We start from the raw sequence: 57,671 nt of genomic DNA on the forward strand, positions 1-57,671 counted from the left end.
CGTGGGTTGACCGCTGCTGCCGCTGGCGGGGGCACCACCAAGGTGGCCGACGCCGGCAACGCACGCGGCGCCAGCGTCGAAGCGACCTCGGCAGCACGGCGTGGCGAGTGGCTGACCGGCTGGCTGATGATAGTGGCCGGCGCGCCGCTGTCGATAGTGGCCATGCTGCGCGCAGGGCTGGCGGACATGCCCGCTGCCGCTGGCACGGACGGTGGCAAACGACGGACAGAGCGATCCGGCGTGTAGCTGCTGATGACGCTGCAAGTAGCGCCACTCTGACGCTTGCTCAGATAGCTGGTGATGCCGTCGCCGCTGACGCACTTGTACAGCGTGCCGGCGCTGACCGGCGCAGCCGACAACGTGACAAGCAGTAGCCCCAGCAATCTTGACTTCCCCTTCATGCGGCGCAGTGTCCCAGCTTGCCCAGGGCTTGCCAAGTGGCGGCCAGCCTACTGCGGCAGCCGATCCAGTTGCCCGCGCAACGCGTTCAGCGCCTGGGTCAGCGCGGTACGCGCTTCGGCCGGCGCAATCGCGTCGAACGGCAGGTCTAGCAGCAACAGGTTGGCCGCCAGCGCGGGCATGCTCGGCGCACCAAGACCCAGCCAGCAACGCGCAGGGCCATCCGCCTCCAAGGCACCCAACCAAGGCGGGATGCGGGCTGCCAATGTCTCCACAGTCCCGGCCAGGCGGACCCGCGCCCGGCACGGGAACGGCGCCTCGCCAATGGCTTTGCGCAACAGCTGCAGCGGTTCCTCGGGCAATGCGCGGGCGGTGAACCGCGTGCCGGTGGCGACCGCCTGATCGATCCGGTCCACGCGCAGGCTACGCCAGTCCTGACGCTCGCAGTCCCAGACCAGCAGATACCAGCGCCGCCCGTAGTTCACCAGCAGCGCCGGCTCGACGTTGCGGGTGAAGGCCGCGCCGGAATGGCGCCGATAGTCCAGCCGCAAAGTGACCCGGTCGCGGCAGGCAGCGGCAAGCTGTGCGAGCAAGGCCGCATCGACCAGCGGTTCCGTTTCGGCGGCCGGCATGCTGGCCATGGCGGCATGCGCGGCACTGGCACGCTGGCCGCTGCGCGGCAGCAGCGGGTCCAGTTTGGCCATTACGCGTGCGGCCGCGGCATCCATGCCGCGCACGGCCGGTGCGGCGGCGCGCAAGGCAACCGCCACCGTCAGCGCCTCGTCTTCTTCAAATAGCAGTGGTAACGCCGCCGCGCCCTGCCCCAGACGGTAACCACCGCCGCTGCCAGGCGCGGCGCGCACCGGGTAACCCAATTCGCGCAGGCGCTCGATATCGCGCCGCAGACTGCGCGGATGAATGTCCAAGCGCTCTGCCAGAGCCACGCCAGACCAGCTGCGGCCACCTTGCAGCAGGGAAAGCAGACGCAACAGACGGGCAGCGGTAGAAGCCATCGCGCCACCGTATTGCGGACAAAAACTGTCCGCAAGCGCCCCGTAAGATCGGCACATCAGCCATGACCCGCTTCGTCACCGCAGTCAGCCTGGAGACCGCAATGCCCGACGACCGCCATATCACCCTCTTCCATAATCCCCGCTCCCGCTCGCGTGGCGTGCTGGTGCTGCTGGAAGAACTGGACGCGACCTACAGCGTGCACCCCATCGATCTGGCAAAGGAGCAACAGCGCACGCCGGAATTCCTTGCCATCAACCCCATGGGCAAGATCCCGACCATTGTTCATAGCAGCAGCGTGGTCACCGAACAGGGCGCCATCTACCAATATCTGGCAGAGCTCTACCCGGAAGCCGGTTTGTCGCCCGCGCCGGGCGATGCCGACCGTGGTGCCTACCTGCGCTGGTTGGCGTTCTATGGCTCGGCCTTCGAGCCGGCGATCATGGATCTTGTGCTCAAGCGTGACGCGCCGCCGCGCTCGCTCTCGCCCTACGCCAGCGCCGACACCGTGCTGGCGGTGGTTGATGCGCAGCTGGCAAAGGGCGATTACGTGCTGGGCTGTCGCTGCAGTGCGGCCGATGTGCTGTGGGGTGGCGCGCTGGCGTGGATGGTGGAATTTGGCCTGATCGACCCGCCCGCACCCACCCGCGCCTACATCGCCCGGATGGCTGCACGCCCGGCAGTGGCGCGCGCCCAGGCGGTCGATGCCCCCGCCGGGGCGGACGCTGCTGGCGCAAGCGGGTAAACTGGGCGGCTATCTTCTACCCGTCTGGAATAAGCGCCATGCCCGGGACATCCGTTTCCGACCTGTCCACGGCCACCGCCGTGGATGCACCCGCCCTGTTGCCATTGCCCGTGGCGCGCCCGTCCGCGCCTGCCGTGGTGCGCGGCAAGCTCTATATAAAGACCCACGGATGCCAGATGAACGAGTACGACTCGGCCAAGATGGCCGACGTACTCGCTGCTTCCGAAGGCCTGGAGCTGACCGATAACCCGGAAGATGCGGACGTGGTGTTGGTCAACACCTGCTCCATCCGCGAAAAGGCGCAGGAAAAGGTCTTCAGCCAGTTGGGGCGCTGGAAGGCACTGAAGGCCGGCGGCAAGCCGGTGATCATCGGCGTTGGTGGCTGCGTGGCCTCGCAGGAAGGCGAAGCCATCGTCAAGCGTGCGCCCTACGTAGACCTGGTGTTCGGCCCGCAGACTTTGCACCGGTTGCCGGAGCTGATCCGTGCCCGGCGCGAATCGGGCAAGTCGCAGGTGGACATCAGCTTCCCGGAGATCGAGAAGTTCGATCGCCTGCCCGAGCCGCGGGCCGATGGCCCGTCGGCGTTCGTGTCGATCATGGAGGGCTGCTCCAAATACTGCTCGTTCTGCGTGGTGCCCTACACCCGTGGCGAAGAAGTCAGCCGGCCGTTCGAAGACGTGCTGGTGGAAGTGGCGCAATTGGCAGCGCAAGGCGTGCGCGAGATCAACCTGCTCGGCCAGAACGTCAATGCGTATCGCGGTGCGTACGGCGCCGATGCCGGCGACGCCGCGCAGTACGCCGATCTGGGCTTGTTGATTCGCACCATTGCGCAAATCGACGGCATCGGCCGGATCCGTTTCACTACTTCGCACCCGCTGGAGTTTTCCGATTCGCTGGTGGATGCGTACCGCGATGTGCCGCAGCTGGCCAACTATCTGCATCTGCCGGTGCAAGCAGGCAGCGACCGCATTCTGTCGGCGATGAAGCGTGGCTACACCGCGCTGGAATTCAAATCCAAGATCCGCAAGCTGCGTGCGGTGCGCCCGGATATTTCGATCAGTTCGGATTTCATCGTCGGCTTTCCCGGCGAAACCGAAGCGGACTTCGAAAAGACCATGAAACTGATTGAAGACGTGGGCTTCGACCAGAGCTTTTCGTTCGTGTATTCGCGTCGCCCCGGCACCCCGGCATCGGACCTACAGGACGACACGCCGGAAGCGGTGAAGCAGGCGCGTCTTGCGCGTCTGCAAGCGCACATCAGCGCGCATGCGGCAAGCATTTCGCAATCGATGGTGGGCAGCGTGCAACGCGTGCTGGTGGAAGGCCCCTCGCGGCGCGACCCGAACGAATTGACCGGCAAGAGCGAGAACATGCGCCCGGTGAATTTCCCGGGCAACCCGCGTTTGATTGGGCAGTTCGTGGACGTGTTGATCACCGAGGCGATGAGCAATTCGCTGCGTGGGCGCATCCAATTGGACGACAGCGCGCGGTGATGGCGCGTGGGTGCTGCGCAATGCCGCGCCCCTTCAAGCAGCGCAACGACGCGCCGAAGCGTGTCGGGCGCAATGGTCAAAATTTCACCACCCATCTGCAGCGCCTTGCAGCGTAAGGCCTCGCTGCACTTACCCACAGGCTTTGCCGAATTCGATCCACATCCTGTGTGGACAACCCAGTCGGCACTGGCGTTTTTTCACCACCGGCCCCGCAGACCCTGTGCCAGTAAGCGCGACGACTTTTATCCACAGGTTAGTGATGCGTGACTCCACAGCGCTTGTGGAAAACCTGCGCGCTTCTGCAGACGGCTGCATGTCCGCAGTACCGCGCAGCCCGGTGTGTTGGTGGGATCACATGCCGCGCGCTACCCTTTTGATCCCGCCCTGCCGACGCGCACCTGCGTGCGCTGTCCGATCTAATCATGAACGCATCAGCACACCGCGACTTCACCCTGGAACCCGACGATACCGAGCGGCTGGCCAATCTGGCCGGCCCGTTCGATGCGCATCTGCGCCAGATCGAACTCAAGCTTGGCGTCGAGATCGCCAACCGCGGCAACATCTTCCGGGTCACTGGACCGGAGCCGGCCATCACCGCCACGCAGTCGCTGTTGACCGCGTTATACCAAGAAGCCGCTGCCACCACCTTCGACACCCACGCGATCCATCTGCGGCTCAACGACGCGTGCTCGACCAGGTGGTCGAGCACGCGTATCAGGCCCAGGATGTCGCCATCAAGGTCAAGCGCGGCACCGTGCGTGGCCGGGGTGCTAACCAAGCCAAATACCTGCATGCGATTGCCACGCACGACATCAATTTTGGTATCGGCCCGGCCGGTACCGGCAAGACCTTCCTGGCGGTAGCGTGCGCGGTCGAGGCGCTCAACGAATCGCGTGTGCAGCGCTTGATCCTGGTGCGCCCGGCAGTGGAAGCCGGTGAGAAGCTAGGCTTTTTGCCAGGCGATCTCAGCCAGAAGGTCGACCCGTACCTGCGCCCACTCTATGACGCGCTGTACGAAATGCTGGGCGTGGAAAAAGTGGTCAAGCTGCTGGAGCGCAACGTCATCGAAATTGCGCCGCTGGCGTACATGCGCGGCCGCACGCTAAACGATGCGTACGTGATTCTGGACGAGGCGCAAAACACCACCATTGAGCAGATGAAGATGTTCCTGACCCGCCTGGGCTTCGGCTCCACGGCGGTGGTGACCGGCGACCTCACCCAGATCGATCTGCCCAAGCACGTCAAATCCGGCCTGCGCGATGCGATCGAAGTTCTGCGCGAAGTGGAAGGCACCAGTTTCACGTTTTTCGAAGCACGCGACGTTGTGCGTCATCCCTTGGTGCAGCGCATTGTGACTGCCTATGACAAGCGTGATCAGCAGGAAAACGCGACCAAGGGCAACGCTGAGTGAGCCCTCGCATTGCCAGTCTGGTGTTGGCAAGCGGACTGGCAGCCGTGGGGGCAATCGACGCGACCGAAGCGCCACGTCCTTCTGGCATTTCGATCGTGGATCGCGATGTGATTCCGGCAACCCAGGTCACGCCACCGTGCGTTTCGCTGGCCGCCGCGCAGACCAGCGTCAGCATTCCGACTGCGTATCTGGAAGACCTGGCAAATCAGGCGCAGGGCGACATGCAGAACAGTAATGATCCTGCGCGAGTCGCGTACTGGAAGGGCCGCAGCGCGCGCTGGCTACTGGACCTGGCGGGAACAGTGCGCGATGCAAAGGGCTGTGACAGCTCGCCGATCGCGCACGCGCATCGCTCGAGCCAACGGCTGGCCGTCACCCTGTTGGAAAGCGGTATTGCGGCCGTCTGGGTGCACGATCAGCCCGGGTTTGTTTCAAGGTTGCGGGCGCGGGACTACAATCGCGATTGCGCGCGCGGTCCGCTCGGCAGTTCCGTTACCGCGTGGCCAACGGGCCCGCGGTGATGCTGCTGGTCACCTGCATGCGTTGACCCTTTAGCTCAGGAAGCCTTTGCCATGACCCGTGGACCTGTCCGCCTCGACGTTGCCGTCAGTTACGCGCTGCCGCGCGCCGGCTTGCCGTCGGCGGTGAGCTTTCGCAAGTGGGTGGCCGCTGCGCTGAAGGGACGCATCCGCGAGGCCGACCTGGCAGTGCGCGTGGTCGACGAGAAGGAAGGCTGCTCGCTCAATCATCATTACCGCGGCAAGGACTACGCCACCAACGTGCTGAGCTTCCCCGCCGAGCTGCCGAAAGGTCTGCCCCAGGGCATCAAGATGCCGCTGCTGGGCGATTTGGTGATCTGCGCACCGGTGGTAGCACGTGAGGCCGCCGAGCAAGGCAAATCGCTGGCCGCACACTACGCGCACCTCACCGTGCACGGCACCTTGCATTTGCTCGGCTGGGATCACGAAGACGACAAGGAGGCCGACGCGATGGAGCAACTCGAACGCGAGATCCTGGCCGACCTCGGCATCGACGATCCGTACGCGGGAGAGCCGTGATGCGTCGTTGCATTGCCGGTGCCCTGCTACTGCTGAACGTCCCCGGCGCATGGGCACAAACTGCGCCGGTGCGGCCGGACCTGCCGGCGTTGATCGAATGCCGCCAGCGCATCGGCGACTTCAGCGCGCTGGCGCCGGTGCTGGCCGACCCGCTCAAAGCAGTCGCATTAGGCTGGACGCCGCTGGATCAATCCAACCTGTTCATGACCGAATACACGCTCAACACGCCGATCAGCGTGTTCGGCCACAGCACCACCCACATCGCGTTTTCCGGTGCCAGCGTCATGGCGATCCTGGACCTGCCCGACCCGCGCCCGCTCGCCAAGCAATTGAACCTGGAACTGGGCGTGGATAACGCCGAGAAGGTGATGTACGGGCGTGAGCTGGTCAGCGAAGACACCACCAACCCCAAGACCGGCGAGGCGATGATCGAATCGGTCGTGCTGAGCGTGACCAACGTCAAATCGCATCCCGGCAAGACCGTGGTTGGCTGCGGCTACAGCCTGGATCTGCCCTAAGAGCCGCCAACAAAACGATTGCGCCGCCGTGCGGGCGCGGCCGGCGCGCGGATTCGGCATGTACCACTCGTACACTGCGGTTCCGAGCGCGGCGTGCACACCGGTCTGACGACCGCTCGCTATGGTTTTGTTAGCCGACCTGAGCCTCACCAGGCAACGGCGCATCCACAGCGCCTTGCCGGCTTCCTGCTAGACTGACGGCTAACGCCTGGTTTGCCGGGTGCCCTTCCCCGTCACGATGTCCGAAGACGACAGTAGCCAATCCCCCGAAACACCGGAAAAACGCCGTAGCTGGCTCGAGCGCCTCAGCGCTGCCTTCTCTGGCGAACCCCACACCCGCGACGAACTCGTCGCCTTGCTGCGGACCGCCGAACAGGACGGTCTTATCGCCGCAGACACCTTGCGCATGATGGAAGGCGCGATTTCCGTGTCCGAGCTCACCGTGGGCGATGTAATGATCTCGCGCTCGCAGATGGTCTCGCTGCCAGTGGAAGCGCGTTTTATCGACCTGATGAAGCAGGTGGTCGAATCCGGCCATTCGCGCTTCCCGGTCCACGGCGAGAACAAGGACGAAGTGCTCGGCATCCTGCTGGCCAAGGACCTGCTGCGCGGCGTTGTGGCCGACAACGGCCCTGGCAATGTGCGCGAATTGCTGCGCCCGGCGGTGCTGATCCCCGAATCCAAGAAGCTCAACGTCTTGCTCAAGGAATTTCGCCTCTCGCGCAATCACATGGCGATCGTGGTGGACGAGTACGGCGGTGTCGCCGGGCTGGTCACCATCGAGGACGTGCTGGAGCAGATCGTCGGCGAGATCGACGACGAGCACGACGATGCCGAAGAAGAGAAGTCGCTCATCGCGATCCAGGCCGATGGACGCTATGTGGTCGATGCGTTGACGCCGATCGAAGACTTCAACGAGCGCTTCGGTGCCGAGTTCCCCGACGACGAATACGACACCGTCGGCGGGCTGGTCACCGATGCGATCGGGCATCTGCCTGAAACCGGCGAAGAGCTGACGCTGGGGCGGTTTGCGTTTCGGGTGGCCAAGGCCGATGCGCGGCGCGTGCATGCCTTCCACGTCACCATTCTGCCGCCCGACCCGCAGGACGACGCTTGAACCTGTCGCATGGCATGACCGTTGCAGCGCGCGTGCGCTGCAGCGCCCGGCGTTGGGCTGCATGCTGGCTGCTGGTATTGCTGGCGCTGTTAGTGACGCCGGCTACTTTCGCGCAAGCGCCCGCGCCGGACGCCGCTACTGCCTCCCAATCGGCGCCACGCGTCGGCGTGGTGACCATGCAACCTGGCGAAGTGTTCTTCGAGCGCTTCGGCCACGATGCCATTGTGGTGGTCGACCCGCGCACGCAACAGGCCACCTCCTACAATTTCGGCTTCTTCGACCCGAGCGAGCCGGATTTCGTGCCGCGTTTTGCGCGCGGCGAAATGATGTACTACCTGGTCGCGCTGCCGCTGGAAGAAGACCTGTCGCAATATCGCGACGCTGGCCGCGGTGTCAGCATTCAGTGGCTGGATCTGCCGCCCGACCAGGCACGGGCGCTGGCCGACGGTCTTGCGGTGCGTAGCCAGCCGGAAAACGCGCGCTACCACTACGATTACTTCATGGCCAACTGCGCCACCATGGTCCGCGACACCCTGGACCGTGCGATGGGCGGCGCGCTCAAATCGCAACTGGCCGGCCGCTCGCGTGGCAACACCTTCCGCAGCGAAGCGATTCGCCTGGCCTCGCCTGCCCCATGGATGTGGCTGGGCTTCGACCTGGGCCTGGGGCCGTACGCAGACCGTCCGTTGTCGCGTTGGGAAGAAGCCTTCGTGCCGATGCGGCTGGCTGACAGCCTGACCCAGGTGCACAACAGTGCCGGTCGCCCGTTGGTGCAATCCACGCAGGTGTTGCTGCCGCATCGCATCGCGCCGGAGCCAGCCGAAGAGCAGCGACACTGGTGGCCTTGGCTGTTGACCGGGCTCATCGTCGCCGCAGGTGTGCTGGCCTTGGGTCGCAGGCAGCGCCTGCTGGCCGGACTGGCGTTACCGCTGTGGCTGTTCTGCGCCATCGGCGGCGGGCTGTTGGTGTATCTGTGGGGATTCACCGCGCATCAATCGGCATGGGCCAACCGCAATCTATTGCTGGTCAACCCGCTATGTGTCTTGCTGTGGTTCGGTGGCATCCGGCTGCAGTTGGGCCATAGGCCGGGCCGCTGGTTCACCGTGCTGTCCTGGGTGGTTGCGGCAGGTGCGCTGGTGGCGTTGCTGATTCACTGGCTGTCGTTCCAGGCGCAGGACAACCTGCAATGGGTCATGCTGCTGTTGCCGATCCACACCGCGCTCGCAATTGCCCTGCGGCCGCGTGACCTGCCCGTCCGCACGCGCTGACTTTAATGATGCGCCCATGAACAATCACGGCCATCACCCCGATAATCCGTCCTGCGTCATCACCTGCGCCTACTACGACGGTGACGGCAAGCGCCACGACATCAGCCTGGAACAGATCAGCGATGTGCTGCAGCGCCCGGATGGCTTCGTCTGGGTGGGTCTGTACGAACCGCAGGAATCGGTGCTGCACAAGTTGCAGGACGAATTCGGCCTGCACGATCTGGCGATCGAAGATGCACTCAAAGCGCATCAGCGACCCAAGGCCGAGAGTTACGGCAATTCCTTGTTCGTGGTGGTCAATACCGCGCAGTTGGTCAACGAGCGCATCCGCTATGGCGAGACGCATGCGTTCCTGGGTAAACGCTTTCTGCTGACCGTGCGCCACGGCGCATCGCTGTCGTACGCGCCGGTGCGTCATCGCGTTGAACGCGAGCCGGCGATGCTGCACATGGGCCCGTCGTTCGGCCTATACGGCGTGCTCGATTTCGTGGTCGACAATTACCTGCCGATCATGGACGAGTTCCGCGACACGCTGGAACGCCTGGAAAAAGACATTTTCGCCGATGACTACAAGCGCGAAACGGTGGTGCGCCTGTATGAGCTCAAGCGCGAACTCAACAAGATGCGGTTGGTGGTTGCGCCGCTGCAGGATGTGCTCTCGCACCTCAAGCGCAACCCTGGCTCACTGATCCACAAAGAAGTGGGCATCTACCTGCGCGACGTGCTTGATCACGCCGTGCGCACCAGCGACGCCATCGACACCTTGCGCGAAATGCTGGGCACTGCGCTGAGCGTCAACCTTTCCATGGTCACGCTCGCCCAGGGCGAGACCGTCAAACGCCTGGGTGCCTGGGCCGCCCTGCTGGCCGCCCCGACCCTGATCACCAGTTGGTACGGCATGAACTTCACCCACATGCCAGAGCTCGACGCCCGCTACGCCTACCCACTGCTGGTCGCCGGCATCGTGGGCTCGTGCCTGGTGTTGTATCGCCTGTTCAAGCGCGCTCGGTGGCTTTAGGGCCGCGGTGCGGCCCGAGATTCGAGATCGGGCATTCGGGATTGGTTTGAGCAGTTGAGCAGTTGGCTGGTTGTTGATTTTCAACCTGGGCCAGGATGCTCGTAAGTCGCGATCGTCTGCTCTTACGAATCCCCAATTCCGAATCCCAAATCCCCGCCGTCAAGCCACATAAATCGTCTTGATGTTCATGAACTCGTGGATGCCGTGATCGGCCAGTTCGCGGCCGAAGCCGGAACGTTTTATGCCGCCGAAGGGCAAGCGTACATCGCTCTTGACCACTGAATTGACAAATGCCGCGCCGCACTGCAACTGCTGCGCCACGCGTTCGCCGCGCTTGGCATCTGCGCTCCACACGCTGCCGCCCAGACCGAAGGTGGTGTCGTTGGCGACGCGCACCGCTTCTGCTTCATCCGCAACCCGAATGATCGAGGCGACCGGGCCGAACAATTCTTCGTCGTAGGCCGGCATGCCGGGGGCGACATTGTCGAGGATAGTTGTCGGATAACCGGCATGCGAGCCGGCTATGGGTTCGCCGCCCAGCAAGACCTTGGCGCCCTTTTCCACGCTGGCCTGCACCTGCTTGTGCAATTCGTCGCGCAGATCGGCACGTGCCATCGGCGCCAGCGTGGTGCTCTCTTGCTGCGGGTCACCGAGGACACGCTTGGCTGCGGCGGCGACGAAGCGCTCGATGAACTGGTCGGCGATCGCATCCACCACGATGAAACGCTTGGCGGCGATGCAGGTTTGGCCGCTGTTGTCGAAGCGCGACTGCACGGCCGATTGCACGGTGTGCGCCAGATCGGCGTCTTCCAGCACCACGAACGCGTCGCTACCGCCGAGCTCCATCACGCACTTCTTGAGTTGGTCGCCTGCATTGGCGGCCAGCGAGCGACCGGCGCGTTCGCTGCCGGTCAATGTCACCGCGGCAATGCGGTCATCGCGCAGTACATCGGCAGCCTGGTCGTTATCGATATGCAGTACATCGAATACCCCCGGCGGAATGCCGGCGGCGTCGAGCAACTCCTTCATGGCATCGGCGCAGCGCGGCACATTGCTGGCGTGCTTGAGCAGCGACACGTTGCCGGCCATCAGGCTGGGTGCCAGAAACCGGAAGGCCTGCCACAACGGAAAATTCCACGGCATCACTGCGAACACGCAGCCCAGTGGTTCATAGCGCACGTAGCTGGATTGCGCTTCGGTGGGAATGTTGTGCGGCGCCAGATATTCGGCGGCGTGTTCGGCGTAATACGTGCAAGCCTGAGCGCACTTGTCGATCTCGGCCAGCGCCTCGCGGCGCAGCTTGCCCATCTCGGCAGTCATGATGCGCTGCAGGTCTTCGCGTTGCTTGGTCAGCTCTTCGCCGACGCGCCGCAGCAACGCGCCACGCTCGCCCAGCGGCAACGCAGCCCAGGCAGGAAATGCCTTGGCGGAGGCGGCCAGGCGCGCTTCGATAGCAGCGGCGTCAAGCGTCTGCTGGGTGTGCTCGACCTGGCCATTGGCCGGGTTGACGGTGTCGTAGGACATGGCGTTCTCCAATAGCAAGGCCGCCATGCTAGTCGCCGGAAAGTTGTAGCCGCGTCACAACCGCCTGAAACTGCTGCAACAGTGTGTTTGCGTGCACGTGTTCGCTAACCACACCTTGGTACGCGTGGAGATCAGCTTGGTCTGGGTGTGCGAGAGAAAAACAGGCAGCAAGGCATCGCATGTCTCCTGACCTTAAGACTGACCTCCTGCAACGCTCAACCTTCGCGCTGCAACGCCAGTTGCGCATCGCGCAAACGGCGTTTTTCGCTGCGCGCCAGCAACCACCAGCCGATCACCGCAGCCGCCGAGACCGCCAGCACCATCACCGTGGCAAGGGCGTTGATCTTGGGGCTGATGCCCAGGCGCACCGACGAGAACACCTTGATCGGCAAGGTGGTGGAATTGGGCCCGGCCAGGAAACTGGCGATCACCACATCGTCCAGCGACAGCGTAAAAGCCAGCAGCCAGCCCGATGCCAAGGCCGGCGCGATGATCGGCAAGGTGATCAGGAAAAATACCTTTAACGGTGTGGCGCCGAGATCCATCGCCGCTTCTTCCAGCGAGCGGTCCAGTTCCTGCAGCCGCGAGGAAATCACCACCGTGACGAATGAGACGGTGAAGGTGACATGCGCCAGCCAGATCGCCACCGCGCCGCGCGGCGCCATACCGAGCACGCCGCCCATCGACACCAGCAATAGCAGGATCGACAAACCGATGATCACCTCGGGCATCACCAACGGCGCGGTGATCAGTGCGCCAAACAGGGTTTTGCCGGGGAAACGCCGCATGCGCACCATCGCCATCGCGGCCATCGTGCCCAGCACCGTCGATGCGCAGGCCGTCCAGAACGCGACCTCCAGACTGACCCAGGCGGCGTCCAGCAATTGCCGGTCACGCAGCAATTCGCCATACCACTTGGTCGAAAACCCGCCCCACACCGTTGCCAGGCGCGAGGCGTTGAACGAATACACCATCAACAACAGGATCGGCAGGTACAGGAAGCCGAAACCCAGCGCGAGCACGCTGCCGCCGAGCAGGCGCCCACCGCGCGAAGCGCGCATCATGTCAGCCGCCCTTCGAGCTCACGCTGCTGGTAGCGGTGGAAGATCACGATCGGCAGCAACAGCAGCAACAGCATCACCGTGGCCACGGCCGCTGCCACCGGCCAGTCGCGGTTATTGAAGAACTCGCCCCACAGCACGCGCCCGATCATCAGGGTGTTCGGCCCGCCCAGCATTTCCGGGATGACGAACTCGCCCACCGCCGGAATCATCACCAGCATGCAGCCGGCCACGATGCCGTTGCGCGATAGGGGCAAGGTGATGCGCGCGAACGCCTGCCATGGCCGCGCCCCCAGGTCGTAGGCCGCTTCGAGCAGGCGCTGATCGTGCTTGACCAGGTTGGCGTACAGCGGCAACACCATGAACGGCAGATAGCAGTACACGATGCCGATATAGGCGGCGATCGGCGTGTACAACAACTGCAACGGCTGCTTGATCACACCCAGCGCCAACAGCACCTGATTGAGCACGCCATTGCCATCGAGAATGCCGATCCACGCGTACACGCGGATCAAAAACGAGGTCCACGACGGCAGCACCACCAGCATCATCGCCACGTTGCGTGTGGCCAGCGGCAGGCGCGCGATCACATACGCCATCGGATAACCGATCAACAACGCAAGCGCCGTGGAAATGGCCGCGATCTTGATCGAACTCAGGTACGCAGCCACGTACTGGCTGTCGCGCAGCAAGGCCAGATAGTTGCCCAGATGCAGTTTGAGGCTCACCGCACCGTCGGCAGCAACCGCCAATAGCGGCGTATACGGCGGCATCGCGGTGGCGCGCTCGGCGAAGGAAATCTTCAGCACGATCAAAAACGGAATCGCGAAGAACACCAGCAGCCATAGATACGATGCGGCGATCACGCCCCAGCGCGCGCCCGGCAACCCACGGCTAAGAGTGGCTAGCAGAACGTAGCGAGCAGCCGCCAGGGGGGCGCGGACGGCGCGCAGGAACCGCAGTGTACGAGTGGTACATGAGGATTCCGAGCACCGGCCGCGCCCCCCTGGCGGCTGCGCAGTAGTTTTGCTGGCCGCTCTCATGCGGTGAGCACCACGCCGTCGTCTTCGCCCCACCCGACCCACACGGTGTCGCCCCAGGTCAGCGCTTCGCTGGCCCAGCGCTGGCGATTGGCGAAATTGGCCATCAGCTTGACCCCGCTGGGCAAGCGCACGTGGTAGACCGAGTGGCTGCCGAAATAGGCGATGTCTTCGATCACGCCCTGGGCCTTGTTGCAGGCCTGGGCCGGCTCGTCCTTGCCGATGGCGAGCTTTTCCGGGCGCAGCGCGAACGCCACTGCCTGCCCTTCGAAGCCGGTGATGCCGTGGCCGATGCGGATGCAGGCATCGAACGCCGGCGTTTTCAAGGTGACGTACTCGGGCGCGTCGTCGGCGATGAGCGCATCGATCAGATTGACCGAGCCGATGAACTCGGCCGCAAACCGGTTGGCCGGCTGCTCGTAGATTTCATCGGGCGTGCCCACCTGCTGGATCCAGCCCTGGTCCATCAGCGCGATCCGGGTGGCCATGGTCATGGCCTCTTCCTGATCGTGGGTGACCATGACGCAGGTCACGCCGGAGGTTTCGATGATGTTGACCAGTTCCAGCTGCATCTGCGAGCGCAGTTTTTTATCCAGCGCACCCATCGGTTCGTCCAGCAACAGCAGCTTGGGGCGCTTGGCCAGCGAGCGCGCCAGGGCCACGCGTTGCTGCTGCCCGCCGGAGAGCTGGTGCGGCTTGCGCTTGGCCAGCGCGCCAAGCTGCACCAGTTCGAGCATCTCGCCGACGCGGCTGGCGATCGCAGCCTTGGGCAAGCCTTCCTGCTTCAACCCGAAGGCGATGTTCTGCTCCACACTCATATGCGGAAACAGCGCGTACGACTGGAACATCATGTTGATCGGGCGCTCGTACGGCGGCAGTGCGTCGATCGGTTGACCATCCAGGACAATGCGCCCCTTGGTCGGCCGCTCGAACCCGGCAAGGCAGCGCAGCAGCGTGGATTTGCCGCTACCGGAACCACCGAGCAACGCGAAGATCTCGCCCTTGCGAATCTGCAGGCTGACCTCGTCGACCGCAACGAAGCCGTCGAACTCCTTGCGGACCGCGTCGATGCTCAGGTAGCCGCCGTCGCCAGCGGTGAGGTGGGGCTGCGGGGTGGCCTCGGGGGATGCCATTGAACCTCTCGATTGCGCATTGCATGCGCCACAACGGCCAATGCCGACCATGATGGCAAAACCCGGACGCGGCCGCGCATGGGCTGCCGCGTCACAGATTGCCCTGGCTGCTCTCAGCGCGCGTCCTGCGCCGGTGCGCTCCAGCCCAGCCCCAGACTCTTCTGCAGGGCCACGTAATTCACCAGCAACTGCACCTGCGCCTGTGCGGCAGCGTCCTGCGCCGACAACTGCTGGCGCTGCACATCCAGCAGATCGATCGATGAGGTGGCACCGGCATCGCGACGCTGCTGCATCAGCCCGGCCGAGCGCGTGGCCGAGGCTTCGGCCTGGCGTGCGACCACCAGCTGCTTGCGTGCCGAACCGAAGCGCGCCAACGCCGAATTGGCATCCTGCAAGGCAGCCAGCACGGCCCCTTCGTACGCTGCCGTACGCCCCGCATTGCCGGCACGCGCCTGCTCCACCTGCGCGCGGGTCTTGCCGAAATCGAAGATCGACCAGCGCAGCATCGGCACCGCCAATGTGGTCAGCGCGTCGGAATTGAAATCGCTCGGCGAGCCGGCGACCCAGCTCAGCCCGCCCAGCAGACTCACCTGCGGGAAGTAGCCGTTGAACGCCTCGCCGATCTGCGCGCTGGAGGCGGCCAGCTCGCGCTCGGCCTTGCGCACGTCCGGGCGCCGGCGGATCAACGCGCCGGCATCGTCCACGCGCACCTGTGTCGGCAGCATCGGCAAGGGCTGCGGCGTGCTGAGCTGGGCATCCAGCGCGCCGGGCTCGCGCCCGACCATCAGGGCCAGCTGGTCCTGCGCTTCCTGCGCCTGCATTTCCAGCGGCAGGCGTTGCGCCTGCTGCTGCTGCACCTGGGTGGCGATCTGCTCGACCTGCAGGTCCGAGGCGGCGCCCTGCCCGCGACGTTGCTGCACCAGCTGCAGCGACTGGCGGATCTTGTCCAGGTTGGTATCGGCAATGGCCAGGCGCGCCTGCAAGCCGCGGTAGTTGAGATAGACCTGCCCGACTTCGGCGGCCAGCTGCACCTGCGCATCGGCCAGCTCGGCTTCGGAGGCCTGTGCCTGCGCCAGCGCGCCTTCGGCGGCGCGACGGCGGCGGCCGAAGAAATCCAGCTCCCAGCTCGCATCGAAGCCGGCGCTGTAGATCTGCGTCTCTTCCAGGTTCAGCGCCTGGTTGCCGGCCGCCGGCGGCTGGCCGGGTTGACCCTGTTGCAGCCCGCCGAGCGTGTCGACAATGGTCTGCGGCGGTTCGGCGTAGGCATACAGCGCGCTGGCGTTGAGCTTGGGCAGGCGCTCGGCGCGGCGTTGCTGTGCCAGCGCGCGATTGGCACGCAGCCGCGCCTGTGCCGCGCGCAGGTTGGGGCTGTCGGCCAAGGCCTGGGTGACCAACTGGGTCAGGAGCGGGTCGTGCAATTCCTCCCACCAATGGTTCAACGGTGCGGCGGCGACCACGTCTGCGCCGCTGGCACGATGCAGGGCGGGTGCCTGCATCGCCGCGTCGGCAACCGCTGGTGGCTTGGTGTAGTTGGGGCCGAGCATGCAGCCGCCAAGCAGCAGCATGCCCAACGCAGCAGCCAGCGGCATGCGGATCAGGCGCATGGAATCAGTGCATTGCAAGGTGCGCCCCCTTGGGTAACGGCTTGAGCAAAAAGGCCAGCGGAATCGTGCAGACCACGATCACGCCAAAGATCCAGAACAGGTCGCTATAGGTCATCACCAGGGCCTGCTGCTGCACGACGCGGGCGAACTGGGCGATCGAGCGGGCTGCCGCCTCGCCGCCGGCACTGCCCTGCATCTGTGCGGTCAGGCCGGCCAGCGCCTCCTGTGCACGGCTGGCGTTGGCGGTGATCGAGCTGCCGATGGTTTCGGTGTGGAAGGTCATGCGGCGCTCCTGAAAGGTGGAGATCAGCGCCAGCCCGACCGAGCCGCCCAGGTTGCGGCCGGCATTGAACAGGCCCGAGGCATCGCCCGCCAGTTCCGGCGGCACCGACGAAATCGCCGCCTGGTTGAGCGACATCATCGCCAACGCCAGGCCGCAGCCCTGCAGGAGCTGCCCGGCGACAAAATGCGTGCCCACGGTGTCGGCAGTCAGCGACAGATTGACGAAGCAGGCAGCGGCAAAGCAGATCAGCCCGGCAATGACCAGGATGCGCACGTCCACCGTTTCCAGCAGCTTGGGCATCATCGGCATCAGCAGCACGGTCGGCAGGCCGGACAGCAGCAGCACGTACCCGGCCTGCTCGGTGTTGTAGCCGGAGATCACCGCCAGGAACTGCGGAATCATGTACATGACGCCGAACAGGATCATGCCCACCGCCATGACCATGATGAAAACCGCGCCGAAGCTGCGCTGCAGCAGCAGCGACAGCCGGATCACCGGAGGGCGCCGCCGGAACTGGCTGATCACCAGGGCGATGAAGCCGCTCAACGCAAGCAGGCTCAGGGTATTGATCTCGCTGGATTCGAACCAGCGCTCGCGCTGGCCTTCTTCCAGCACCACGGTCAGCCCGCCCAGACCCGCGGTCAACCCGTAGATGCCCAGCCAATCGGCGTCGAGCAGGCCTGCCCAGTCGCCCTTTTCGTGCTTGAGGCCGAGCAGCAGCAGCGCAACCAGGCCAACGCAGATCGGCACGTTGATGAAGAACGCGTAGTGCCAGCTGACGTTTTCGGTCAGCCAGCCGCCGAGCAGCGGGCCGATCACCGGGCCCATGATCACGGTCATGCCGAACAAGGCGGTGCCCATGGTCTGCTGGCTGGGCGGCAACCGCGTGGCGACGATGGTCAGCGCGGTCGGAATCAGGGCGCCGCCGGCCAGGCCCTGCCCGACGCGGCCGATGATCATCATCGAAAGCGACGTCGACAGCCCGCACACCACCGAGAACGCGGTGAACATCACCGCGCAGATCAGCAGGAAATTGCGCAGGCCCAGCGTGCGCACGAACCAGCCGGTCAGCGGGATCATGATGATCTCGGCCACCAGGTAGGCGGTGGAAATCCAGGTGCCTTCTGTACCGCTGGCGCCGACCTCGCCCTGGATGGTGGGCAGCGCGGCATTGACGATGGAAATATCCAGCGTCGCCATGAACGAGCCGATGGTGCCGGCCAGCACCGCCAGCCAGGCGCCCGGCTCGGCCTTCTCGCGCTGGGCGCTGCCGCCGGCACGCGGGCCGGTGGCGGCCGCTGCACTCATCGCGCGCGCTCCTGCTCCTGCACGCGGTCGGATTCTTCTTCGGCACGCTGCTTGGCGTCCTTGGCCGAGCGCGTGTCCACGGTGACCTCCACCGACATGCCCGGCACCAGCACCTTGCGCGCCTCTTCACCGGCCAGCACACGGATGCGCACCGGCACACGCTGTACCACCTTGGTGAAATTGCCGGTGGCGTTTTCCGGCGGTAGCAAGGCGAACTGCGAGCCGGTGCCCGGCGACAGGCTCTCGACCTTGCCGTGCAGTTTTACGCCGGACAGCGCATCGACCTCGATCTCGGCCGGCTGGCCGGGACGCATCAGGCCGACCTGGGTTTCCTTGAAATTGGCCACCAGATACAGCGATTCCTGCGGCACGATGGTCATGGTGCGGGTGCCGGCGCCGAGGAACTGGCCCACCTGCACGGTCTTGTCGCCCACCCGGCCGTGGATACGGCTGGTCAGACGGGTGTCTTCCACCGCCACCCGCGCCTGGTCGGCATCGGCGGTGGCCTGTTTCACGCCGGCCTGTGCCTGTTCCAGTTGCGCGCGGCTGGCCTGGATCTGGCTCTCGCCGGCCTTGGCCTGCGCCTGCGCGGCGTCGTACTGCGCGCGTGCGCGTGCCAGATCGTGCTGCAGGCTTTCCTGATGTTCGTGGGTGTCTGCGCCGGAGGCGGCCAACGGCGCGAAGCGCTTCACTTCGGCCTGGGCGAACTTGAGGCTGGCAGCAGCGGCGGTGACCTGGGTGCGCGCCTGCAGCAGCGCCGATTCCTGCGCGGAGACATTGGCGGTGGCGGCGACGATATCGGCCTGGCGTGCGGCAATGGCGGCTTCGGCTTGCTGCAGGGTGGCCTGGTAGGTGCGATCGTCGATCTGCAGCAACGGCTGGCCGGCTTCCACGATCTGGTTGTCGCTCACCAGCACCTCGGTCACGTAGCCGCTGACGCGCGGTGCCACCGCCACCGAATCGGCCTGCAGATAGGCGTTGTTGGTGTCCTGCATGTAGCGGCCCTTGATCAGGTAATAGGCCAGCCACACCACGAGCAGGATCAGCACCAGCACCCCGACCAGGATCAGCGTCCACTTCACCTTGGGGTTCTTCAACGGCGAGGGCTTGGGCGCCTCCTGCTCGTCGCGCGCGCCGGCACCCTGCGCATCCGTGGCCGAAGACTGGCCGTCATTGGACTGATGGTCGTGATTGCTCAAAGGATGCGTCCTGTGTGATTGGCGAGGCACGCCATGCGTCTGCCAGATCAGCGGCTTCAGCGAAGGCGGCGCAACCATACAATATTTGTACCGCCCAGTACAGGTTACGTGACGAGCCGATCGGGTGGCATCTGGACTGATGGTCATCTGAGCAAGCGGCCATCGCTCTAAGCCGCGCGGCGCAATATGTCTGAACTGTTAGAGGTCGATGCTGGACGAGCGCCTCGCTACGCAGTGAAGCGCAGCGCAGCGTTCTATCGCGCACTCCGTACGCGCCAGCTCAACGACCGGTCTTGATCTCGGTCCACAGCCGCGTGTACAGCCTGTCCACGTCCGGGGGGTTGATCGCGTAGGTAAACATCTTGGCGGTCACTTCTGGCGGCGGATAGATGGTGGGGTCGTTACGGATTGCGGCATCCACCAGCGGCGTGGCGGTGCGCACGGGGTTGGCGTAATGGATGAAGTTGGTATTGGCCGCGGCCACGTCCGGCTTCAACAGATAATTGATCAAGGCGTAGGCGTTGTCCGGGTGCTTGGCGTCCTTCGGGATGGCCAACATGTCGAACCACTGCGGCGCGCCTTCCTTCGGAATGGCGTACGCCACCTTGATATTGTTGCCGGCTTCCACTGCGCGGTCGCGCGCTTGGATGATGTCGCCCGACCAGCCCACCGCCAGGCAGGTGTTGCCGTTGGCCAGCGAGGTCACGTACTGGCTGGAGTGGAAGTTCTGCACATACGGGCGAATGGTCTTGATCAGCGCGGCAGCTTTTTCGATCTCGGCCGGCGCGGTGCTGTGCGGATCGAGCCCGAGATAATTGAGCGCGATCGGAATCATGTCCGAGGGCGTGTCCAGAATGGTCACTCCGCAATCCTTGAGCTTGGACAGATTCTCCGGCTTGAACACCAGATCCCAGCTATTGGCAACATCGGTGCTGCCGAAGATCGCTTTGAGTTTGTCGACGTTATAGCCAATACCGGTAGTACCGATCATGTATGGCACGCCATAGGCATTGTTCGGATCCTGCGCTGCAATGCGGCGCATCACGTCCGGATCCAGATTGACCAGATTGGGGATCTTGCTCTTGTCCAGCGGCAGGAAGACGCCAGCCTGAATCTGCCGGCCGAAGAAGTTCAGCGTGGGCACCACGACGTCGTAATCACTACCGCCGGCCAGCAACTTCGTTTCCACCATCTCGTCGCTGTCGAACACGTCATAGGTCACCTTGATGCCGGTGCTCTTTTCGAACGTTGGAATGGTGTCTTCGGCGATGTAATCCGAATAGTTGTAGACGTTAAGCACCTTGGCCTGCGCAGCGGTCTTGCCGGGCGCGCCACTGCCGCCACAGCCGGACAACAGGGTGATGGACAGCGTCAGGGCGAGCAGTCGCAGCGTCATGTGGGTCTCCGGGGCAGCGCGATGTGGGCGGCCGGTGGCGAAGCCGGCCTTGCCCCAGCCTACTCACCGCGCCCGGGTTTGCCCAGCGCAGCCGGGACTGGCACAGGCGGACATCGCCGCTTGGCGGGCGCGGCAGCTGCTGGATTGCGCCGATGCTCGCGCATGGCGTCACCGATCTCTTCCATTTCCCCAGCAGTGCTCTCGGTGCGTGCGCGTCGCGCTATCTGCCCAGCGCCTGCGCGGTGTCCTCCAGCGCAGCCCAGGCTTTGTCGAACAACTCGTCCACCTGCTCGCGGGTGATGATCAAAGGCGGCGACAGCAACATGGCATCGTAGGTTGCGCGCAGTATTAGCCCGCGCCGCAGGGCGAAATCGCGGCACATCGCCCCCACACGCCCACGCCCCGAGAAATACACGCCGCGACGCTGCTTGTCCGGCACCAGCTCCAGCGCGCCGACCAGCCCGGCAATGCGCGCCTCGCCAACCAGCCGGTGCTCGCCTAACGCGGCCCAGCGCTGCGCCAGGTATGGCGCAACCTGCGTGCGCGCAGTTTCGACAATGCCTTCATCCTGCAGCAGCCGCAGATTCTCCAACGCCACCGCCGCGCACACCGGGTGCCCGGCGTACGTGCCTCCGTGCGCCAGTTCACCGCCTTGGGTCTTGAGCACACCGGCCACGCGGTCGTTGAACATCGCTGCCGCCAGCGGGATGTAGCCGGAGGTGATGCCTTTGGCCAGCGTCATCACGTCGGGCTGGAAGCCGAAATACTCCGCGCCGAACCACTCGCCAGTGCGCCCGAACCCGCAGATCACTTCATCGGCGACCAGCAGCACATCGTAGTGCCGGCAAAGGCGCTCGATTTCCGGCCAGTAACTGCGCGGCGGGAGATATACGCCGATCGCGCCCATGATCGGCTCGCCAATAAACGCGGCCACATTTTCCGGCCCGAGCTGCAGAATCTTGTCTTCCAGACGACGCGCCGCCAGCAGCCCGTATTCCTCCGGATCCATCTCGCCGCCATCGCCGAAGTGATACGGCGGCGCGATGTGGTGGATATCGGCAATCGGCAACCCGCCCTGCGTGTGCATGCCCTTCATGCCACCCAGGCTGGCACCGGCCACGGTGGTGCCGTGATAACCATCATGTCGACCGATGAAGATGCGTTTTTGCGGCTGCCCCTGCACCGCCCAGAAATGTCGCACCAACCGCAGAATGGTGTCGTTAGCCTCCGACCCCGAATTGGCGAAGAACGCATGATTCAAATCGCCGGGTACCAATTCCGCTAGTTTCGCAGCCAGCTGGATGGTGGGTTCGGTGGTGCACTGAAAGAAGCTGTTGTAATACGCCAACTGCTCCATCTGCCGCGCCGCGGCCTGCGCCAGTTCCTTGCGCCCGTAGCCGACATTGACGCACCACAAGCCACCGAACGCATCGAGCAATTGGTTGCCATCGGCATCCCAGACATACACGCCCTCACCACGGGTCAGAATGCGTGTGCCCTTCTGCGCCAATGCCGCGTTGTCGTTGAACGGATGCAGATGATGGGCGGCGTCGAGCTGCTGCAACGCGCTGAGCACAGAAGGATCCATGACCTGCTCCGCGTGTGGGGAGTTACAAGCATACCCGTCCTGTGTTGCGGCCTCGTGGATGGCATGAGACGTGACAGTCGCGATCTGCTGCGTGCCTGACACCGCGCGCACTGCCTGGCATTGCTCTGCGTTGCATTGTCTGCGCTCGACTGGCGCTATAGCGCAGCGGAAAATCGAGATTTCGCCGCAAAGTCGAAGTGCTATCGACAAGCGCTCTCAGACATCAAAAGAAACGGACACCGTACCCCCATCGGCCCTTGGGGCACCTTCTCCCCCATAAAGGGGGACAATGTCCCGGCGGGAGAAGGGAACGCGGCGCAGCGCAAGAACTCCTCACACATTCAACAACAAAAACTCCCGTTCCCACGAACTGATCACCCGAAAGAACGTCTCGTACTCCTTCCGCTTCACCGAAATATAGGCACGCACAAAACGCTGCCCCAATATCTCCTGCAACGCATCGCAGCCTTCCAGCTCATCCAACGCTTCGCCCAGCGAACGCGGCAAATCGTAGCCCTGCTCCTTGCCATTGCTGCTGATCGGCGCGGTTGGTTCGAGCTTTTCGCGAATGCCCAATAATCCGCACGCCAGCGTCGCCGCCATCGCCAGATACGGGTTGGCATCGGAGCCGGCGAAACGACTTTCCACCCGGATGTTCTGCGGTGCATCGATCGGCACCCGCAGCCCGCAGGTGCGGTTGTCGAAACCCCACAGCACATTGCTTGGCGAGACTTCGCCAAACATCAGCCGGCGATACGAATTGACGTTCGGTGCCAGCAGCCCCATCGCCATCGGAATGTATTTCTGCAGGCCGCCCAGATAATGCGCGAAGGTATCGCTGAAGCCGCCCTCGCGCTTGCCGCTGAACACGTTCTTACCAGTGCCGGCATGCAGCAGGCTCTGGTGGATATGCATCGCACTGCCGGGCTCGGTTTCCATTGGTTTTGCCAGGAAGGTGGCGTACACGCCGTGCCGCAGCGCAGCCTCACGCATGGTGCGTTTGAACAGGAAAACCTGGTCCGCACGCGACAGCGCATCGGCATGGGTGAAGTTGACTTCCAGCTGCGCAGCGCCGGATTCGTGGATCAAGGTATCCACGTCCAGTTCCATCGCATCGCAATAGTCGTACATCAGGTCCAGGATCGGGTCGAACTCGTTGACCGCGTCGATCGAATACGACTGCCGCGCCGTTTCCGGGCGACCCGAGCGGCCTGCCGGCGGCAATAACGGAAAGTCGGGGTCGGTGTTCTTCTGTACCAGAAAGAATTCCAGTTCCGGCGCCACCACCGGTTGCAGCTTGACCTGCGCATAGGCATCCAGCACGCGGCGCAGCACATTGCGTGGGGCAAGTTCGTGCGGCTCGCCATCTTTGGTATAGCAATCGTGGATGACCTGCGCAGTAGGGTCTGCCGCCCACGGCACCATGCGCACGGTGCTGGCATCCGGGCGCAGATGCATGTCCGAATCCGAGGGCGAGGTCAGTTCGTAATAGTCGTCCGGGAAATCGCCGGTGACGGTGGTGGCGAAGATGCCTTCGGGCAGGCGCGTGCCGTAATCGTGCGAGAACTTGTCGGCCGGAATGATCTTGCCGCGCGCGTTGCCGGTGATATCCGGCACCAGACATTCCACCTCGGTGATGCTGCGCTCTTTAAGCCAGCGGCGCAGTGCGCTCTCTGGCTGCTTGGGCGTGGCTTTGCGCGAACGTGTGCGGATGGACATACAACCTCACTTGCCGCGTTGCGCGGCGTATTGGCGACAGGCCTCGCCGAAGGCCTGAAAGATGCACGGTAGAACGGATGCTGTGTGACACGCCATTCCGGATGCCACTGCACCGCCAGCAAAAAGCCTGGGCCGGGCCCGCGAAAGGCTTCGATCAAACCATCCGGCGCGGTAGCCTCGAACAACAGCCCCTCGGCCAGCGCGGCAATGCCCTGCCCGTGCGGCGAATTCACCCACACCTGCGCGCTGTCGTTCATGCCGGCCAACCAGCCGTCAGGAGATAGATGCACCACGTGCGCCTGGCCGTATTGCGTGTCCAAGGGTGCCTTGCGGTCTTCGCGGTGGTCGGCCAGGCCGGGCACCGCCTGCACCCGCTGATGCAGGCGCCCGCCCAAGGCCACGTTGACCTCCTGCAAGCCGCGGCAGATCGCCAGCACCGGCAGTCCGCGTGCCAGTGCCTGCGGGATCAGCCCAAGGGTGGTGGCATCGCGCGCCGGGTCGTGCGGGTTGCCTTCCCAGCTGGGCTCATCGCTGTAGTGATGCGGCTCGACATTGCTGACCGCGCCGGTCAACAGCAGCCCATCCAGCCGCTCCAGCCACACGCTTGCCTCCAACGACGGCTGCAGACTGGGCAACAGCACCGGCATCGCTCCGGCGGCCTCGGCCACTGCGCGGATGTATTTCTCGCCCGCGGCCAGAAACGGATGCGCCCCTTGCAGGATGCGATCGGTCGGCAGGCCGACCAGCGGAACGACAGCCATGCGCAAGAATCCGATGCGGTGGAGGTAAACGTCGATACGGTCGAACTTACCGCGCCATCGCCGGCATTGCCAAGCGCGCCGCTGCGCTTGCGATTGCTCACGTGCGCTTTGCTACTCTGCACGGCGACTTCGCAGGTGTTGCCCATGGCTTCCGAGAACTCCATCGCGTCCCTGCCCGCTGCCGATTCCGACACCTTGGCGCAGATCATCGGTTGCGAAGCAGTCGATCTGTTATTGCCCGACACCAACGGCGTGCTGCGCGGCAAACGTGTGACCGCCGATACACTGAGCAAGGTTTATCGCGATGGCGTGTGCCTGCCGATGTCGCTGATCGCCACCGACATCACCGGCAGCACCGTGGAAGAAACCGGGCTTGGCTACGCCATCGGCGATGCCGACCGTCTCTGCCGGCCACTTGAAGGTTCGCTACGCCCGGTGCCATGGGCGCCACGGCCGATGGCGCAGTTGCTGCTGGCGATGCATACCCCCGAAGGCGGTCTGTTCGAGGTTGCCCCGCGTGCGGTGTTGCAGCGCGTGTTGCAGGGATTTAAGGCGCTCGGCCTGACCCCGGTGATTGCCGTGGAGCTGGAGTTCTATCTCTTAGATGCGGTGGCCGATGCGCAGGGGCGCCCGCAGACACCGCGCGACCCGCTCACCGGCGAACGCAACGACAGCACCCAGGTGTATTCGCTGCAGGATCTGGACGACCAACGCGGCTTCACCGATGCCGTCACCGCAGCCTGCAGGCAGCAAGGCATTCCGGCCGACACCGCCGTGGCCGAATACGCGCCCGGCCAGTTCGAAATCAATCTGCAACATCGTGCCGATGCGGCGGCCGCCTGCGATGAGGCGATCCTGCTCAAGCGCACCATCAAAGCGATTGCGCAGCAGCAGGGCAAGCTTGCCAGCTTCATGGCCAAGCCCTTCCCCGGCCAGGCCGGCAGCGGGCTGCATCTGCATGTGAGCCTGCTCGATGACGCCGGGCACAACGTGCTGGCCAGCGCTGCCAACGCGCCTGCAGACCCGCTCCGCCACGCCATTGCCGGGCTGCAGCGGCATGCCGATGCCTCGCTCCTAATATTTGCGCCGCATGCCAACAGCTATCGGCGCTTCGTCAGTAATGCCTTCGTGCCGCTGGACGCGAGTTGGGGTTTCAACAATCGCACCGTGGCGCTGCGCATCCCGCATAGCGATCCGCATAACACCCGTATCGAGCACCGCATTGCCGGGGCCGATGCCAATCCGTATCTGGCCGCCGCAGCCGTGCTGGCCGCGATGCTGGACGGCCTGCGCGAGCCAGCCGAACCCACTGCGCCCATCAGCGGCAATGCGTATCCGCAGTCGGTGTTCAAGCCGCGCACCTGGCAAGCCGCGGTGGATGCGTTCCTCGGCAGCGACTTTGTCGGCGAGCAGTTCGGTACGCAGTTTCAGCATGTGTTCGGCCAGCAAAAACAACGCGAGTTGCTCGACTACCAGGCGCTGGTGCCCGACCTGGATTACGCGCGGTACCTGCGCACCGTGTGATGGCTCGCCCGCACGCGCCCCCGCCGCAGCGCGATCCACCGGACACCAGCTATCCGGACAGCTGGTACGCGCGCAGCACGCCTGCCCTGCCCCAGCAGCCTCGCCTGCAAGGCGACGGGCATGCCGATGTCTGCATCCTCGGCGGCGGCTATACCGGCCTGACCGCCGCGCTGGCGCTGGCAGAGGCTGGTTACTCCGTCATCGTGCTTGAAGCCCGACGCGTGGGCTGGGGTGCATCCGGGCGCAATGGCGGCCAGGCCATCGTGGGCTATGGGTGCGAGCAGGAAACGCTGGAAGCGCTGGTCGGCAACGATGATGCACGCCTGCTGTTCGATTTCTCCCGCGACGGCATGCGCCTGCTGCGCGCGCGCATCGCCCGCCACGCCATCGCCTGCGACTGGCGCGACGGCCATGCCCATGTGCCGCTGAAGCCACGTCAGGTGCGGGCGCTGCAGAACGGCATCGTGCGCATGGCCGAGCGCTACGGCTACCCGCTGGAATGGTGGGACCGCGCGCGCACCCGTCAGGTGCTGGACAGCCCGCTGTATCAAGGCGCCATGTTCGACCCTGCCAGCGGCCATCTGCATCCGCTGTCCTATGCACTGGGCCTGGCCCGTGCCGCGCTGGCCGCCGGCGTGCGCATCTACGAAGACTCGGCCGTGACGAAGCAGCAGCCCGGCACGCGCGTGGTCATGCACACCGCCCACGGCAGCGTCACCGCCGGCTTCGGCGTAATCGCCGGCAATGCCCTGCTGCACGGCATCGCCCCGGCGCTGGAGCAGCGCATCATGCCGGTCGGCACCTACGTCGGCGCGACGCCGCCCCTGGGCGAAGCGCGCGCACGCGCCCTGATTGCCAACGACATGGCGGTGGCCGACACCAATTGGGCACTGGATTACTACCGGCTCAGTGCCGACCACCGCCTGCTGTTCGGCGGGCGTGCCAGCTACTCCTCGCGTCCGCCCGCGGGCCTGCAGCGCCTGATGACCCAGCGCATGCACACGGTATTTCCGCAGCTGCACGGCGTGCCGCTGGAAACCCTGTGGGGCGGCTACGTGGACATCTCGCGCAACCGTGCACCGCACTGGGGCCGTCTGACACCCAACCTGTACTTCGCGCAGGGCTTCTCCGGCCACGGGGTGGCTGCCACCGGCCTGGCCGGCCAGGTCATCGCCGAGGCCATCGCCGGCCAGAGCCGGCGCCTGGACGTGTTCGAACGCATTCCGCACCGTCCATTCCCAGGCGGGCAGCGGCTGCGCACCCCGCTGCTGGTAGCGGCGATGAGCTGGTATCGGCTGCGCGATGCGCTGTGGTGATCGGCACGCTCTGGAACGCGGTGCTCAAGTTTTGACGGGCAGGGCCGTTAGCTTACCTGACGGTTCGATCCAGACGGCAAGCCGATGTCACCAGGTACCTTACATCACAATAGTGAAAATGCAGTCTTGCCGCAGCGCGTGCTGTTGGTAGAGAACTCGCGCACATTCACGAGCATGCTGCGCGAAGCCATTGAGCAACGCGTGGAACTTGCGGTCACAGTCGTCTCGACCCTGGCCGAAGCCGCGCGGGTCTTGGACGAAGAGGACGGCTGGTTCCTGGTTCTGACCGGCCTGGTGCTGGTGGATGGCGACCGCGACAAGGTCGTGGAATTCTTTCTTTCGCGCAAACTACCCACCGTGGTGGTCAGCGGTGTGTACGACGAAGATCTGCGCCAGCGCGTGCTGCAGCAGCAGATCATCGATTACGTCTTGAAAAATGCACCGGGCAGCATCGAATACCTGGCCTGGCTGGTGCAGCGCCTGGAGCGCAATCGCCGCATCGCCGCACTGGTGGTGGACGACTCGCTGTCTGCACGCACCTATGCCGGCGCGCTGCTGTCGATGTACGGCTACCGCGTGGTGCTGGCGGCCGACGGCGCTGCCGGGCTGGAAGCGATCGAACATGACCCCGATATTCGTCTGACCATCGTCGACCAGGAAATGCCCGGGATGGATGGCGTGGAATTCACCCGCCGGCTGCGTGCGATCCGCTCGCGTGACAAGGTGGCGGTGATTGGTATTTCCGGTAACAGCGATTCATCGCTGATCCCGCGCTTTTTAAAGAATGGCGCCAACGATTTCCTGCGCAAGCCGTTTTCGCGCGAAGAATTCTTCTGCCGCGTGTCGCAGAACGTGGACCAGCTGGAACTGGTCGGCACGCTGCAGGATCTGGCCACCCGCGACTTCCTCACCGGCCTGCCCAACCGGCGCTATTTTCTGGAACAAAGCCAACGGGTCATTCCCAAGCTGCTGTTGGAGGACCAGACGGTGACCGCGGCGATGGTGGATATCGACCACTTCAAACACATCAACGACACCTGGGGCCACGAAGCCGGCGACCAGGCGTTGCGTGCGGTGGCCGCTTCGGTCTCCGGGCATGCAAGGCCGCAGGATCTGGTGGCGCGCTTCGGCGGCGAAGAATTCTGCCTGCTGGTGCCGGGCCTGGATGCGGCCAACGCCACCACCTATTTCGAGACACTGCGTGAACGCATCAGCGCCCTGCGCGTGCGCGTGGGCGAAGAGACGCTCAGCATGACGGTGAGCATCGGCGTGTGCATCGCCAGCGAAAGCGACCAATCGTTGCATTACCTGTTGAACGAAGCAGACAAACACCTGTATCTGGCCAAGGCCGGCGGGCGTAACCAGGTGCGTCTGGCAGGCTGATCCTTCCGTCATCTGCTGGCCTAGCAGGCAGTTGCAGACGACGCGCTTGACTACATACGTTGGCTCAAATCAACGCACGCCCGACACATGCGGTTTGCAGCTTGCCCATCGCGCCGGGCAAGCTGCTCCGATGGCACTGCTTGATGTGGTAGGACGATCTTGGATGTCGTAGATCATGATCACTAAGGCAACCTGCACATGATCACGGCGCTGCCACAGCGCCCTCATGCGCTATCGCCTCAGCTTGATCTAGCGCCAACGCGTTGCTACCCGATCCGCACGATGGTGTGCCCGCAGTCACCTGCGATCAACCGCGCCACCGCCGCGCCACCACCAGCGCGACCAGGCTCAGCACCGCGGCGCCGCCCAGGTAATACCCCACCGATTGCACGCCATAGCTGGCCGCCAGCTGCGTGGCCACATACGGCGCCGGTGCCGCGCCAAGAATGCTGGCCAGATTGAACGACAGCGATGCGCCGGTGTAGCGCACCTCGGTGGGATACAGCTCGGCCAGCAGGGTGCCGCAGGGGCCGTAGGTCAGCCCCATGAAGAAAAACCCCAGCGACAGGAATGCCAGCACCTGTAACGGGTGGTTGGCCTGAAATAACGGTGCAAATGCCAAGCCGAAGGCCACGATGGCAATGCTGGCCAACATCATTGCCAGCGGCGCACCGTGGCGGTCACCGAACTTGGCCGACAGCGGAATGCCCAGCGCGAAAAACACGATGCCGGCCATCTGCAACAACAGGAATTGTTCCTTGTCGTAGCCCAGCGTCTTGGTGCCGTAGCCCAGTGCGAACACCGTCATCAGATAGAACAGCACGAAGGTGGCGAACGCGCCCAGCGTGCCGATGATCAGTGCCGGCCAATGCTGCGACACCACCGTGCCCAGCGGCAACTTCACGCGCGTCTTGCGGTCCAGCGTCTTCTGGAAATCCGGCGTCTCGGTGATGCTCAGGCGCACCCACAGCCCCGTCAGCACCAGCAACGCGCTGGCCAAAAACGGCACGCGCCAGCCCCACTGCATGAACTGCGCATCGTCCAGCACGGCGCCCATGCCAAGAAAGGTGCCGGTGGACAACAGAAACCCCAGAGGCCCACCCAGTTGCGGAAACATGCCGTACCAAACGCGCTTGCCAGGCGGCGCATTCTCGGTGGCCAGCAGCACCGCCCCGCCCCATTCGCCGCCCAGGCCCAGCCCCTGGCCGAAGCGGCATAACGCCAGCAATGCGGGCGCAAATACACCAATCTGCGCGTAACTGGGCAGCAGGCCGATCGCCACCGTCGAAAGGCCCATCGTCAGCAGCGCTGCCACCAGTGTGGCCTTGCGCCCGACCCGATCGCCGAAATGACCGAACACCGCCGAGCCTACCGGCCGCGCAACAAACGCCACTGCAAATGTGGCCAACGACTGCAGCATCGCCGCACTGCCATCGCCGGCGGGAAAGAACAGCGTCGGAAACACCAGCACTGCTGCGGTGGCATAGATGTAGAAATCGAAGAACTCGATGGTGGTGCCGATCAAGCTGGCGAACAGCACGCGCGCAGGTGAATGGGTGGGCGTGGCGAGCGGCGCGGCGGCAGTCATCGTTGATCGGCATCCGGGAACAAGACGCCGATTCTGGCAGATCGCAGCGCCGCTTTGCGCAGGCTAGCCGGTCGATAAAAAGTTACAGGCGTGACCGCCGGCGCTTTGGACTCTAAGTCTCTATCGCTCTGATACCGCTGTGTGGATAGGTGCCTGACAACGCTGAGCCAATGATCGTTAAGGATGGTCTGATCAACGCGACCGGAAAACGAAGCAACCGCATCCGCCGCGCTGAGGGCGCTCAAATCGCCGATTTTTTGCCGGTTTCGGCACGTTTGCGGGGTGTTGCCTGGATTACAGGCACAGCTTCCCCGCAGCAGGCATTAACGCTTTGCGCGTCAGCCACAGATTCGATAGTGCAAACAGCGTCAGCACCTGTGCGGTGTTCTTCGCCAAACCGCGATAGCGCACCTTGACGTAACCAAACTGACGCTTGATCACCCGAAACGGGTGTTCCACCTTCGCACGCAGGCTGGCTTTGGTGTGCTCCCAGCGCTTGGCCAACTTCAGTTCGCGCTTATTCTTGATCTGCTTCAGCTTCGAGGGCTTCTCCGCGATCAGGTAGCGCAGCGTGCGCTTGCCCTTCATCTCATCGCGCTTGTCCAGCCCGGTGTAGCCGCTGTCGCCGCTCACAGTGTCTTCCTTGCCGTGCAGCAGCTTGTGCGCCTGCGTGATGTCCGCTGCGTTGGCCGCCGTGCATTCCACGTGGTGCACCAGGCCCGACTCATCGTCCACCCCGATGTGCGCCTTCATCCCGAAGAAGTACTGGTTGCCCTTCTTGGTCTGGTGCATGTCCGGATCGCGCTCGCCATCCTTGTTCTTGGTCGAACTTGGCGCCGCAATGATCGTGGCATCCACGATCGTCCCGCCCCGCAGACTCTGCCCTTTACGCGACAGGTGCGCGTTGACCCGGTTGAACAGCTTGCGCGCCAAATCATGCCGCTCCAGCAAATGCCGGAAGTTGAGAATCGTCGTTTCATCCGGCACCTCATCCAGCCCGCCGATCTTCGCAAAACGGCGCATCGACACCGTGTCGTACAGTGCTTCTTCCGCCGATGGATCGCTCAGTGCGTACCACTGCTGCAAAAAGTGGATGCGCAGCATCGTCTCCAGCCGATACGGCTGTCGCCCCGGCTGCCCCGACTTCGGGTAGTGCGGTTCGATCAGTGCCAGCAGATCCTTCCACGGCACGACCTGGTCCATCTCGGCCAAGAACACCTCACGCCGCGTCCGCTTGCGCTTGCCGTTGTACTCCGCATCGCCGAAGGTCAGTTGCATCGTCGTTGTCCCGTTGCGTCTGTGTGATTGTCGCAGGATCAAGGGGAGTTGTTCAGAGTTTCCTTAACTGCGTCGTCTGCAATGCTGGCTGTGTCTGCGGCTTTGCTGCAGGGCCCTTGCCGCCCACCATCGCAGGACACGCTGCAAGTACGTCCTTGTAAGCTCCGTGGCGGCATCCATGCCGCCACCGGTCCCGCGACGGTGAGTGAGCAAGGACCAGTCAAGGTGGTCGGTGTGTAGAGCTTTCAATAAAGCAGCCAGGAACTGTCTGGCGCGGTGTCCTTGCAGATTGCGGGACCGTTGGCGGCATGAATGGCGCAAACGAGCCCCAGGGACGGGTTCACGGAGTGTCCCGCGAGTGAGGGCACCGCGCACTCATGATTCTTCGCGCTTGCTGCTGGACCCAAGCGCGAAGCACTCCTTCGCATCACGAACAGCTTTTATAAACCGACGATCACCGCCCTGGTGCGGTGCCCTTGCCGCGCATTCGACCGACGAAGCTTTTGGCTCAGACGTTTGACCTTCGTCCGCATTGGATGCGGCGCACCCCAGATGCAAATGCCGCTAGATCTTCAATCAGCGCAGTCAAGAAGATCAATCAGCCGCCCTGCGGCGCTTGTACCGTTGAACGCTGGAGGTGCTCCGCCAAACCACCAGGTGTCAGCACCGCAAATTGCCGTTCACCACGCTCTTCCACGCGAACCCAACCCGGGCCAGGCTGGCCGTCCAGATGTGCAGTGCCCAGCCAGGCCAGCGTGCGTAGCAACACGCTCATGCGCACCCCCACCAGGTGCTTACATAACCTGGCAAGCGACACACCATCGGGCGCGTCGGCAAGCGCATGCAATAGCTGCGCGGAGAGCTGCGGATCAGCGGACAAGCACCGCCCCGATGTCGCGTGGCGCTGAATCGGCGGTTTCGGCACGGTGCGGCAGCACGATCACCGGAATCGACTTGGAGGTCGGTGTCCGCGCTTCATCGGCGAAACTGGACAACGGCACCAGCGCATTGGTTTCCGGGTAATACGCGGCCAGACAGCCACGTGGAATGTTGTAGTCCACCAACAGGAAACGCCGCGCCTGGCGGTGCACGCCGTCCTCGCACAGGCTCTCCAGGTCCACCCAATCGCCGGCCTTCATGCTCAACGCCGCGATATCCGCACCATTGATGAAGAGCGCGCGGCGCTCGCCGAACACCCCGCGATAGCGGTCGTCCAGGCCATAGATGGTGGTGTTGTATTGATCGTGCGAACGCGTGGTGGCCAGCGTAAAGACCATCTGGTCAGTATGGCTGCGGCGGGCGCGGTGGATCGGGTTATCGATGGGCACCGCGTGTGGCTTGAACACCGCACGTTGCTCCGGCGTCACCCACTGGCGATCGCGCGCGGTGTTCGACAACCGGAACCCACCTGGCGTGCGCACGCGCTCATTGAAGCCGGCGAAATCCGGGAACACCTGTGCGATCAGATCACGCACGCGGTCGTAATCGCCCACCAACCAACGCCAGCGGATCGCACTGCGCGCGCCCAATGTCGCTTCGGCCATGCGCGCCACGATTGCAGGCTCCGACAATAAATCAGGCGAAGCAGGCGGATTGATACCGGCCGACAGGTGCACCATGCTCATCGAATCTTCCACCGTCACGCCTTGCGAGCCGGCATCCTGGATATCGATCTCGGTGCGCCCCAGGCACGGCAGGATCAACGCGTCGCGCCCATGCACCAAATGGCTGCGATTCAGCTTGGTGGTGACATGCACGGTGAGGTCGCAATTGCGCAGCGCGCGGTGCGTAGCATCGGTATCCGGGGTAGCCGCAGCAAAGTTGCCGCCCATCGCGAAGAACACCTTGCCGCGCCCATCCAGCATCGCCTCGATCGCACCGACGGTATCGAACCCGTCCGCGCGCGGCGGCGCAAAACCGAACACCGATTGCAGCTTGTCCAGAAACGCGGCCGGCGGTTTTTCGTAGATCATCATCGTGCGGTCGCCTTGCACGTTGCTGTGCCCGCGCACCGGGCACACGCCCGCCCCGGGCCGGCCCAGGTTGCCGCGTAGCAGCAGCAGGTTGGTGATCATGTGAATGGTCGCCACCGAATGCTTGTGCTGGGTGATGCCCATGCCCCAGCAGGCAATCACGCGCTCGGCGTTGAGATAAATCTCGCCAGCCTTGCGCAGCGCCGCTTCGTCCAGACCGGACTCTTCGACAATGGTGTCCCAGCTTTCCGCATGCACATCGGCGGCGAACGCTTCGAAATTGGCGGTGTGCGCCTCGATGAATTCCAGATCCAGCAGGCGCGGCGTGCCATCGCGCTGTGCCTGCGCATCGCGCTCCAGCACATGCTTGATGATGCCCTTTACCGCAGCAAGGTCGCCGCCGATCTTGAGCTGAAAATAATCAGAAGCGATGCGCGTGGAGCCGTTATGCAACATCTCCAGCTTATCTTGCGGGTCGGCGAACTTTTCCAGACCGCGCTCACGCAGCGGGTTGAACGCCGCAATCGCCGCACCGCGTTTGGAGGCCTGACGCAACTCACCCAGCATGCGCGGGTGATTGGTGCCCGGGTTCTGCCCGAAGATGAAAATGGCATCGGCCAGCTCGAAATCGTGCAGCGACACCGTGCCCTTGCCCACGCCGATCTGCGAACGCAGCGCGGTGCCCGAAGGCTCGTGGCACATGTTGGAGCAATCGGGGAAGTTGTTGGTGCCGAACTCGCGCACGAACAACTGATATAGAAACGCTGCCTCATTGCTGGTGCGTCCGGAGGTGTAGAAGATCGCCTCATCCGGCGTTGCCAGGCCGTTGAGATGCCCGGCAATCTGCGCGAAGGCATCGTCCCAGTTCACTGGCACGTAGTGATCGGTGGCAGCGTCGTAGCGCATTGGATGGGTCAGGCGGCCCTGTCCTTCCAGCCAGTAATCGCTGTACTGCGACAGCAAGCTGACGCTATGCGAGGCGAACAGTTCCGGCCCAGCGCGACGCGCAGTGGACTCGGCCGCTACGGCCTTGGCGCCGTTTTCGCAGAATTCAAACGTGGAGGTGTGATCGCGATCCGGCCACGCGCACCCGGGGCAGTCAAAGCCGTCCGGCTGGTTGGCATGCAGCAGCGTCTTGGCACCCTGCACGGCGATGTCCTGTTCCATCAGGTGCTTGGCCACCGAGCGCAATGCGCCCCAGCCGCCCGCGGGATTGTCGTACTGCTGGATGGTTTTCTTGCTCATGCGGGCTCTCCCACGGCAACGCCCAGATCAAGGCGTTGTGGATGGCTGTAAACAACACAATCATGATTGCGGGCAAACCCGATCAGGGTGAGTCCCGCACTATCGGCCAGGCTAATCGCCAGCGCGGTGGGTGCCGAAATCGCTGCTAGCAGCGGAATCCGGGCCTGCGCGGCTTTCATGGCCATTTCGTAACTGGCGCGGCTGGTGACTACCGCAAACCCCTGCGATGCATCGATGCGCGCGCGCGCCAATGCACCGATCAATTTATCCAGCGCGTTATGCCGGCCCACGTCTTCGCGGACCAGTTGCACATTGCCCTGCGCGTCGGCCCAACCGGCCGCGTGCACGGCACCGGTCTGCGCGGCAATGGGCTGCCGTGCGTGCAGCGCGTCCAATGCATGCGCCAAGGCATCCACATCAATCTGCAAGGACGACTGCAGCAGCGGCGGCACACGCAGCACCGCTTCGATGGATTCGTTACCGCATACCCCGCAACCGCTGCGCCCGTCCAGATTGCGCCGCCGCTGATGCAACGCGGCGGCCCGTTCGGGCGGGATTTCGATCTGTAGCGAAGCGCCTTCCAGAAACGTCTCCACCGCGATCACGCGCAGATCCTGCACGTGATCGACGATGCCTTCGCTCAACGAGAACCCGAGTGCGAAATCTTCCAGGTCCTCCGGCGTGGCCATCATCACCGCGAACGGCACGCCGTTGTAGATGAAGGCAACCGGCATTTCGGCCGCCACCATGTCCTGCACCGTGGCGCTGCGGCCGCCGCGATGGCGACGGACCGTGCGCAACACACTACCGGGACGCACGGAGCGGGAAGACGGATTTGTCATCGCATCTCATGGAACAGCACGAAGGCTTTTTGCAGCGTGACCCAGATACCGAACAGCATGGGGATTCCCACCGCCAACCAGGCGAACGCGACCAGTGCGGGGTTGCCGCCATGACCGATACGCGCCAACTGCTCCGGCGGGATCACGCCGTGCCCGGTGCGGTCGACCTTCTCGTGCGCCAGCTGCTTTTCGCGTGCCAGTTCGTCGGGCGTCATGAAGTGACGCGCGGCCACCGGGCGCACCAACAGATTGCAGATCAGGCCGAGCACGAGCATGCCGGCGAGGATGTACATAGTGGTGTTGTAGACCTGTGACGGCGGGCTGCCGTGGGCCAATTGGTATTCACGCATGTAACCCACCACCACCGGACCGAGGATACCAGCGGTGGCCCAGGCGGTGAGCAGACGGCCGTGGATGGCGCCAACCATTTGGGTACCGAACAGGTCGGCCAGATAGGCCGGGATGGTGGCAAAGCCGCCGCCATACATCGACAGGATGATGCAGAAGATGCCCGCGAACAGCGCAATGCCACCAATGCCACCAGCCGACGGGGCCGCTGCATACAGGCAGATACCCAGCACGAAGAACAGCGTATAGGTGTTCTTGCGGCCGAGCTTGTCGGACATGCTGGCCCAGAAGAACCGGCCACCGATGTTGAACAGGCTGAGCAGACCGGTGAAGCCGGCCGCGATGGCCGCGATGCTGGCAAGCTGGGTCGGATCCAGGCTACCAAAGCCCACATCCACGCCGATCAGGCGGCCGCCGAACACTTCCTGCAACATCGGCGAGGACATGCCGATCACGCCGATACCGGCCGAGACGTTCAAGCACAGCACGCCCCATAGCAACCAGAACTGCGGAATGCCCCACACCTTGCTCACGTGCACGTGGTTGGCAGTAATCATGGCGTTGTTACTGGCCACCGGTGCGGTCCAGCCGGCCGGGGTCCAGCCGCTCGGCGGCACGCGGTAACCAAATGCACCGGCCATCATGAAGACAAAATACAGCGCCGCCATCACCAGGAAGGCTTCCATCACGCCCACCGAGGTGGGGGTGGCGAAATGGCGCATCAGCGCATCGGCCAGCGGGCTGCCGATCATCGCGCCGCCGCCGAAGCCCATGATCGCCATGCCGGTCGCCATACCGCGGCGGTCCGGGAACCATTTGATCAAGGTAGACACCGGCGAGATGTAGCCCAGGCCCAGACCGATGCCACCAATCACACCCGAGCCCAGCCACAGCATCCAGATCTGATGGAAGTGGATGCCGGCCGCCGAGATCACCAGGCCGCCGCACCAGCACAGCGCCGAGACCACACCGGCCTTGCGCGGGCCGGCACGTTCCAGCCAACCGCCCCAGATCGCTGCCGAGCAGCCCAGCAATACGAAGAACAGCGTGTACATCCACTGCAATTCACTGATCTTCCAGTCGCAGGTGGTGGCCACCATGCGCGCGAACAGGCCCATATCGGCCGGGCACGCAATCGACTCAGTGATGCCCAGTGCCTTGGACAACGGCAGCCAGAAAACACTGAAGCCGTAAGCCATGCCGATGCACAAATGGATCGCCAATGCTGCCGGCGGAACCAACCAACGATTGAACCCCGGCCGCGCAATGATGCGCTCCTTGGACAGTAGACCGGCGTCTGCGCCGCTGGCTGTCGCCACGGTGGACCCTTGCGTCATTCTCGTTCCCCCAAAAAACCAACGATAAATTGCGATAAACACGGTTGACAGGACACAGCAACGCCAGGTGGGCGATGGCGACGTCCTGTCGGCCGTTTCGAATACGATTGATAGCTGCAATCAAACAACGCGTTGCGATATGGGCAGCGACACCGACCAGGCCCAGCTGGCGGTCGTCTGGCGCATCATCGGCGATCCCTGCCTGTTTGCAATGCTTGCCAGCGCCTTGCAGTGTTGCAAAACGCCGCCAACACCCATGCCGCGTAAGCGCTCATTGGCATTAGCGTCCGTAGCTGCGACTAATTGACTAGTCTGCGTGCACTTCGCCAAACGTGTCGCGAAAAAGCTCCTGCAGCGCTGCGGCGAGCGTCCGATAACGGAATCGCATCGATCAATGCACACACGATGTGCCAGCCAATGATGTGCCGCCGCCTGTATCAGGGTGACGGCCGACGCGCCAGCTGCGTACAGTCGGGCGATCCCGAGCGACGGAGCCTGCCATGCCCGACCACCTTCCCCGCGATGCAGCCGATGCGCTCCAGGCACCGGCGCAGCTGGATGCCTTCTGGATGCCGTTCACCGCCAATCGCCAGTTCAAGGCACGCCCTCGCCTGCTGGCCTCGGCGCAGGGCATGTACTACCGCGATGTCGATGGCCGTCAGATCCTGGACGGCACCGCCGGCCTGTGGTGCTGCAATGCCGGCCACAGCCGCGAGCGCATCGTGGCAGCGATCCGCGAGCAGGCCGGCACGCTGGATTTCGCGCCCACCTTCCAGATGGGCTCGCCGCTGCCATTCGTGCTGGCGCAACGCCTGGCCGCGATCGCCCCGCCCGGTCTGGGTCATGTGTTCTTCACCAACTCCGGCTCGGAGGCGGTGGATAGCGCGATGAAGATCGTGCTGGCCTATCACCGGCTGCGTGGCGAAGGTCAGCGCACCCGCTTCATCGGCCGCGAGAAGGCGTATCACGGGGTCGGTTTCGGCGGCATGTCGATCGGCGGGCTGCCCAACAACCGCAAGTGGTTCGGACCGTTGCTGGCCGGCACCGACCATCTGCGCCACACGCTGGATCTGCAACGCAATGCTTACTCGCGCGGACTGCCTGCCCATGGCGCGGAATTGGCCGACGATCTGGAACGGCTGATCACCCTGCACGACGCCTCCACCATTGCCGCGGTCTTCGTCGAACCGGTGTCCGGCTCTGCCGGCGTGATCCTGCCACCAGAAGGCTACCTGCAGCGGTTGCGCGCCATCTGCGACCGCCACGGCATCGCGCTGGTGTTCGACGAGGTGATCACCGGTTTCGGCCGCGTGGGCGACGCGTTCGCCGCGCAGCGCTTCGGCGTCACCCCGGACATCATCACCGCCGCCAAGGGCCTGACCAGCGGCACCGTGCCGATGGGTGCGGTGCTGGTGGCCGATGCGATCCATGACGCCTTCATGCACGGGCCACAGAACGCGATCGAGCTGTTTCACGGCTACACCTATTCCGGCCACCCGCTGGCCTGCGCAGCGGCGATCGCCACGCTGGACACCTACGCCGAAGAAGACCTGTTCACGCGCGCAATCGCGCTCGGCCCGCAGTGGGAGGACGCATTGCACAGCCTGCGCGGGCTGCCGCACGTCATCGACATCCGCAACATCGGCCTGATCGGTGCGATTGAACTGGCACCGCGCAACGGCGCCCCAGGCGCACGCGGTTACGAGGTGTTCGAGCGCTGCTTCCATGACGGCGGCCTGCTGGTACGCGTCACCGGCGATGTCATCGCACTGTCACCGCCGCTGATCGTCACGCCCGAGCAGATCGGGCAGATGGTGGAGACGCTGGGCAACATCCTGCGCAGCACTGCGTGAATCGGTGACGGTCACCAGCAACGTCATTGTGAAGGTGTCTTGCTTTACACCATGCCGCAATCAAGCGGCATGTCGAGCATGGAACTCATTCAACATGGCGAGCGCAGTATCGAAATAGGGTTTGCCGCCCCAGAGGTTGCGATCACCGATCACATATAGATGCTTCTTGGCGCGCGTGACTGCGACATTGAGGATATTTGGTTCCACGCTGGCCCAATTGATCGCCCCTGAATGACTTGAATCGCAGCCGAGCACGAAGAACACGATGTCGCACTCCTTGCCCTGGAAGGTATGCACTGTGCCGATGTTGGACCTGAATTTCTCTAGATTTGCTTTCGTCGGCACCGGAATCGATCTACCGGCAAGCGCCTGCTCCCAGTTGGCGCGCGTGCAAAGCAGCGTGCACAAGCCGCTCCTGACTTCCCGAAACGGCGTGATCACGAACACATCAGGCAGACGCCGATCGCACGTGCTTGCCTGACTAACGTATAAGTCCACCAGCGCAGCGAACAGGCGCCGCGCCTGCGCAGGCACAAATTTGCTGCCGTTCCCGCTGATTGCGTCGACATGCCACCAACTGCTCGGACCCAACGTCGGATGAAGAGTGGCAATCCCATTCTTGGCATGCTTCATCCGATTGGCATACGCAATCTGATTGGCGATCCCAAACATCGGAGCATCGCAGCGACGGTGCATGACAAGCGGCACGCCGATAAAGCTGTCCGGGCTGGCAGGATGGCGTACGCCAAACGCGTAGGCGCGATCAGCCAAGGTCTGCACCGAGTTCTTGTCGACAGCATACCTGGCGTACTGCTGTCCCAACCAGTGGTTGCCAAGCAACTGAAGCAAGCGGGTGCCGTGCGGCACGACCGGAGGAATCTGTAGTGGATCGCCAACTACCACAACACGTTGCGCCCGCATCATCGCGCCCACCGCTGCCTGCGGCGGCGCCTGACCGGCCTCATCGACTATCAGCCAGCCCAGCTCCTCGCTGCCAACGCCGGCAAATTGGCGACGTACCGAGGCAAACGTGGTCGACACGACCGGTGTCAGCATGAAAAGCCATTGCCAAAGCGCCGTTGCATCGTTGCCGGATGCGGACGGACGTGACAGAAAATCGTTGATCGCCGAGCAGATGTTTGGCTGAGCATTGAGGAAGAACGCCTCATGCAAGGCCATGGCGGCGGCGAAAAGCGCATTGCGCGACTGATTCAGGCGGGGTCCCTGCCAAAATGCGATGACCTGATTGGCATGACTGTCCAGGGAGCCACCATCCCAGATTGCAACATCGGCAGCCGCGCATTGCTGCGCAAACGTTTCAGTGTCCTGCGCAAGCCGCCGCAACGCTGAGGCAAGATCGCAGTAGGTGCACCATTGCTGATAGCGCTTGGCGTCAAATATCTGCGACAGCCAGCGCAACCATTTCGGCAGCAGACGGCGCTCAAGGCCGTCTGCATCTTCCTGCGACCGCTGCGCCAGAGCGCCCGCCGCAGCTGCAAGTTCGGCTAGGGGCAGTGAATCAAACGCTGGCAGGGCCTCGCACAAGAAACCGGCGCGCTCCCAATCGGCATGCAGCTGTGTCAGCGACGCCTCCAAACAGACAAGGACTGCATGTTCCTTGTTGTATGCAGCCCGCGCATCGATGAATTTTTCCTGCGCGGTTTTGAAAGGCATTGGCGCATTCAGCTGTTTGCGGTAACGCCAATACGTCTGGGCATTGGCGTTGTCCCAGGCTGCATGATCCACCTTGGCATCTGCCAGATACTTTTCCGGCGGTTTGTCAGGCGTGGCAGCTCGATAACCAAAGATGTCGTTGAAACGTGTGCAGTTGGCTTTTTTGCCCAGCGCAGCAGAAACCAAACCCCAGACCGGCAGGTGCGCGGCTGTCCAGGGCTTACTGGCATGACTGCCGGCATATTTGGTGGCAACCGGCTGGAAATATCGCAAGGAGTCGAGCAACGCCGGATCGATGCCGCTGCATTGCGGCAACTCCAAGGACAGATTTTCGACCGCACCGTTGTTGGTGGAAGCGACCACAATTTCATAGCCGATCAACGCAGGAGCCAATTTGTACATCGGCTTGCCGAAGACCTGCATTTCCAATGTCTCGCTCGACAATCCCTGCCTGACATCGGCCAGCCCTGCCAGTACGCCAGCACGCTCCACCACAAGATGCGCGATCAGATCGCGTAGCAGTGTCGTTTTGCCGGTTCCCGGCGGCCCATTGATCGCCAGGATCTGGCCCGGTTCGAGCGCCTTCATCTTGTTCAAAGCGAACTGCTGCATCAACGACTGGCACTGGTCTGGCAGCGATGGCCAACGCCCGGCAATGCTGCTGGTGGGCCGCAGAGTCTGCAGGATTTGCGAATGTCCTTGCGCACTGTCCAAATCAAGCTTTGGCACGTCGATGCCAGCCAGATAGGCCTGCAATGCACGCGGCGGCCCTGGTTGCCCGAGCATACCCTTGGCTTGATTGAGGTCGTGGACGAAGAAACTGTTGAGTATCGGCAGATCCTCCGCTGCGTCTTCACCAGAGGCATCGCCTTCGATGGCGGCGGCCTCGGATACAGCAGCGGACGCGGCAGCTGTATCCGGCTCCTGCAGCAACTCCATCCACGCCCATGCACTCCCGGCAGGTGGCCGATAGCCCGCCCACTGCACCAGCCGCTCCACTAATGCCGATAGCGCAGCTGCATCGAACTCCGGGGTCGAGGCACCGCATTCCTGTATCAGCTCAAACCTGAGCGCAGTGGTTTCCTGCTCGAACTGCCGCATCGACAGCCGATCCAACGATCCTGCCTGCAACTGACCCATTGCCCATGGCAATGCAGAGAAGCTGATTGCGTCAAAGTTGGGGCGTCCATTGGCACTGAGCTTCAGTTTCGCAAAGCATGTGAAGCCGTCCGCACACAACTCACTGTCACGCGCATTGACAATGGACGAAGCCTCTGGTTCTGAGAGTTGCGCTGCTACAATCCTGGTCGCCTCCTTTGCGGGGAACGGCAGCAAATACAGCAACCTTGGAGCAACGCTTGCCGAGTCCCAGGTACCATCAATCATCTGTTCCGGTCCAAGCAGATGCACAGGCCGGTGCTTGCGGGCCTTTTCCAACTGCTCGTCGAGATCGTAGATGTTGAAAAACTCGACGCCATGCCAATAGTCGAGAGCTGCCTGATCGACCGGATCTACCATACCAACATCATCCTTTCGCCAATTGTCTGGACGTTCTGGCGTCAGTCTAGCTGAACGGCAGTTTGCCTCCGGCGCCCTCACATTGGAAGGCGTTGCCCGCGCCGCAGCGGACAGGATGAGGCAGGCTCACTACAATGCCCGCCCCGTACCCCAGCAGTTGCCGTATGAACATCGTTGTCAAAGAAGAACTCAAGGCCTATATCGACCCGTTGACGCCCGACGAGCACGAGGCGTTGGAACGCAGCCTGCTGGCCGAAGGCTGCCGCGATGCCTTGGTGCTGTGGGGCGATGTGCTGGTGGATGGCCACAACCGTTACGGCATCTGCCAGAAGCACGGCCTGCCGTTCCAGACCGTGCAGAACCCGCGTTTCCAGTCCATGCAGGACGTGCACCTGTGGATGATCGAGCAGCACCTGGGCCGGCGCAGCGTCTCCGACTTTCAGCGCGGCGTGCTGGCATTGCGCAAGCGCGAGATCCTCGCCGTACGCCAACGCACCCAACGCGACGCCGACGCCGCTGCCGAAGCGCCGGTGGTGACCGGCGACCAACCCGACACCGGCCTGGACGACAGCAGCGCACACACCGCCGATGACAGCGACAGCCCGCCGTGGGAAGAAACCTCCACCCCGGTCAGCCGCGCCGAGCTGGCACGCGAAGCGCGCCTGAGCAGCAACCAGGTGGTGATGATCGAACGTATCCATAAGCAGGCCGCGCCGGAAGTGGTGCAAGCGGTCAAGGCTGGCGAGATTTCGATCAGCGCCGCCGCGGCCGTGGCAACACTGTCAGAAGACGAGCAGCGCGCCGCCGCGCAGGCCGGCAAGGCCGAACTCAAACAGGCCGCCAAGCGCGTGCGCGATGCCAAGCGCAAACCCAGGGCCGACGAGACAGAAGGTGGCCAAGTCGAACCCCGCGACATGAAAGCTTTGCAGCGCCGCGTCACCGAACTGGAAAACGAAAACGCAGCGCTGCAGTCCAAGGTGACCGCATTGCAGGCGCAGTTGGAAAGCCTGCGCGGCTGAGTGCACCCGACAGTCGACAGCAACACGTAGGAGCTCACCTGGGCGCGGCAGGCATTCCCGATAAAGGCGGTCGCGCCCAGGTGCGCTCCTACGACAGCAACAGCCGCTGGGTCGCCCCAACCCAAGCGCAGCTGGAGCACAAGGCACGCAAGACGCGGCCAGCAGCCTGCGCGCGCGATGGCGCCACCTGCCGTGGACATGTCCTGGTCAACCGACTGGGTACACTTCACTGATGGAACCCAGTCTCAGCACACCCCGCCCCATCGATCCCCGTCGTGCCCAGCTGCAGCGCATGAAGCTGTTGGCGGTGGCCCTGCTGCTGGCGATGTTCGCTGGCTTCATCATCAGTCACCTGATGGGCGAACATGGCGTCTGGGCGTGGGTGTCGGCCTTCTGCGAAGCGGCCACAGTGGGCGCTTTGGCTGACTGGTTTGCAGTGGTCGCACTGTTCCGGCGCCCGATGGGCCTGCCGATTCCGCATACCGCCATCCTGCCGCGCGGCAAGGACCGGCTGGCCGACGGCCTGGCCGTGTTCGTGCGCGACCAGTTTCTCGCCCCCGATGCCTTGATGGAAAAACTGCGCGTGTTCGATCCCGCCAGCCGCCTGGGCGATTGGCTGGCAAAGCCCGAACAGGCACGCATGTTGGCGCAAATGGCACGCAGCTGGATGCTGCAGGCGCTGGAACTGCTCGACGAAGCGGCGGTGCGCCGCGCAATTCAAGGCTTTGTTGTCGACCGCCTCCGCAAATGGAATGCCGCTGCCACCATCGGCGATGTCATGGCCCTGCTCACCACCGACGGGCGCCATCAGAAGCTGTTGGACGAAGTATTACTGCGGCTGGGCGAATGGCTGGATCAGGAGCAGGTCAAGACGCGCGCTTCTGCATTGATCGTGCGTTACGCACGCCGCGAGTGGCCCAAGCTGGTCGGCACTGTGAACTGGGTCAAGCCGATTGAAGAGATCGGCGACAGTCTGGCCGATCGCATGGCGCGCGCGGCAATCGAAGAACTGCAGGACATCCTCAAGACGCCCGAGCACCCAATCAGGCTCGACTATGAGGCGTGGTTGCAGGGCTACATCACACGGCTGCGCGACGAACCGGAAATGGCCGTGCGCGTGGAAGAACTCAAGCAACGCGCAATCGAACACCCGGCACTGCAGGAATACGTGCAAGGCCTGTGGGGTGAAATTCGCGACGCATTGCGCAATGACCTGGCACGCGAGCAGTCGTCGATGGCTGCGCACATGGAGCGCTCCATGCAATCGCTCGGCCAGGCCTTGTCACAGGATCCCTCGCTGCGTGAAGCGCTCAATCAACATATGTTGCAAGCGGCCGATAAGCTCACCACGCGCCTGCGCACATCGGTGACCGACCATATTGCATCGACGATGAAAAGTTGGGACGAACGTCACCTCGTCGAACAATTGGAATTGGGTGTGGGGCGCGATCTGCAATACATTCGCTTCAATGGAACGTTGGTCGGTGGATTGATCGGGCTCATCCTTCACGCGTTGTCGGTCTGGCTCTCGATTTGATGTTGGAAACACCGATCGCCCACTCGGATGAGGTGCAGGCTTACGGGGCTGCATAGCCACACCATCGTCAGGCGGTACCACGAGGTCGACGTCTGTCGGCCAGCATTCTGGGCACGTAATACGCAAGGCGAAGGAACGAAGATGCCGAAGGGCCGCTGGGATTTGCGCAGGATCTATGGGCGTCGCGCATTCTTTGGTGCACTGCTGATTCTGATCGCCGGCCTGATTGCCGCCATCACCACCGGCGTGTGGCTGCAACGGCATAACGAGCTCGAGCGCGAGCAGCGGTTCCAATACGTGGTGCGCACGCTGGCACGCAACATCAGCGAACGCATGTCCACCTTCGAGCATGGCTTGCGCGGCGCACGCGGTGCGGTGATCGGCGCAGGCAGCGGCATCATCAGTCGAGAACGCTTCACCTTGTACAGCCGCTCGCGGGATTATCCGCACGAGTTTCCCGGCGTCCTGGGCTACGGATATATCCATCGCGTCGCCCCGGCCGACGAAGACGCTTTTTTGCAGGCCGCACGTGCCGACGGTGCGCCGGACATCCATCGCCGGCCATTGGCGCCGTGGGATGGCGAGCGCTACATGGTGTTGTATTTTGAGCCGGAATCTTCGGGCAATCGCCCGCTCGGCATTGATATCGCCTCCGAGCCGCGCCGACGCGCCGCCGCTTTGCAGGCCGCGCGCAGCGGCGAGCCGATCATGACCTCGCCGATCTCGTTGTCCGGTTACCGTTTTCCTAGCGAAAGCGGTTTTTTGGTGTTGTTGGCGATCTATCGCGAAGGCATGCCGTTGCAGACGCCGCAGCAGCGCATGGCTGCCACCAGCGGCTGGGTGTATGCGCCTTTTTAGCGTCGAGCAGATGGTGCAAAGTGCCTTGGGCGAACGCGACGAGGTTGCGCTGGATCTGTCCGACCGCAACGAGTCCACCCACAATTTCTATCGCAGTGGCACGCCGGCCAACGACAGTGCGCTGCGTCCGCCGGTGGTGCAGTTGTTGCCGATGTATGGCCGCACCTGGGTCATTACCGCCCATCCCACCGCTAGCTTCCTCGCCTCGCTCAACCAGAATTCGCCCTGGTTGATCGGCGGGCTGGTGATGGCAGGTGCAGTGCTGTTTGCCGCCCTGCTGGTGCTGTATTTCAGCAATGGACTACGCCGCGAAGAAGTGCTGCGCAAGCAAATGGAGCTGGCCGCACTGGTCAGCCATTCCAGCGAAGCCATCGTTGCCGAAACCCCGGACGGGCACATCACCCACTGGAACCCTGCTGCCGAGGCGATGTTCGGTTACACGGCTGAAGAGGCGATCGATCAGGACCTGACCATGCTGCTGTCGCCGCAGCCGTATGCGATGCCTGAGGTCGACCATGCCGACGCTGCGCTGGCGGGCAACGCATTGGCGGCACAAACGATGCGCCATCGCGACGGCCATCAGGTGTATGTGCTGGCCAGCAAGGCGCCGATCATCGAAAGCGAAGGCACACTCAGCGGGCATTCGCATTTCTTCCGTGACATCTCCGAGCGCGTGCGCTCGCATCAACGCATCATCGATCTCAACGCTTCCCTTGAACATCAAGTGGCCGAACGCACCAGCGAGCTGGTGAAATTCTCGGTGCTGCAACGCGCGATCCTGGCGCACGCCGGTTACGCCATCATCGCCACCGATTCCAGCGGCTTCGTCACGCTGTTCAATCCGGCTGCGGAAAAACTACTGGGTTACAGCGCTGCAGAAGTGATCGGCCGGCGCAAGGCCAGCCAGTTCATCGAGCAGGACGAACTGCAAGCGCGCGCGCACATGCTCGCAGACCAGACCGGCACGCCGGTGGCGCATACGCTGGAAGCGATCGCCGCACTTACCAGCCTGGGTCGCAGCGACACCAGCGAGTGGACCTACGTCAGCCATGACGGGCGTCGCCTTCCGGTGCTGCTGACCCTGAGCACCCTGCGCGACGACCACGACCAGGTGATCGGCTACCTGGGCGTGGCGGTGGATCTCACCGAGCAAAAGCTGCACGAAAAACAGCTGCGTCTGGCGATGGATGCGGCCAAGAGCGCCAACCAGTCCAAGTCCGATTTCCTGGCCAACATGAGCCACGAAATCCGCACCCCGATGAACGCCATCCTGGGAATGCTGTACCTGCTTCAGCGCAGCGAACTGCCCGGCGCCGCGCAGGAAATGGTTACCAAGATCGACCGCTCCGCCCGCGCGCTGCTGGAAATCATCAACGACATCCTGGACTTCTCCAAGATCGAGGCCGGGCGCATCGATCTGGAACGTGCGCCGTTCGATCTGAACCAGCTGTTCGACAATATCGCCGACCTGATGCGCTCCTCGCTCAGCGCCAAGCCGGTGGAAATGATCGTCGAGCCGTTGCCGCGCGACAGTCGTTGGCTGCTCGGCGATGCGCTGCGCATCAATCAGGTACTGGTGAATCTGGTTGGCAACGCGATCAAGTTCACCGAACAGGGCGAAGTGGTGCTGTCGGTCCGGCGCTTCCCCAGCGGCGATCCCAACAAACTCAAGCTGTTGTTTTCGGTACGCGATACCGGCATCGGTATTTCCAAGGAAAAGCAGAGCCTGATCTTTTCGCCATTCCTGCAGGCCGACACCTCCACCAGCCGGCGTTACGGCGGCAGCGGTCTGGGGCTGACCATCAGCCGACGCTTGGTCGAATTGATGGGCGGCGAACTGGAAGTGGAAAGCGTGCCCGGCCGCGGCAGCGAATTCTATTTCGTGATCACACTGGAAAAATCCGCGCCGCCGCAGGCACAACGCGAATTGCCGGCGTTGCCGCCAGAAGCGATGCCGCGCGTATTGATCGCCGACGACCACGATGCGGCGCTCAACAACCTGGTGCGCATCGCCACCGAACTTGGCTGGCGTGTGGATGCGGTGGCCAGTGGTCAGGCCGCGCTGCAGGCCATCGAACAAGCCGCCGAGCCCTACGATATTTTCCTGCTCGACTGGCGCATGCCCGACATCGACGGGGTCGCCATTGCGCGCGAGATTCGGGCGCGTGCCGCGCCCAGCCCGCATCCGGTGATCGTGATGGTGACCGCCTACGAGCGCCGCCTGCTGGAGCTGCATCCGGAGCAACAGGATCTGGATGCGGTGCTGACCAAACCGGTGACCGGCCCAGCCCTGCATAGGCTGGTCGAACAATTGGTCGACGAACGCCCAGGTGCACGCCCGACCACACCCACGTTCGTGGCCCGTCGTCTGGAAGGCGCACATCTGCTGCTGGTCGACGACAGCGAAATCAACTGCGAAGTGGCACAACGCATTCTCGAAGGCGAAGGCGCCATGGTTACCGTCGCCCACGATGGCGAACAGGCGGTGAGCACGCTCAAGCGTGCGCCTAACCTGTTCCATCTGGTGCTGATGGATGTGCAGATGCCGGTGGTGGATGGTTACGAGGCCACGCGCCGGCTGCGCCAGACCCCGGCCTTGGCCAGTTTGCCGGTGATTGCGCTGACCGCCGGCGCGTTCCGACCGCAGCAGGAAAAAGCGCTGGAAGCCGGCATGAACGGGTTTATCGCCAAACCGTTCAATGTCGAAGAATTGGTCACTGCCATTCGGCATTTTCTGCAGCCGGGCACGCGGCGCATTCCGTCGCTTCCGTATGAGGCCGAGGTTTCCGCCGGACCTGAGTGGGAACATAGCGAACCCGAACTGCTGGATGCCGCACGCGCGCGCAGCCTGTGGCGCGAACGCGAGCCATATGCGCGCTATCTGATCAAGCTGCTGCGCGACAACCCCGCCCCGGCGGAAGTGGCCGCCGAGCATCTGCGCCGCAATGAATTGCCGGCCATCGGTGCGATGGCGCACAAGTTGCGTGGCGCGGCCGGCTCGCTCGCGTTGCCGGCGCTGGCCGGTGCAGCTGGCGACCTGGAAATGCGCATCGACGAAGGACACGACATCACCGCCTCGTTGATTGCGTTGAAGGACGTCATGCAGCGTACCGCCGAGGCGATCCGGGCATTTTTGCAACACGGCGACAGCGACATTGCTGTCGAAGAGGATGGCGTTGCATTGGATGCCGACAGCGTGCAGATCCTGACCTCGGCCTTCGCCAGCGACAATGCCGACCAGATCGATCATGCGCTGCTGATCTGCGCGCCACGTTTACCGCGCATGCTGCAGGAAGCATTGCAACGCGCCGTCGAAGATTTCGACTTCCGTCGCGCCGAAACCACGTTGCGCGATTGGCAGACGACCCACCTGCACTGATCGCGCTCCCCCGAGCCGCTTGGCAAGGATCCAGCATGCCGTCCCTTCCCCTGCTGTGTGTCGACGACGAATCCAGCAATCTGGCCACCCTGCGCCAGTTGCTGCGCGACGACTTCGCACTGGTGTTCGCCAAATCCGGCGGTGAAGCCCTGGATGCGGTGACGCGCCACACGCCTAAGTTGATCCTGCTGGATGTCGAATTGCCGGACATGGACGGCTATGCGGTGGCGCGCGCGCTCAAGCAGCAGCCGTCCAGCAACGCCATCCCGATCCTGTTCGTGACCTCGCGCAATAGCGAGCACGACGAACGTCTGGGGCTGGAAGCGGGCGCGGCCGATTACGTCAGCAAGCCCTACTCGCCTGCGCTGCTCAAGGCACGCATCGCCACGCAGTTGAAGCTGGCCGAAAACGCACGTCTTGCCCAGCAATACCGCGACGCGATTCACCTGCTTGGTACAGCCGGCCAAGGCCAGGACGCCGACACCGGCGCACACATCTGGCGGATGGCGGTGTATGCGCGGGTCCTGGCCGAAGCAGTGGGTTGGTCGCCGCAGCAGGCGCAGACCCTGCAGGACGCCGCCCCGCTGCACGACGCCGGCAAAATCGCGGTGCCCGGCAGCATCCTGCAAAAGCCCGATTCGCTGGACGAGCACGAACGCTCGGTTGTTCGTCAGCACCCGCAAGCCGGCCACGATCTCTTACGCCATGGCCGCGGTCCGGTGTTCCAGCTGGCTGCGGAAATCGCGCTGCATCATCACGAATGCTGGGACGGCAGCGGATATCCCGATGGGTTGTCCGGCGATGCCATTCCCGAATCGGCACGCATCGTGGCGGTAGCCGACGTGTTCGACGCGCTATGCGGGCGGCGCGCCTACAAGGCGCCGTGGACGGTGGAGGACGCCATGCGCAAGCTCGACAGCATGGCGGGCAAACAACTGGAGCCGCGCCTGGTGCAGCATTTCCACGAGGCATTGCCGCAGATTCTGCAGATCAAGGACGCTTGGGAGAGCCCTGCAGCGTAGCGTTGATCCGGACAGGTTCATGCACTGATTCAGGCGCTGCCCCACGCGATCTGCAGCTGGCTGTTTTCATCGGTATCCCCGCTCCGCGCCAGGCGCGCGTGCTTGCCGGCGTATGTGCTCAAAGACACATAAGCGGCGCGTATGCCGTACTTTCTCGTGCTGGTAACGGGATTTGAGCATGACAGCATGCGTTCGATTCCGTTTCTCTCACCGGGAGAAGGGGCCTTGAAGGGATGGATGAGGGCAAGACCGACCCCAGGCATCACCCAACCACTCAATCGTTCCGAAAGAATCTTGCTCACGCCAGACGCCTGGTGTCGTCCTCTCCCACCAGGAGCCGCCGGCATGAAAGCGGGAGGTTAGGGTAAGCGACGCCATGGCGTCGCCTCAGTAACAGCTGCGTTTGCAGTTCTCCACCTCACGACGGCCTTGGGATAAACCGCGCGCCGCAGCATCTGCCTCGCCCGCATCAAACGCACACAGCGTTGCTGCCATTGGCTTGAACCCAACGCTACACAAGTAGAAAATATCAATGTTGCGCCGCACAACACCGTGCGACGCGGGCCGATCCTGCTGCCACATGCGGCGCAGGCGGTGCGGCCCCGCAACCGAGAGTCCGATGTCCTCCAGCGTGTCCGAGGCCGGCGCTACGCCGCCGCGTTATCCCGATTACCGCATCATCTCGCTGATTCTGGCCTGCGCCATTTTCATGGAGCAGATGGATGCCACCGTGCTCGCCACCGCGCTACCGACCCTGGCGCGCGATTTCGGCGTGGCTGCGCCGGCGATGAGCATCGCCATGACCAGCTACCTTCTTGCACTGGCAGTGTTGATCCCGGCCAGCGGCGCCATCGCCGACCGCTTCGGCCTGCGTCGCGTGTTTGGCGCCTCCATCTGGGTGTTCGTCGGCGGCTCAATCCTGTGTTCGCTGGCCGACAGCCTGCCCACGATGGTGGCCGCGCGCGTGCTCCAGGGCGCCGGTGGCGCAATGATGGCCCCGCTCGGCCGGTTGATCCTGTTGCGCACGGTGGAGCGCCACCATCTGGTGTCGGCAATGGCCTGGACACTGGTGCCGGCCTTCATCGGCCCGATGCTAGGCCCGCCACTGGGCGGTTTTTTCGTCTCGTATCTGGATTGGCGCTGGATCTTCTACATCAACGTGCCGATCGGCATCGCCGGGTTTCTGCTGGTGCGGCGTTTCATTCCGGAGATTCCCACCGAATCGGTGCCGGCGCGTTTCGATCTGCGCGGCTTCGTGCTGTGCGGCACCGCGCTGGGCTGCCTGCTGTTCGGCCTGGAAATGGTCAGCCAGGAAAACGGCATCGGCGAAGCCAGCTGGCTGTTGGCAATCGGCAGCAGCGCGGCGCTGGGCTATCTCTGGCACGCACGTCACCACCCCGTTCCACTGATCGATTTGAGCTTGTTGCGGATCGAGTCGTTCCGGTTGTCGGTGATCGGCGGTGCGCTGATGCGCATCACCCAGGGCGCGCAGCCGTTTCTGTTGCCGCTGCTGTTTCAAATCAGCTTCGGCATGAGCGCTGCGCATAGTGGCCGGCTGATCCTGGCTACCGCGCTCGGCGCACTGCTGATGCGCACCATCACCCCGCAACTGCTGCGTCGCTTCGGGTATCGCAATAGCCTGATCGGCAACGGTGTGCTCGCCAGCCTGGGCTACATGGTGTGCGCATTCTTCCGCCCCGCTTGGCCACCGGCACTGATGTTCGGCCTGCTGTTGTGCTGCGGCGCCTTCATGTCGTTCCAGTTCGCCGCCTACAACACCATCGCCTACGAAAACGTGCCTCCCGCGCGCATGAGCCGCGCCAGCAGCCTGTACACCACCCTGCAGCAGCTGATGCTGTCGGTCGGCGTCTGTGCCGGCGCGATGATTCTCAACCTGGCAATGCTGGCCGGCGGCCACGCAACGCCGCAACTAGGCGATTTTTCGCTGGCATTCTGCATCGTCAGCCTGATTTCGCTCAGCGCCACCTGGTGGCATGTGCGCTTCGACAAGCATGCCGGGCAAGAAATGAGCGGGCATCGGGCCTGAGCCGGGCCCGGTCGTTTTGCGGCTTGTGCCGACCATGTTATTGAGCCGCAAAACATAGCGAATGGCTATCCACCAGCCGCGCTCATGGCACGTTGCGTACGCCTGCACCGCGCCTTGCACCACGCCCTGCACGCAAGAGGCCGCCCGTAGGCGGCCTCTTCATTGACTCAACCAGGCTGTCGAGACCACCGCGATAGCGAAGCATTCGCTTCGCCATCGCGGCAATACGTCGCTTACACCCCGTGCGCAGCCAGTTGGCCCAACCGCTGCACCGCCACAGACACGGTCGGGTAATCGAGCGTCTTCTGCTCGGCCACGTCGGTGAGCATGGCCAAGGTGAAGCGCAGGCTGGAATCGTCGCGTGCCATCCAGTTGGCCACCTTGTCCTCGGCACTGCTGCCGGGCATGGTCAACGCTTGGCCGACCAGCGCGCGTTGGTGTGCGGCCAGTTCGTCGCGCAGCACGCCACGTGCCACCGCGTGCCAACGGCCGTTGACCTCCAGTGCGTCGATCTGTTCGAACAACCACGGCAGCCGCAGCGCTTCGCCGAGGCGGAAATGCACCTTGGAAACGTCCACGGGCTTGAGCTTGCGCGTGCGTGCGGTTTCGATAATGTCGAAGGCTGGCTCCAGATACCGCAGCTCGGACAACTGCTGCGCCAGTGCCGGGGTCAGGCCCTTGTCCTGCCATTCCTGCACGCTGGCTTCGTACTGCGGGCGCTGCGCATCCGACAACACGCCTGATGCCACGCGGATGTCGTTGAACGGGCCGTGGTAACGCTCCACCGCTGCGGTAATGCCCGGCATCTGGCCCGGACGCAGCAGCAGCCAACGCACGAACGAACGCTGCAGGCGCCAGATCACTTCCAGTGCATCGATCTGCACCGACTCGGGAACCGTGCCGTCCAGCGCATCGATCTGCGTCCACAGCGCGCGCGCATCCAGCGTTTCGCGGCTGATGGTGTAGGCCTTGGCGACCTCGCCGATGCTGCGGCCGGTGTCTTCCTGCATACGCATCAGGAAGGTGGCGCCCATGCGATTGATGGTGGTATTGGTCACCGCGGTGGCGATGATTTCACGCTTCAGACGATGGCGCTCCATCGCATCGGCGTACTTCTTCTGCAGCGGCTGCGGGAAGTAGCGCTGCAATTCCTTGGAAAGGTACGGGTCTTCGGGAATGTCTGATTCCAGCAGCTGCTGGAACGCCACCAGCTTGGAATACGACAACAGCACCGACAGCTCCGGCCGGGTCAGCCCCTGCCCACGCGCCTTGCGTGCGGAGAGCTCAGCATCGGACGGCAGGAATTCGATCTGACGGTCGAGCAGGCCCTGCAGTTCCAGCGTGCGGATGAAGTGCTGCTTGGAGCCAAGGCGCTTGACGCTCATGCGCTCCATCAAGCTGATGGCCTGGTTTTGGCGGTAGTTGTCCCACAACACCAGGTCGGCCACTTCGTCGGTCATCGACGCCAGCAGCTTATTGCGCGCGTCGTAGGTGAGCTTCTTGGCCTGTACCATGTCGTTGAGCAGGATCTTGATGTTCACCTCGTGATCGGAGGTGTCCACGCCGGCCGAATTGTCGATAAAGTCGGTGTTGAGCAGTACGCCGGTTTGCGCCGCTTCGATGCGGCCCAGCTGAGTCAGGCCCAGGTTGCCGCCCTCGCCCACTACCTTGCAGCGCAACTCGCCGCCATTGACGCGCAGGCCGTTATTGGCGCGATCGCCCACATCGGTATGCGATTCGCTGGCTGCCTTGACGTAGGTGCCGATGCCGCCATTCCAAAACAAGTCCACCGGCGCTTTGAGAATGGCGTTCATCAGCTCGTTCGGAGAAAGCTGCTTGACGTTGGCGTCCAGCCCCAACGCTTGGCGCACCGGTGCACTGATGTCGATGGATTTGAGCGTGCGCGGATAGATGCCACCACCGGCGCTGATCAGTTTGGCGTCGTAATCGGCCCAGCTGGAACGCGGCAGCTTGAACAAGCGATCGCGCTCGGCGAAGGACACCGCTGGATCCGGGTTCGGATCCAGGAAAATGTGGCGGTGATCGAACGCGGCCAGCAGGCGGATGTGCTTCGAGAGCAGCATGCCGTTGCCGAACACGTCGCCGGACATATCGCCGATGCCGACCACGCTGAAGTCCTGGCTCTGGCAATCGCGGCCCATGGCGCGGAAGTGGCGCTTGACCGATTCCCACGCGCCACGTGCAGTGATGCCCATGCCCTTGTGGTCGTAACCCACCGAGCCACCGGAGGCGAACGCATCGCCCAGCCAGAAGCCGTGATCCAGCGCCAAACCATTGGCAATGTCGGAGAACGTCGCAGTGCCCTTGTCGGCCGCGACCACCAGGTAAGGGTCGTCCTGGTCGTGGCGCACTACCTGCGGCGGCGGCACGATCTTGCCGCCGACGATGTTGTCGGTGATGTCGAGCAGGCCCTGGATAAACAGCTTGTAGCAGGCGATGCCTTCTGCCTGGATCGCATCACGGTCGCCGCCGACCGGCGAGCGCTTGACGTAGAAACCGCCCTTGGCGCCAACCGGCACGATGACGGTGTTTTTGACCATCTGCGCCTTCACCAGGCCCAGCACTTCGGTACGGAAATCCTCGCGGCGGTCCGACCAGCGCAGGCCGCCACGCGCCACCGCGCCGAAGCGCAGATGCACGCCCTCTACGCGCGGGCCGTACACGAAGATTTCGCGATACGGACGTGGCTTGGGCAGGTCCGGCACGCGCGCCGAATCCAGCTTGAAGCTGATGCAGTGTGGGTGCTTGCCGCTCTTGTCGGTCTGGTAGTAGTTGGTGCGCAAGGTCGCATCGATCACATCCATGAAGCTGCGCAGGATGCGGTCTTCGTCCAGGCTGGAGACGCGGTCCATCAACTTCAGCAAGGTGGCGCGGGTGGCCTCCTGCTGCGCATCGCGGCCGCCGCCGCGCGCTTCCAGCACGGAGTCCAGTGCCTTGAGCGTAGCGTCGTCGCCGCCTGCCAATGCAGACAGTGCTTCGCGCAGGCGCTCCTGGCCGGCGAAGATCTGCGCCTTGGTTTCGCTGCCGGTGGACGGGTCGAAACGCGCTTCGAACAACTCCACCAGCAAACGCGCCAGCAACGGGTACCGGGTGAACGTGGCTTCGACATAGGCCTGCGAGAACGGCACTGCCGTCTGCAGCAAGTACTTGCAGTAGCCGCGCAACAGCGCGACCTGGCGCCAATGCAGGCCGGCCGCCAGGATCAGGCGATTGAAACCATCGTTCTCGGCATCGCCGTTCCAGATGCGCTCGAAGGCTTCACCAAAACCGGCATCGGCATGTGCGGCATTGATCTTGCCGGCAGTGGATTCGACCTCGAAATCCTGGATATAGACCGGCGTTTCGCCCACTTGCAGCCGATACGGCCGCTCGGAGATCACGCGCAAGCCCATGTTTTCCATCATCGGCATCGCATCGGACAACGGAATGTCGTCGAGCTGGCGATAGAGTTTCAGGCGCAGGCCTTCGCCCGCATCCAGGCGCGCGTCGTCGCGACGGATTTCCTGCAGGCTCAGATGCAGATCGTCCGGGCCATCCAGCGAGGCCAGGTGTTCGACGTCCGACACCGCCGATTCAATCGACGAATCTTCGATATAGCCGGCTGGCAGCGCACGCCCGAAGTTGGCCGCCATACGCAGGCCATTGGCTTCGCCGTGACGCGCCACCAGCGCCTCACGCAGCGCATCGCGCCAGTTGCGCAGCAAATGCGCCAAGCGCGATTCGAGTTCGGTGGTGTCGAATTCCAGCGCCTCGCCACTTTTGGGACGCACGATCAAATGCAGCTGCGCCAGCGGCGATTCGCCCAGCACCACGCTGGAGTCGATGTATTCCCCGTGCAGCGCGTCCTTCAACAGGCCTTCGATGCGCAGACGCACGTCGGTATTGAAGCGCTCGCGTGGGATATAGACCAAGGCGGAGATGAAGCGGCTGTACTTGTCGCGGCGCAGGAACATGCGGCTACGCACCCGCTCCTGCAGGCCAAGAATGCCGATCGCGGTGCGATACAGTTCTTCTTCGTTGGATTGGAACAGCTCTTCGCGCGGCAACGTTTCAAGAATATGGCGCAGCGCCTTGCCGCTATGGCTGCTCGGGGTCAGCCCGGACTTGCTCATCACATATTCGTGGCGCTGACGCACCAACGGAATTTCCCACGGGCGGCGGTTGTAGGCGCTGGAGGTGAACAGGCCCAGGAAACGCTGCTCGCCGACGATACGGCCCTTGGCATCGAATTCCAGGATGCCGATGTAATCCATGTAGCCGACCCGGTGCACGCGCGAACGCGCATTGGTCTTGGTCAGGATCAACGCGTCCTTGAGCTTGGACGAGGCGTTCAAGCCATGCGCCGCCAGCGTGGTCACCGGACGTGCCGGCGAGGTGTCGTGGCCGCGCATCAGGCCCAGGCCGGTTTCTTCCACCGGTGCGAGCACGTCCTGGCCGTCCTGCTTCTCCACGCGGTATTCGCGGTAGCCGAAGAAGGTGAAATGGTCGGCGGCCGCCCAGCGCAGGAATTCCTGTGCCTCGTGGCGGCTGATGTCGTCAATCGGCAGGCGGCGGGTGGCCAGGTCATCGGCCAGCATCACCATCTTCTCGCGCATCGCGGCCCAGTCCTGCACGATGGCACGCACTTCGGCCAGCACCTTGCGCACTGCTGCTTCCAGCTTGGGCATTTCTTCCGGCGGCTGGCGGTCGATCTCCAGCACCATCAGCGACTCGCTCTTGCCCTCGCCCACTGCCGTCAGCTTGCCTGCCTTGTCGCGTGCGATGCGCAGCACCGGATGGCCCAGCACGTGCACGCCGATGCCCAGGTCCGCCAGGGTCATGCTGACCGAATCCACCAGGAACGGCATGTCGTCGTTGACGATCTGCAGCAGGGTATGCGGCGACTCGTAGCCGTGGCTCTTAAAGGTGGGGTTGAACACCCGCACATTGACCGTACCGGCCTTGCGCGCACGTGCAAATTCCAGCATGTCCGCCGCCAACGCCGCCCACTGCTCCGGCGGATGGTTCGGGAATTCGTCCTCCTCCATGCGCCGGTAGAAGTCGGCGGCGAACGCCTGGACTTCGCCCTGGCGTGCGGTCGGGTAGCGCTTGCGCATCGCGGCAAACACCGGCTCGAGGGTGACCGCCTGCGGTTCGGTGGCAAGCACGGGGACGGCACGTTCGGCGACCGGTTTGAGCGACGTGGTGGACGATTTCGAAACGGCTTTCTTGGCTGTCATGAGTAGAGCTGGAATGCTCGGTGGAAAACCTGAATT

Annotated in this window: 37 protein-coding genes, 2 other RNA genes and 3 pseudogenes (1 of these 42 only partly in view); 19 read left to right on the top strand and 23 right to left on the bottom strand. The window is 63.6% G+C overall.

Going from position 1 to position 57,671, the window contains the following annotated elements; genetic code table 11:
- Together KWO_RS12395 and KWO_RS12400 are read right to left on the bottom strand one after the other, a co-directional pair.
- A protein-coding gene (locus tag KWO_RS12395; protein WP_026112450.1) for a lytic transglycosylase domain-containing protein crosses the window boundary here: on the bottom strand, positions 1 to 401 show its 5' portion. The gene continues 586 nt to the left of window position 1, outside the view; 401 of the gene's 987 nt are visible here — the first part of the coding sequence; its start codon is at positions 399 to 401; its stop codon lies off the left edge, out of view.
- A 48-nt stretch (positions 402 to 449) separates the two neighbouring features.
- Positions 450 to 1,412, bottom strand: a complete 963-nt coding sequence (locus tag KWO_RS12400) for a helix-turn-helix transcriptional regulator (RefSeq protein ID WP_017112345.1) — start codon at positions 1,410 to 1,412, stop codon at positions 450 to 452.
- Between the two features lie 101 nt (positions 1,413 to 1,513).
- On the opposite strand from KWO_RS12400, the gene KWO_RS12405 reads away from it, so the two are divergent.
- The 10 genes and pseudogenes from KWO_RS12405 (at position 1,514) to KWO_RS12450 (ending at position 10,038) form a co-directional block, all read left to right on the top strand.
- A complete protein-coding gene (locus KWO_RS12405; RefSeq protein WP_033007007.1) occupies positions 1,514 to 2,155 on the top strand; it encodes a glutathione S-transferase family protein in 642 nt (213 codons plus the stop codon).
- Between the two features lie 38 nt (positions 2,156 to 2,193).
- Positions 2,194 to 3,648 (top strand): tRNA (N6-isopentenyl adenosine(37)-C2)-methylthiotransferase MiaB, encoded by a 1,455-nt coding sequence (miaB, locus tag KWO_RS12410; protein WP_010382439.1) that lies wholly within the window; start codon positions 2,194 to 2,196, stop codon positions 3,646 to 3,648.
- 422 nt (positions 3,649 to 4,070) lie between these two features.
- Positions 4,071 to 5,059: pseudogene (locus KWO_RS12415) on the top strand (PhoH family protein).
- Positions 5,056 to 5,580, top strand: coding sequence for a hypothetical protein (locus KWO_RS12420; protein WP_010382448.1), 525 nt, complete (start codon positions 5,056 to 5,058; stop codon positions 5,578 to 5,580). The pseudogene KWO_RS12415 and the gene KWO_RS12420 overlap by 4 nt, the downstream one beginning before the upstream one ends.
- 51 nt (positions 5,581 to 5,631) lie before the next feature.
- Positions 5,632 to 6,117, top strand: a complete 486-nt coding sequence (gene ybeY / locus KWO_RS12425) for an rRNA maturation RNase YbeY (protein WP_010382450.1) — start codon at positions 5,632 to 5,634, stop codon at positions 6,115 to 6,117.
- Positions 6,117 to 6,635, top strand: coding sequence for a hypothetical protein (locus tag KWO_RS12430; RefSeq protein WP_010372566.1), 519 nt, complete (start codon positions 6,117 to 6,119; stop codon positions 6,633 to 6,635). The genes ybeY and KWO_RS12430 overlap by 1 nt, the downstream gene beginning before the upstream one ends.
- Positions 6,636 to 6,693: 58 nt before the next feature.
- A non-coding RNA gene (locus KWO_RS12435) (sX9 sRNA) lies at positions 6,694 to 6,771 on the top strand.
- A 102-nt stretch (positions 6,772 to 6,873) separates the two neighbouring features.
- Positions 6,874 to 7,752 carry a CorC family transporter gene (locus KWO_RS12440; protein WP_010382452.1) on the top strand — a complete coding sequence of 293 codons (879 nt, stop codon included), beginning with the start codon at positions 6,874 to 6,876 and terminating at the stop codon, positions 7,750 to 7,752.
- Positions 7,753 to 7,766: 14 nt separating this feature from the next.
- The gene (locus KWO_RS12445; RefSeq protein WP_227479766.1) at positions 7,767 to 9,020 is read left to right on the top strand and encodes a lipoprotein N-acyltransferase Lnb domain-containing protein; all 1,254 of its coding nucleotides are present in this window, start codon (positions 7,767 to 7,769) and stop codon (positions 9,018 to 9,020) included.
- A gap of 16 nt (positions 9,021 to 9,036) precedes the next feature.
- Entirely contained in the window at positions 9,037 to 10,038 is a 1,002-nt protein-coding gene (locus tag KWO_RS12450) for a magnesium and cobalt transport protein CorA (RefSeq protein WP_010382456.1), read from the top strand.
- 159 nt (positions 10,039 to 10,197) lie between these two features.
- Here the strand turns inward: KWO_RS12450 and KWO_RS12455 are convergent, their stop codons facing one another.
- From KWO_RS12455 to KWO_RS12510, 12 genes and pseudogenes are all read right to left on the bottom strand, one after another.
- The gene (locus KWO_RS12455) at positions 10,198 to 11,562 is read right to left on the bottom strand and encodes an NAD-dependent succinate-semialdehyde dehydrogenase (RefSeq protein WP_010382458.1); all 1,365 of its coding nucleotides are present in this window, start codon (positions 11,560 to 11,562) and stop codon (positions 10,198 to 10,200) included.
- A 215-nt stretch (positions 11,563 to 11,777) separates the two neighbouring features.
- Entirely contained in the window at positions 11,778 to 12,626 is an 849-nt protein-coding gene (locus KWO_RS12460) for an ABC transporter permease subunit (protein WP_010382459.1), read from the bottom strand.
- Entirely contained in the window at positions 12,623 to 13,534 is a 912-nt protein-coding gene (locus KWO_RS12465) for an ABC transporter permease subunit (protein WP_033006817.1), read from the bottom strand. Before KWO_RS12465 ends, KWO_RS12460 begins: the two co-directional genes overlap by 4 nt.
- Positions 13,526 to 13,601, bottom strand: a non-coding RNA gene (locus KWO_RS12470) — sX9 sRNA. The genes KWO_RS12465 and KWO_RS12470 overlap by 9 nt, the downstream gene beginning before the upstream one ends.
- A 61-nt stretch (positions 13,602 to 13,662) precedes the next feature.
- Positions 13,663 to 14,796, bottom strand: coding sequence for an ABC transporter ATP-binding protein (locus tag KWO_RS12475; protein ID WP_017112535.1), 1,134 nt, complete (start codon positions 14,794 to 14,796; stop codon positions 13,663 to 13,665).
- Between the two features lie 113 nt (positions 14,797 to 14,909).
- On the bottom strand, positions 14,910 to 16,400 hold the full coding sequence (locus tag KWO_RS12480; protein ID WP_010382466.1) for an efflux transporter outer membrane subunit: 1,491 nt from the start codon (positions 16,398 to 16,400) through the stop codon (positions 14,910 to 14,912).
- Between the two features lie 4 nt (positions 16,401 to 16,404).
- A complete protein-coding gene (locus tag KWO_RS12485; RefSeq protein ID WP_011347790.1) occupies positions 16,405 to 17,991 on the bottom strand; it encodes an MDR family MFS transporter in 1,587 nt (528 codons plus the stop codon).
- Positions 17,988 to 19,190 (bottom strand): HlyD family secretion protein, encoded by a 1,203-nt coding sequence (locus tag KWO_RS12490; protein WP_017112536.1) that lies wholly within the window; start codon positions 19,188 to 19,190, stop codon positions 17,988 to 17,990. The genes KWO_RS12485 and KWO_RS12490 overlap by 4 nt, the downstream gene beginning before the upstream one ends.
- A 280-nt stretch (positions 19,191 to 19,470) precedes the next feature.
- The gene (locus KWO_RS12495) at positions 19,471 to 20,586 is read right to left on the bottom strand and encodes a polyamine ABC transporter substrate-binding protein (protein ID WP_010382478.1); all 1,116 of its coding nucleotides are present in this window, start codon (positions 20,584 to 20,586) and stop codon (positions 19,471 to 19,473) included.
- A gap of 220 nt (positions 20,587 to 20,806) precedes the next feature.
- Positions 20,807 to 22,174, bottom strand: a complete 1,368-nt coding sequence (locus KWO_RS12500) for an aspartate aminotransferase family protein (RefSeq protein ID WP_010382479.1) — start codon at positions 22,172 to 22,174, stop codon at positions 20,807 to 20,809.
- Positions 22,175 to 22,507: 333 nt separating this feature from the next.
- Positions 22,508 to 23,893, bottom strand: a complete 1,386-nt coding sequence (locus KWO_RS12505; RefSeq protein ID WP_010382481.1) for a glutamine synthetase family protein — start codon at positions 23,891 to 23,893, stop codon at positions 22,508 to 22,510.
- A 6-nt stretch (positions 23,894 to 23,899) separates the two neighbouring features.
- Positions 23,900 to 24,654 (bottom strand): annotated as a pseudogene (locus KWO_RS12510) (gamma-glutamyl-gamma-aminobutyrate hydrolase family protein).
- Positions 24,655 to 24,798: 144 nt separating this feature from the next.
- Here KWO_RS12510 and KWO_RS12515 point away from each other — a divergent pair.
- From KWO_RS12515 to KWO_RS12525, 3 genes are all read left to right on the top strand, one after another.
- A complete protein-coding gene (locus KWO_RS12515) occupies positions 24,799 to 26,178 on the top strand; it encodes a glutamine synthetase family protein (protein ID WP_010382485.1) in 1,380 nt (459 codons plus the stop codon).
- On the top strand, positions 26,175 to 27,494 hold the full coding sequence (locus KWO_RS12520) for an NAD(P)/FAD-dependent oxidoreductase (RefSeq protein WP_026112446.1): 1,320 nt from the start codon (positions 26,175 to 26,177) through the stop codon (positions 27,492 to 27,494). Before KWO_RS12515 ends, KWO_RS12520 begins: the two co-directional genes overlap by 4 nt.
- An 84-nt stretch (positions 27,495 to 27,578) precedes the next feature.
- Entirely contained in the window at positions 27,579 to 28,877 is a 1,299-nt protein-coding gene (locus KWO_RS12525) for a diguanylate cyclase (protein ID WP_017112538.1), read from the top strand.
- Positions 28,878 to 29,184: 307 nt separating this feature from the next.
- On the opposite strand, the gene KWO_RS12530 is transcribed toward KWO_RS12525, so the two are convergent.
- From KWO_RS12530 to KWO_RS12560, 6 genes are all read right to left on the bottom strand, one after another.
- A complete protein-coding gene (locus KWO_RS12530; protein ID WP_010382490.1) occupies positions 29,185 to 30,465 on the bottom strand; it encodes an MFS transporter in 1,281 nt (426 codons plus the stop codon).
- Positions 30,466 to 30,759: 294 nt separating this feature from the next.
- Complete coding sequence (locus KWO_RS12535; protein ID WP_017113471.1) at positions 30,760 to 31,743, bottom strand: IS5 family transposase; 984 nt, start codon at positions 31,741 to 31,743, stop codon at positions 30,760 to 30,762.
- A 598-nt stretch (positions 31,744 to 32,341) separates the two neighbouring features.
- Positions 32,342 to 32,623, bottom strand: a complete 282-nt coding sequence (locus KWO_RS12545; protein WP_010376935.1) for a hypothetical protein — start codon at positions 32,621 to 32,623, stop codon at positions 32,342 to 32,344.
- Complete coding sequence (locus KWO_RS12550; protein WP_010376936.1) at positions 32,613 to 34,961, bottom strand: FdhF/YdeP family oxidoreductase; 2,349 nt, start codon at positions 34,959 to 34,961, stop codon at positions 32,613 to 32,615. Before KWO_RS12550 ends, KWO_RS12545 begins: the two co-directional genes overlap by 11 nt.
- Entirely contained in the window at positions 34,958 to 35,803 is an 846-nt protein-coding gene (gene fdhD / locus KWO_RS12555; RefSeq protein ID WP_010372500.1) for a formate dehydrogenase accessory sulfurtransferase FdhD, read from the bottom strand. The genes KWO_RS12550 and fdhD overlap by 4 nt, the downstream gene beginning before the upstream one ends.
- Positions 35,800 to 37,488 carry an OFA family MFS transporter gene (locus KWO_RS12560; protein ID WP_017112666.1) on the bottom strand — a complete coding sequence of 563 codons (1,689 nt, stop codon included), beginning with the start codon at positions 37,486 to 37,488 and terminating at the stop codon, positions 35,800 to 35,802. Before KWO_RS12560 ends, fdhD begins: the two co-directional genes overlap by 4 nt.
- A 500-nt stretch (positions 37,489 to 37,988) precedes the next feature.
- On the opposite strand from KWO_RS12560, the gene aptA reads away from it, so the two are divergent.
- On the top strand, positions 37,989 to 39,341 hold the full coding sequence (gene aptA / locus KWO_RS12570) for an omega-aminotransferase AptA (RefSeq protein WP_010376943.1): 1,353 nt from the start codon (positions 37,989 to 37,991) through the stop codon (positions 39,339 to 39,341).
- A 60-nt stretch (positions 39,342 to 39,401) separates the two neighbouring features.
- On the opposite strand, the gene KWO_RS12575 is transcribed toward aptA, so the two are convergent.
- Complete coding sequence (locus KWO_RS12575; RefSeq protein ID WP_010376945.1) at positions 39,402 to 42,533, bottom strand: AAA domain-containing protein; 3,132 nt, start codon at positions 42,531 to 42,533, stop codon at positions 39,402 to 39,404.
- Positions 42,534 to 42,697: 164 nt separating this feature from the next.
- Here KWO_RS12575 and KWO_RS12580 point away from each other — a divergent pair, with 164 nt between their 5' ends.
- The 4 genes and pseudogenes from KWO_RS12580 to KWO_RS12595 all read left to right on the top strand — a co-directional run bounded on the left by KWO_RS12580 (position 42,698) and on the right by KWO_RS12595 (position 50,348).
- Positions 42,698 to 43,552 (top strand): hypothetical protein, encoded by an 855-nt coding sequence (locus KWO_RS12580; protein WP_010372480.1) that lies wholly within the window; start codon positions 42,698 to 42,700, stop codon positions 43,550 to 43,552.
- A 232-nt stretch (positions 43,553 to 43,784) separates the two neighbouring features.
- Positions 43,785 to 45,089: a DUF445 domain-containing protein gene (locus KWO_RS12585; protein WP_010376947.1), complete on the top strand. Its 1,305-nt coding sequence runs from the start codon at positions 43,785 to 43,787 to the stop codon at positions 45,087 to 45,089.
- A 141-nt stretch (positions 45,090 to 45,230) separates the two neighbouring features.
- Positions 45,231 to 49,326, top strand: a pseudogene (locus KWO_RS12590) (CHASE domain-containing hybrid sensor histidine kinase/response regulator).
- A gap of 35 nt (positions 49,327 to 49,361) precedes the next feature.
- On the top strand, positions 49,362 to 50,348 hold the full coding sequence (locus tag KWO_RS12595) for an HD-GYP domain-containing protein (protein ID WP_010372468.1): 987 nt from the start codon (positions 49,362 to 49,364) through the stop codon (positions 50,346 to 50,348).
- Positions 50,349 to 50,377: 29 nt separating this feature from the next.
- Here the strand turns inward: KWO_RS12595 and KWO_RS12600 are convergent, their stop codons facing one another.
- On the bottom strand, positions 50,378 to 50,650 hold the full coding sequence (locus KWO_RS12600; protein WP_124944055.1) for a hypothetical protein: 273 nt from the start codon (positions 50,648 to 50,650) through the stop codon (positions 50,378 to 50,380).
- 317 nt (positions 50,651 to 50,967) lie between these two features.
- Between KWO_RS12600 and KWO_RS12605 the strand changes: the two genes are divergently transcribed.
- The gene (locus KWO_RS12605) at positions 50,968 to 52,395 is read left to right on the top strand and encodes a DHA2 family efflux MFS transporter permease subunit (protein WP_010376949.1); all 1,428 of its coding nucleotides are present in this window, start codon (positions 50,968 to 50,970) and stop codon (positions 52,393 to 52,395) included.
- A gap of 233 nt (positions 52,396 to 52,628) precedes the next feature.
- Here the strand turns inward: KWO_RS12605 and KWO_RS12610 are convergent, their stop codons facing one another.
- On the bottom strand, positions 52,629 to 57,635 hold the full coding sequence (locus KWO_RS12610; RefSeq protein ID WP_017112669.1) for an NAD-glutamate dehydrogenase: 5,007 nt from the start codon (positions 57,633 to 57,635) through the stop codon (positions 52,629 to 52,631).
- Positions 57,636 to 57,671 lie beyond the last annotated feature (36 nt).

This window comes from Xanthomonas vasicola pv. musacearum NCPPB 4379 (assembly GCF_000277895.2).
Lineage (GTDB): Bacteria > Pseudomonadota > Gammaproteobacteria > Xanthomonadales > Xanthomonadaceae > Xanthomonas > Xanthomonas vasicola.

Coding starts and splice junctions, on each gene's coding strand:
- KWO_RS12460 (WP_010382459.1), bottom strand. CDS start 12,626: ATGATGCGCGCTTCGCGCGGTGGGCGCCTGCTCGGCGGCAGCGTGCTC.
- KWO_RS12585 (WP_010376947.1), top strand. CDS start 43,785: ATGGAACCCAGTCTCAGCACACCCCGCCCCATCGATCCCCGTCGTGCC.
- KWO_RS12595 (WP_010372468.1), top strand. CDS start 49,362: ATGCCGTCCCTTCCCCTGCTGTGTGTCGACGACGAATCCAGCAATCTG.
- KWO_RS12605 (WP_010376949.1), top strand. CDS start 50,968: ATGTCCTCCAGCGTGTCCGAGGCCGGCGCTACGCCGCCGCGTTATCCC.
- fdhD (WP_010372500.1), bottom strand. CDS start 35,803: ATGACAAATCCGTCTTCCCGCTCCGTGCGTCCCGGTAGTGTGTTGCGC.
- KWO_RS12530 (WP_010382490.1), bottom strand. CDS start 30,465: ATGACTGCCGCCGCGCCGCTCGCCACGCCCACCCATTCACCTGCGCGC.
- KWO_RS12455 (WP_010382458.1), bottom strand. CDS start 11,562: ATGTCCTACGACACCGTCAACCCGGCCAATGGCCAGGTCGAGCACACC.
- KWO_RS12610 (WP_017112669.1), bottom strand. CDS start 57,635: ATGACAGCCAAGAAAGCCGTTTCGAAATCGTCCACCACGTCGCTCAAA.
- aptA (WP_010376943.1), top strand. CDS start 37,989: ATGCCCGACCACCTTCCCCGCGATGCAGCCGATGCGCTCCAGGCACCG.
- KWO_RS12440 (WP_010382452.1), top strand. CDS start 6,874: ATGTCCGAAGACGACAGTAGCCAATCCCCCGAAACACCGGAAAAACGC.
- KWO_RS12500 (WP_010382479.1), bottom strand. CDS start 22,174: ATGGATCCTTCTGTGCTCAGCGCGTTGCAGCAGCTCGACGCCGCCCAT.
- ybeY (WP_010382450.1), top strand. CDS start 5,632: ATGACCCGTGGACCTGTCCGCCTCGACGTTGCCGTCAGTTACGCGCTG.
- KWO_RS12480 (WP_010382466.1), bottom strand. CDS start 16,400: ATGCGCCTGATCCGCATGCCGCTGGCTGCTGCGTTGGGCATGCTGCTG.
- KWO_RS12430 (WP_010372566.1), top strand. CDS start 6,117: ATGCGTCGTTGCATTGCCGGTGCCCTGCTACTGCTGAACGTCCCCGGC.
- KWO_RS12505 (WP_010382481.1), bottom strand. CDS start 23,893: ATGTCCATCCGCACACGTTCGCGCAAAGCCACGCCCAAGCAGCCAGAG.
- KWO_RS12450 (WP_010382456.1), top strand. CDS start 9,037: ATGAACAATCACGGCCATCACCCCGATAATCCGTCCTGCGTCATCACC.
- KWO_RS12485 (WP_011347790.1), bottom strand. CDS start 17,991: ATGAGTGCAGCGGCCGCCACCGGCCCGCGTGCCGGCGGCAGCGCCCAG.
- KWO_RS12560 (WP_017112666.1), bottom strand. CDS start 37,488: ATGACGCAAGGGTCCACCGTGGCGACAGCCAGCGGCGCAGACGCCGGT.
- miaB (WP_010382439.1), top strand. CDS start 2,194: ATGCCCGGGACATCCGTTTCCGACCTGTCCACGGCCACCGCCGTGGAT.
- KWO_RS12475 (WP_017112535.1), bottom strand. CDS start 14,796: ATGGCATCCCCCGAGGCCACCCCGCAGCCCCACCTCACCGCTGGCGAC.
- KWO_RS12580 (WP_010372480.1), top strand. CDS start 42,698: ATGAACATCGTTGTCAAAGAAGAACTCAAGGCCTATATCGACCCGTTG.
- KWO_RS12405 (WP_033007007.1), top strand. CDS start 1,514: ATGCCCGACGACCGCCATATCACCCTCTTCCATAATCCCCGCTCCCGC.
- KWO_RS12495 (WP_010382478.1), bottom strand. CDS start 20,586: ATGACGCTGCGACTGCTCGCCCTGACGCTGTCCATCACCCTGTTGTCC.
- KWO_RS12535 (WP_017113471.1), bottom strand. CDS start 31,743: ATGCAACTGACCTTCGGCGATGCGGAGTACAACGGCAAGCGCAAGCGG.
- KWO_RS12400 (WP_017112345.1), bottom strand. CDS start 1,412: ATGGCTTCTACCGCTGCCCGTCTGTTGCGTCTGCTTTCCCTGCTGCAA.
- KWO_RS12550 (WP_010376936.1), bottom strand. CDS start 34,961: ATGAGCAAGAAAACCATCCAGCAGTACGACAATCCCGCGGGCGGCTGG.
- KWO_RS12575 (WP_010376945.1), bottom strand. CDS start 42,533: ATGGTAGATCCGGTCGATCAGGCAGCTCTCGACTATTGGCATGGCGTC.
- KWO_RS12525 (WP_017112538.1), top strand. CDS start 27,579: ATGTCACCAGGTACCTTACATCACAATAGTGAAAATGCAGTCTTGCCG.
- KWO_RS12445 (WP_227479766.1), top strand. CDS start 7,767: ATGACCGTTGCAGCGCGCGTGCGCTGCAGCGCCCGGCGTTGGGCTGCA.
- KWO_RS12515 (WP_010382485.1), top strand. CDS start 24,799: ATGGCTTCCGAGAACTCCATCGCGTCCCTGCCCGCTGCCGATTCCGAC.